This window comes from Saliterribacillus persicus, from assembly GCF_003337485.1.
GTDB lineage: Bacteria > Bacillota > Bacilli > Bacillales > Amphibacillaceae > Saliterribacillus > Saliterribacillus persicus.
In genome coordinates this window covers 57,672-115,342 of the sequence record NZ_QPJJ01000007.1, presented here as the reverse complement: position 1 = coordinate 115,342, position 57,671 = coordinate 57,672, and the positions used below count along the sequence as shown (strand labels likewise).

The following is a 57,671-nucleotide window of genomic DNA, read 5'->3' as shown; positions in this document are numbered from 1 at the left end:
ACACCTAACTCAGTAGGCTCCACATCACCTGCATAAATTTCTGCAGCATTTACGATTTTACCACTCATTAGATAATCTGCATAAAAGGATGCAGTATCAGGGTCAATCGCACGTTGCCAACCATAAACAAAATCATGAGCAGTTACAGGGTCACCGTTTTCCCATTCCGCATCTTCACGTAAATGGAAAGTATACGTTAAACCATCATCACTTACTTCTGTTTCATCTTTATTAGCAATACCAGAAACAATTTCTCCTCCTGGAGCTAAACGGTATAAACCTTCCATTACAGTATCTGTGTACTGAATAGAGAAATTATCCTCTGCTAATGGCGGGTCCATTGTTGGAATATCAGCAGTTGCAGAGATACGTAATACATTTTCTCCGTCTGAACCTTCTGCATCTCCCTCGTCAGCAGTTTCTTCAGTATTTTCTGAATCTTCAGTGTCTGTGTTATCGTCTGATGCGTTTTCATTATCGCTACCAGAACAAGCAACCAACACTGCACTTAACATAAGTGCTAAAACTAGTAATAGCCAATTTGCCTTTCTCATTCGCTATGACCTCCCCAAAATATTTTTATTTTTGCAGATTTAAAATCCACAAATTGAATTATACAAGTTTTCTAACTATTTTGCATTATAATTTTTAACAAAAACTTTATAAAGGTTTAAAAAACATGTTTTCCTTTGTCCAAAATAATTAAATAGACCTATGTTATTTTTTGCTAATATGTGCAAGAATTTGTCGACAATATATTTGAAAACAACAGGAAAATGATACAACCCTTGATATATTCACAATTATCAAAATTTTCTCAAATTTATATCAAAATGATTATATTTGCTTTTTGCCTATTTATTACATAATAATAGGTCATAGAAATGTGTATTTTTCATTATTAATATAGACAAAGGAGCTTCAAATATATGCATGTATATATAAAACAAGGAACATATTTTCTTATTAATGTGTTGCTTTGTACTATTTTATTCTTCATCTTCTCAGAAAGCATAACACTCGTAGGATTTATAGACACTATTTTTTATATTGGTCTCCTGTATTTTTGTATAGGCTTACTTTGGCTGGTGATTAGAGGTCAATTTTTTGATGTAATGGTTTTTAGTTTTCGAAGAGTAACTAGTAAAATGAGTAAAAGCAAAGCTTGGATGGAGCGTTTTGAAGAGAAAAAGTTACCCTCAGAACTAACTGAAAAGAAGACAATGCAATTTTTCCTTATTCAAGGACTTTTATTATTGCTTTTAATGCTCTTATTATTTATCATTTATTACAGTTAAGCTTGAATTAGAATTAAATATTCATTATAATACATTCAGTTATATAATTTTTTCAAAGACATTAACAGTAGTACTTCATTTTTTTAGATTAAAGAGAATCTATGGTTGGTGAAAATAGATACTGAAAAATGAGGGAATTGGGGTTGTGTCGCTTTTTGTGAAACGTAACTAGGCGTTAACTAGGTCTTGTCAAAGTGATCTTGGTAGATAAAAATCAAGATAACAAGGGTGGCACCGCGGTTCATTCGTCCCTTCTATTTTAGGGGTAGAATGATTTTTTTATGTCCAATTTTAAAGGAAACTATAGTCATATTCTAAAAGGTGGTATTAATTATGAAAACAATTTTTTCAGGAATTCAACCGAGTGGTACACTCACGCTTGGAAATTATTTAGGAGCTATGAAACATTTTGTAAAACTCCAAGAAGAAAATCAATGCTATTTCTGTGTCGTAGATGAACATGCTATCACTGTTCCGCAGGATCGGTTGAAGTTACGCAATAATATTCGTTCATTAGCTGCACTCTACATTGCATCAGGTATTGATCCACAAAAATCCGTTCTATTTATTCAATCAGAAGTGTCGGCACACACACAATTAGGATGGATGCTGCAAACAATCAGTTATATCGGTGAGCTAGAAAGAATGACTCAATTTAAAGATAAATCACATGGAAAAGATGCTGTTTCTTCTTCCTTATTGACGTATCCACCTTTAATGGCAGCTGACATTTTGCTGTATAATACAGACATCGTACCTGTTGGTGATGATCAAAAACAACATCTTGAAATAACTAGAGATTTAGCTATCCGATTTAATAATCGTTATAACGACATTTTCACTTTACCTGAAATAAGCATTCCAAAAGTTGGAGCAAGAATAATGTCCTTACAAGAACCAACTAAAAAAATGAGTAAATCTGATGAAAACCTGAAAGCATCTATTTTCATTCTGGATGACGATAAGAAGATTGAAAAGAAAATTAAAAGTGCTGTAACAGATTCAGAAGGTATCGTGAAATTTGATAAAGAAAATAAACCCGGTATTAGTAATTTGTTAACTATCCATGCCAGTTGCACTGATCAATCTATCGAAGAATTAGAAGAGAAATATAAGGATAAAGGCTACGGGGTTTTCAAAGAAGAAACTGCACTAGCCGTAATTGAAGCACTAAAACCTGTTAAAGAAAGATACCAAGTACTAATAGATTCTAAAGAATTGGATGATATTTTAGATGAGGGCGCTGAAAAAGCTAGCTTCGTTGCCAACAAAACATTACAGAAAGCTAAAAAAGCGATGGGACTTGGTCGCGTTAAAAAGAAATAAATTTTCTTGAATGCTAAATATAAACGATATGTAATGCATTTTTTTTGCTCCATCTTATTAAAACTCTATCGAGAGAAAAAACCAATTCTGAACAATAAAAAACATGGAGGTAACAATAATCTCCATGTTTTTTTTTTATATTTAGGGTCGTTGTAACTCCTCTTCTTTATTCCATAAGTGATCTAAAAACTCTTGACCTCTTATTAATTTGCGGCAAAAATCCTCATGTTTATCACTCCAGCCGTGGACAAGCTCCTGATAGAGAATATTCCATGCGGTTTCTCGAGTCATTTTTCGAATTTCTTTATATCTATGTGGTTGCCACTCTGTTAACCAATAACGAATTTCCTCAGTGTTAGCTATACATTCCAGTTGATCAATCGCCATCATCACAAGCTGTTTTAACTGTCTTTCCTTCCTCGTTAGTCCTATCATCTGGCTAGTAGGTAAGGATAAAATATGTGATTCTTTTAATACCTTCCCTTTCGGTGTAAAATTTTCGCGCATTCGACCTTGGATTGTTTCAAACACTAGTCTTTCCTGTCTAGGGATTAATCTGCTTTTTCGAATTGGAATGGAATATCCTAATGTATCAAATACTACTATTTCTACTCCATCAGTGATAACACAACAATATTCCATTACTTTTCTTTGCTGATTTTTTCTTAAATACGCTCGTTTATATATTTTGTGTAGCATTTCTACAGGTAAATCTTGCAGATCATTTTCAACTTGATGGAATAATTCTTTTGTTATAAACAAGAGCGGAACCTGATCAAGCAATTCTAATTGATCCGTTTTTCTCCACTCGTGGAAGTGACAAACATTATATCCGTTCTCTTCCCCTTCAAACCAATTTACCCAAACATCGTGTAAATATAACATGTACTACCCCCGCTTTTTTGAATGAGATATTAATCATAAGTATCACCAAAAAAGGTTAATTTATTCTTTTAATTGAATTATTTAACAAATATTCTCGTAAGTTTGTTCAAAGAAAAACCCATTGTAATTATTCCTAGCATAAAAAATATTAGTGCACCTTTAGCTTGGGGTAATTGCATATAATCTTGAAAGGATAATCCAGCAGGAATTACATTTAAATATATAATCATTGAGACCCCACCCGAGACAGCGAATCCGAATCCGATTAAAAAAAATAAGAGTATAAACACGATTGCCCTCCAGCTTGTCCTTTTTACTTATATATTCAAAAAAATTATTATTATGCTTGATAGGAGTTACTCTTAATATTTCCTCCTTATATTTAGTTTTATTGAACACAAAAAAAGCCCTATCAAATTGATAGGACGATTTTAATTTATTGATATTTTTTAAAAATAAGAGTTGCGTTATGACCACCGAAGCCTAATGAATTACTAAGTGCCAAATTAACATCTTTCTCGACTGCTTTGTTTGGTACATAATTAAGATCACATTCAGGATCAGGTGTTTCATAATTAATCGTCGGTGGTACAATACTTTCTTCAATCGCTTTTATCGAAGCAATTGCTTCGATCGCGCCTGCTGCACCAAGAAGGTGACCTGTCATTGATTTTGTAGATGAAATGAGTACATTATGGGCGTGTTCACCAAACACTGTTTTAATGGACTGTGTTTCAAATTTATCATTTAATTCTGTACTTGTACCATGTGCGTTAATATAATCAATTTCATCTGCATTTATTTCTGCATCTTCTATAGCTTGCGCCATGGAACGTGCTGCACCATTTCCTTCCGGTGCAGGAGATGTTATGTGATAAGCATCGCCAGAAGCTCCATATCCGACAATCTCAGCATATATTTTCGCACCGCGTTTTTGTGCTGATTCTAGAGACTCTATTATCAAAATTCCTGCACCTTCACCCATGATAAATCCGTTACGATCCTTATCAAATGGACGACTTGCAGATTTTGGGTCCTCATTGAAAGAGAGTGCTTTAGCAGTAGAAAAACCAGCAAAAGCCATGGAAGTTAAAGGTGCTTCTGCTCCACCAGTAATCATAACATCTGCATCCCCACGCTCTATTACTTTATAAGCGTCCCCAATGGAATTAGTTCCAGATGCACAAGCAGTAACAGTACATGAGTTTATTCCTTTTGCACCTAATTGAATGGAAACTTGACCAGCTGCCATATCAGGAATAAGCATTGGTACGAAAAAAGGACTAACTCGTCGATATCCTTTATCTAAAAAGCGATGAAATTGTTCTTCATAAGTAGCCATACCACCTATTCCAGAACCAATCCAAACACCAACTCGTGGTGCAATCTCATCCGTAATCTCCAATTTAGCATCTTCTACAGCAAGTTTAGCTGCACCTACTGCATATTGTGTAAATAAATCCATTCTTTTTGACTCTTTTTTATCCATATAAAGGGTAGGGTCCCAGTCTTTAATTTCAGCAGCTACTTTTGCCGGAAAGTCATCCTTATTTACCTTTGTGACCGTATCAATTCCGGAACGACCAGTTTTCAATCCATTCCAAAATTCATCTATTGTATTCCCTAGTGGCGTGATTGCACCTAAACCTGTTATAACTACTCGTTTTTTCTCCATCAATAGCTTCCTCCTTTGTCTAACTTGTTTATTCTAAACGTTATTTCCCCCAACGTAATGCGACGGCACCCCATGTTAATCCGCCACCAAAGCCTACTAATACAACCAAATCGTTTTCTTTAATCTTACCATTTTTTGCATCTTCCGATAATGCAATAGCAATTGATGCTGCGGACGTATTGCCATATTTTTTAACAGATGTAGCCATTTTATGCTCTTCTATTCCAAGTCTTTGACGAGCGGCTTCCATAATTCGAATATTCGCTTGATGAGGAATGAGATAGTCAACGTCTTCTTTTTTAAATCCTGCTTTTTCTACGACATTCACTGATGATTCCGGCATTTGTCGTACAGCAAATTTAAAAACTTCTCTTCCATTCATACCAATATAATCTCCGTTTTGCTCCAAATACTTTCCACCACTACCGTCTGCGCCTAGTTCAAAGGATAATATTCCTTTATCATCTGCAACTGGCCCCATAACTGCTGCTCCAGCTCCATCACCAAATAACACACAAGTATTTCGGTCTTCCCAATCAGTAATTTTAGATAATTTCTCAGCACCAACTATTAATACGTATTTGTATGCACCTGTATCAATAAACTGTTTAGCTGTTATCATGCCATACATGAAGCCAGAACACGCTGCACTTACATCCATCGCTGCTGCTTTGTGGGCACCCAACCGTTCTTGTAGCATACATGAGACCGTAGGAAATGGTTTATCTGGTGTGACTGTCGCCACTAAAATTAAATCAATATCTTTTGCATCGATGTTGGCATCTTTTAGTGCTTCCACCGCTGCTTTATAACTTAAATCAGATGTATCGATATCATCTGGTGCTATTCTTCGTTCTTCAATTCCGGTTCTTGTTCTAATCCATTCATCATTTGTATCAACTATTTTCTCTAAATCTTTATTGGTAACAATATTTTCAGGCACATAATGACCAGTGCCAATTACACCTGCTTGCATATACTCCATCCTCTCACGGGATTTACAATCAAATATTAAGACTTGGTACTAATTTTAGTCTATAAGCAATATTTTTTCAAGTATAACTTATTCTAGGCAAAAGTATTAACCTAGTTTCTTCTATAATAATGCATAAAAGAATTTATAAAAAAAGCCAAAAGTATTTAACTTTTGACTCCTTTGAATTATTCCAATTGATTGGGTAATAGTCCAGTTTCTATGTAAGTTTCTATCGCTTCGTCTAATTCTTTTTTAAATGAATCTGATAAATCCTCGCTATACTCACCAATAGTAATCACATCTTCCGCAAATCCATAGTTAATAATAGCACCAGGTAATTCATTATTATTAAATTGTTTTGCTGCAAGTAGATATAATTTATCCACATGCTGCACGGTACTAGTTAAGACACTTCTACCTCCAATTTCACTCTGATCTGATACGAAACCAATGGAGTAATCACCATCTTTTTTAACTTCTTCTATAATTGGCACACTAAATGAATCTCCTGCTGGATAATACACATCTACGTCCTCTGCTTGCATTTGATTATACATTTCCATTGCTCTTTCGGTGTCATCCCAACTATTTGTGAGCTTCATGTTCACATTTACATCAGGATTTTGATACACGGCTCCCTCATAGAAACCTTCAATTTCTGGTTGCCATTCAAACGCTGCTATTAAACCAATATGATTCGTTTCTGTCATTTCACCAGCTACCATTCCCCCAAAGAAACCCATTGCAAGCGAGTTAAAATTAATACTCGTTAAATTATCATCGAAATAACCACCATTCACATATAAGAAATGAATGTCCGGATATGCTTCACGAATTTGATGAAACATTTTTCCATATATGTTGCTATGTCCAATTATTAAATTTATGTCTTTGTTAGCAAATTCTTCTACGGCTCGGTTAACCTGTTGTTGAGTGTTGATTCCCTCCTGAAAATAGACATCTACATCTAGTGAATCGCTAATATCAAGTAAACCTTGATATCCTTTACTACCCCAACTTTGATCATGAATAGAATGTTCAACTAACATTCCCACTCTATCTACTTCATTACCATTAAAATAGCTGCTACAGGCAGATAAAATTCCGCTAATAAATAATACAAGTATAATTGCGGTAAGAATTACTGTTTGCTTTTTCAAAGTAAGCACTCCTATTTAATTAATAGAGGAATTTGAGTTGATATTTACTTATCTTCATTTTAACGAACAAAACGTCTAGCGTAAATACAGAATTATGTACAAATTAATTACAAAGGTAAAGTTTATATAAAAATTATTTAGTGAAACTTTATGACTTAAATCTATAATTAAAGCATATAGCTTGTTCTAACTTAGAGCAACCCTAAATACCTATATTCTAAACAGTGTTCATTGAAACATTGATATTTAATTTATGATATTCTTATTATTAAGAAAGTTTATTTATTTTCTTTTGAAAATTTGGTACACTATTAGAGGAAGTAAACGAATGTAACAAAATTAAATTTTAGATAAACAAGGTATTTGGGAGATTGGGGTGAAAGAGAATGAAATATGTAATGACAATTACTTGGGCAGTACTCATTAGTTTTTTAGTAGCTTACGTGCTTTCAAGCATGGCTGGTGAAACTTTCAGTATCGCTTCTACGTTTATTATAGCAGCCATATTTAGTATTATTGTAATTCTTATAGGTGACGTACTTCTGCGCGAGAAAAAAAGTGCATAAATCATCATTGGCCCTTGCCCTCAAGGTTGGCAGGGGTTTTGTTTTGTCTAGACTTATCACTTATTTAACACTTTCAAGAAGAAAGGGAGAAAGCAATGGAAGGTTTTTCTGATTTACTGCTGTTATTAAAGTATTTATTTTTAGGACTTTTACAAGGCTTTACAGAACCAATACCAATTTCCTCTAGTGGACACTTAGTTCTTGCCCAGAACATTTTTGGCATCGGTGTAGAAAATTTGTCTTTCGAAGTACTCGTAAATTTCGGGTCTCTCATCGCTGTTTTGATTATATACAGAGAAGATTTAATTCGTCTTGTGAAAAATGGGTTAAGTTACATAACAAATAAACAAGAAGAATCTAAAGATGATTTTTACTTTATTTTATATCTAATCATTGCTACTGTTCCTGCTGCTGTAATTGGATTATTGTTTGAAGATACAATCGCACGTAATTTTGATCTTCCTCAGATGATAGGGATTACCTTAATTATTACTGGAGTAGCGTTATGGATTATTCGAAATCTAAGAGGGAGTAAAAATGATCGTGCTTTAACTTTTAAAGATGCCATTATTATTGGGCTTGCTCAATCTGTCGCATTAATCCCTGGTATAAGCAGATCCGGAGCTACTATTGTTGCAGCTATGCTACTAGGTATGAAACAGGAAACAGCGCTTCGATTTTCATTTTTGCTATTTATACCAGTAAGCTTAGGAACACTTATACTTTCAGTAGATGATTTATTGAGCACGCAGGATATTCAAACATTGTGGATTCCTTATTTAATCGCCTTTTTAGCATCTTTAATAGCGACCTATTACTCGTTGCGCTGGTTCATGAATATTATGGCTAGAGGAAATTTAAAATATTTTGCATTTTATTGTTTCATCGTAGGAACAATCGCCATTTTCCTCTTATAAGTAGTAGATTAATAAATCTCGAAATGGAGGGAAAAAATTGTTACATGAAAAGAACAAGGATGTTCTCAAAAATATACCTCTTTTTAAAGAACTAACAGAAGCTGAAATAGAGCAAATCCAGGATATTGCGAAGGAGCAAAACTACAAGCCTGATGAACATGTCTTTCTTCAAAGTGAGCCTTTAACACATGTGTTTTTTGTTCTCCATGGTGAAGTGAAAATATACAAAACAGATATAGAAGGTAAAGAACAGATTGTTAATATTCTGCGACAAGGTGATATGTTTCCACACCAAGGATTTTTTCGTAATGATTTATATCCAGCACATGCAGAAATTACAGAAGCTACAAAATTGTTAGCTATTCCAAAAGAACGATTTGAAAATTTTTTAACTGCACATCCAACAATCATGATTAAAATTTTTAAAGTTCTTGGAGATATCATAGTGGACTTGCAAAATCGTTTAGAAGAGCAAATTTTGCACAATACACAGGAACAAATTATGATGCTTCTTCTTCGTCTAGTAGATAAATATGGAATGACTTCTGAGAGTAATTCACTTATTCTTCTTTCTAAAAAATTTTCAAATCGAGAGTTAGCTAATATGATTGGCTCTAGTCGAGAAACAGTTAGCAGGACACTTAGTTCATTAAGGAGAAAGAAATTGGTATCAGTGGATGAAAAACATAATTGGCTTATAGATAAAGAAGGATTAGAAGAGTTCCTTTTTGATAGCTAAAAAAGAGAGAAAAACAAATGAAAAGAGGAGCAAACAATTTGATGTTTGCTCCTCTTATTATTTATCAATCTGGAATACCAAGTGCAATTTTAGCGTAACGAGACATACGATCTTTCGTCCAAGGTGGACTCCAAACAATATTAACATTTGTGTCTTTTACTTCAGGTAGATCCTCCATTACACGTTTCACATCTGCTTCAATGTGTCCTGCAAGTGGACAACCCATAGCCGTTAACGTCATCGTTACCGTTGCAATACCTTCATCATCTAAATCGACACCATATACTAAGCCTAAGTTTACAATATCTATACCCAATTCAGGGTCAATTACGTTCTCAAGGGCACCCATTAAATTTTCTTCTAGTGCTTCTTCCATTTTACCTCTACCTCCTTTTACTTAATTCCTATTATACACATAAAACACGAAAATTTTAAGTGATAAAAATCACTATAATTGAAGCTCGAACCAATTCACTGTTTCAGTAATCGCAAATCGCGAAACCTTATGTTCACGATCAATTTCCTTAAGAAAACGAATATTTTCTGGATTTTTATAATGTGTAATGGCTTCTTCATAAAAAGAATAAGAATGTTCAAAAGGAACCACTCTATCATCAACCCCATGCCAGAAAAACAGTGGACGGCCATATAATTTTTCTACTTGCTGAGATAAATCTAACTCTTCTAACTCACTCATTAATTGTTCTAATTGTTCTTTCGGAATGGAAACATCCGGAATATTCTCATCCATAAACCCAACAAGCTCTTCTGCATATTGCTTAAGCTTAGGTGATCCCATTAAGATTGCAGCTGATTTTATCCATGAGAACTGTGTTAAGGCAGCAGCAGTAGTAATACCACCCATACTAGTCCCCGCTAATCCAAAACGATCTTGATCAACTAAGTTTTTCGCCACAAGCTCTTGATAGATAATTTCAATATCATCCAAATTTTGTTTCACAATATCAAAAAAGCGCATTTGTCTCGCCACTTCTGAAATTTCCTCTTCCCTTTCGCCATGAAGCATACAGTCTGGCAGGATCACTCTGTAGCCTTTTTCAGCTAATAAGTATGCTAAGGGCAAATTATGTTCTTTGGCGCTTGTAAACCCATGGATGTAAGTTAAAGTTGGAAGAGCATCAGATTTTTTTTCGTTATCCACAATATGTAATAGTGGTATATCCAGCCAATATTCCTTAAATACTCCGATCATAGTTCAAAATCCTTTCTACTTGTTTATCTACCTCTATCATATACCCTCCATTTCGATCATGCAAAAAATAGGAAAAACTATACAATAACTTTACAACCACTGTTATCCTCGCTAAACTATACTTACATATAGAGGTGATATCATGAAAAAAAATAGACATTTAATTGCGCTTGATTTAGATGGGACACTACTTACAGATAAAAAAGAGATTAGTCCAAAAACGAAAAAGGTTGTCTTACAAGCAATTAAGGAAGGTCATGTAGTGGTAATAGCTACAGGCAGACCGCACAGAGCTAGTATTGCATATTATCATGAGCTAGCATTAACTACTCCAATGGTGAATTTTAATGGGGCATTAATCCATCATCCGACTGATGATAAATGGGATAAGCTCCACAGTCCGATGTCAAATCGCACAGCAAAAGAAATTATTCAAACCTGTTATGACTTTGATGTTCATAATATTTTTGCTGAAATTCAGGATAATATGTATTTAGATCGTTATGATCAGAAAATCATGGACATTTTTCTTGAACCAGAACATCGAGATTTGATTACAGTTGGAAGTCTAAAAAATGAATTAACAGAAGATCCAACTTCGTTATTAATCCATCCTAAGGATCACCACATTGAAGCGCTTCGTGATCATTTAGATGATAAACATGCTACTGTAATTGAACATCGAAAATGGGCTGCTCCGTGGAATGTTATAGAAGTTGTTCGTAAAGGCATGAATAAAGCGGTTGGACTTAAAAAGGTAGCACATTATTTTCATATTGATCAATCAAACATAATAGCATTTGGCGATGAAGATAATGACCTTGAAATGATTGAGTACGCTGGTACAGGTGTGGCGATGGGGAATGCCATTCAGGACTTAAAGAATATTGCGAATCATATAGCAAAAACAAATGAGCAAGATGGAATTGCTGAATTTTTAACGGATTATTTAAAGTTACCTGCTACTTCCTCAAATTAATGTAATCAATGATAATTTAGATGTATAAAAAATGAGTATAGACACATATTAAGCATGAACATTTTATTATGTTCATGTTTTTTCTTTGATTAAAACGTTCGGATAGAAGAAGATGCAGTATTCTTCGTTTAAAATTCTTTAGATTGATCAATCTAGAAAGGGGTAATTGAAATTGCAAAATCAATTATTTCAACAAGCAAAGCAAATGGTTGGTAAATTAACAAACCAGAACAGCTTCAATGAACAAGACAAGGAAGTAGCGCGTCAAGCAATTCAAGCTGCTTATACAAATGCAACAGCTGAGGAACAACAGGAATTACAACAACTTGAGCAACAATTAGCTCAGGAAAACGAATTGAAATAAGTCTCTAATCAAAAAAGGTAAAGCAATCAAGTAGTTGCTTTACCTTTTTCCTTTCAGAGCATAGATAATAAGAATTAAACCATAAATAACATGACCTATCATCCAGGTCACGATAGCAAAGCCATCAAACAATGCTGGTGTTTCTTTATTTGCTAAAAATGTTAACGGAAAGTAACTTAGCGCAGCTCCTCCACATAATAACCCAGCAACTATATATACTTGGCGATTTGTTCTTGATTTTTTTGTCAGAAAAAGCAGAAAAACAAGTGATATTGCCCAGGAAATAATTAGGTGTAAGAACCACTCTCCCACTATAGTGAGATTAATATCAGATAGCAGTGGGATAAAATCAACATTCAATAATAGCGTGTATACCTTTAAATGAAACAATTCTTCTATAGACCATAAAAAGAAGCCTAAAACAAATCCAGATATCGTACCCAGCCATACTCCCTTTATAAAAATATGCATGCTCTCCCCCTTTAAAATATTATTTAACATTGTGAATTAAAATCTTTTGAAAACAACTAATTTCTGCTATGATTGACTTAAGTACGTTTTGAAGGAGGAACAATCATGACAATTCATGTCGATGAAACACCGAACCCTAATGCAATGAAATTTACAAGTGACAAAATGATCTTTGAAGGTAATAATAGTATTTCCGTTATGCCAGGTCAGACAAGTGAGCATGAAGTTTTAAATGAATTAATGCAACTTGATCCAGTTGATAATGTATTTGGATTTCAAAATTTTATCACCGTAAACAAGAAAATGGATGCTGAGTGGGATACACTCATTCCGCAAGTTGAGCAAATTTTAACCAACCAAGGATATTAGAAAGTTAGATGTTTCCATGAAACAAAGAAGGTAGCTTATAAAAGCTACCTTCTTTCTAATATAATAGGCTTTTCTTCTCCTCTTTGTCCATCGTTAAGCGTATAGAGAACCAACATGACGGTTGAATTGGAGCTTAATAATTCAGGTTCAATCTTGATCTCAAATCTAAAATGGTTTTCAGATGGATTTGTTCTTTCTATTTCAGTTTCTGTTATCAATTGATTGTGCCCATCTTCGACTGTGTATGCAGCCTTTTCAACGTCTGAAGTAAATTGACCAGTAACCATATACTGCCCATCTTTCCCGTCAACCTCGACGTTTTGAAAATCACCTTCCGCTACTTCTTCTGTATTTTCATTCTGTAACTCCAATTCAAAAGACTGCGTAAAAGGGGTATCTTCTACCACTTGTTTATTTAATTCAGCCGGTATGATGGTCAGCTCCACTTGATACGAGCCACTGGGTAAATTCTTGCTCTCCTCCCACTCTTCCTGCCATGTAAGTTTTTCTCCTTTAGCTAATGACTTTTCCACTAAAGCTTCTGTAAACATTTTACCCTCTGCATAGTGATAAACGGTTTCATTTTCTTCATTTGTAACAATTATATCGAATTGTTTTCCTGAAGAAAAAAGTAAGTTTATTTCTTCATTATTTTCATTTGCTAGAGAAAAGTTGAATGTGACAACACCATTATTAACATTTGTATTTGATTCCATGATCATATTCTCTAATAATGCGTCTATATTTTCATTAGTAGAATCTGTTTCGGGTTCTTCTTCCGGCAACTCTTCTGGTGGCCCCTCATTCGGTAAAGATTGATTTGTATTTTTTGTGTCGTCGCCATTTGTTCCACATGCAATTAGCAACATCAATAACATTATAAATAAACTGCTTTTGAATATTTGCATAATATAGCCCCCTTTTTACTCTATTAGACGCTCCCCGCTAAGAAAGGTTTCAATCATTTCTTCGAAAGAACCCAAATATACCTGCTGTCTCCACGATATTTGTAAAGGCGTTTGGATCTACTTCTTTAATAATTCTTTCTAAATCATATAATTCATAACGTGTGATCACTAAATAAAGCATGTGTTTATCTTCTTTCGTATATGCCCCTTTAACTGGCAATATTGTTATCCCTCGGACCATTGTATCATGTATAGACTGCTGCAAGGCATCTGCTTCCGTTGTAACGATCATAGCAGTAACTTTTTCGTGTCTAGTATGGATTCCGTCAATTACTCGAGTAGTAACGTATAAAGCTAAAAGCGTATAAAGCGCATTTTCAGGTTCGTTGATTAAACCAGCAAAAACAATTATTAATCCGTTTATCGCCATTAAATAACCACCAATAGGACGATCCTTTAATCTAGATAAGTACATGGCGATAATATCAGATCCTCCCGTTGAAGCACCCCATTTTAAAGTAATACCAATACCAACACCAGCTATAACTCCACCAAAAACAGCATTCAGCATAATGTCTGTAGAGAGGCGCAGTACTGGTAATACTTCTAAAAAGAAAGAAATAGCTGCAACAGATAAAAAGCTATATATAGTAAAACCTTTACCTACTTTTAACCAACCCAATATTGCAACCGGAATATTCAGTATAAATAATATAATACCAGTACTAATGTTTTCTAATCCTAAGTAATCGGTGAATACACTCGATAATATTTGTGAAATCCCTGTAAAGCCACTTGCGTATACATTTGCGCCAATTAAGAAAAAGTTAAGTGCAACTGCGCTTAATATAGCTCCTATAATTACAATTGCGACTCGTTTTGCCTCCATTATAAACAAGCTGACTCCTCCTTTTTTCGTCCGTTATAATAACACACCTTTTTTCATTTACCCACACATTCTAACTGTTAATCATTATAAAAGAAAATCTTTTTGACTAATTAGATGGATGCGATTACACTTATATTAATCAATTTGCAACATGCGCATACTATAGATAAAATTAATTATGGAGGTGACTAGTTATGACTGTTAAAATTATTGCTGACTCAGCAAGTGATTTAACAAAAGAAATTTATGAGAAATACGATATTGACATGGCGCCGCTTACCGTCCAGCTAGATGATAAAAACTATGAAGATGGTGTTACCATTGATTCAAAAACTGTCTATGATGCATTGCGTGAAGGTAAAGCACCTAAAACAGCTCAAGTAAGTCCTAAAATTTTCAAGGAATTATTTGAAAAATATGCGAAAGAGAATAGAGAAGTATTATACTTAGCATTTTCATCAGAGCTCTCAGGTACATATCAAGCTGCCAAGCTGATGGAACAAGAAGTGAAGGAAGAATATCCTAACTTCCAGTTAACTGTTCTTGATACAAAATGCGCTTCACTTGGTTATGGATTAGTTGTTATTAGAGCAGCAGAATTAGCTAAAAGTGATGCGACATTAGATGAAGTCATTGAAATAAGCAAATACCATATTGAACATATGGAACATATTTTCACCGTTGATGATTTAGAATACTTGTATCGTGGTGGTCGTGTAAGTAAGACAGCGGCATTTGTCGGCACTTTATTAAAAGTAAAACCTCTTCTTCATGTAGAAGATGGAAAGTTAATCCCTTTAGAAAAAATTAGGGGTTCAAAAAAGGTAGTAAAACGAATGGTTGATGTAATGGAAGAGCGTGGTATCGATTTTAAAAATCAACCAATCGGGATTAGCCATGCTGATGCAGAAGATAAGGCAGAATTACTTGCTGATCTCATTCGAGAGCGCTTCGGTGCAGAGGAAATTCGCATTCATATGATTGGATCTTCCATTGGCGCACACGTCGGACCAGGAACCCTCGCTCTATTCTTTTTGAATCGTCCTTATAAATAGTTATACACTTCATATTCAATGCAGACAATAAACTCGGGTTTCTTCCCGAGTTTTTTATATGTTTTTAAACGGCTCTATCCCTTGTATCAGCATTAGTATATCAAGTAATGAAAACTAATTCAGACTAAGCATATATAAGAAGAAATACTCCGCTTCAAGTGATTCAGTCAATTCTTATTCTTCGCTAGAATTTTCTACCTTATACTCTTCACAAATTCTCTATTGCTATTTTTCAAAAAAGTTGTAAAGTAATAGGTATTGAAAAAATGAGCGGACTCTAGAAATGAGGAAGACAGATGGAACAAAAAAACACAAAAAAATTAACTTTATTCACTTTAACATGGCCTATTTTCATTGAAATCTTACTACATATGTTAATGGGTAATGCCGATACTTTAATGCTCAGTCAATATTCCGATCACTCAGTGGCTGCTGTTGGTGTGTCCAATCAAATCTTATCTGTTGTTATTGTGATGTTTGGTTTTGTAGCAGCAGGTGCATCTATATTGGTGGCACAAAATTTAGGTGCCGAAAAATCTAAAAATGCAGGACAAATTGCCGTTACATCCATTAGCTTGAATTTATGGTTTTCACTGTCCATTAGTTTGTTTTTATTCTTTTTCAGTACTTCTATTTTAAATATTATGGATTTGCCTGAAGAATTAATGGGGGAAGCGACCCTTTATTTAAATATTGTAGGTGGATTCATGTTTGTCCAAGCTTTAATTATGACAGTCGCTGCTATATTACGTAGTTATGGATTCACGAAAGATACGATGTACGTCACGATTGGGATGAATATCATAAACGTCATCGGTAACTATTTCGTTATTTTCGGACCCTTTGGTTTTCCAGTTTTAGGCGTCGAGGGTGTAGCATACTCGACGATGATTAGTAGATTTTTAGGGTTTATTGTGTTGCTAGTTATTCTAGTAAAGAGAAGCAATCATCAACTGCCTTTTTTATCTTTTTTCCGCTATCAAAAAGAACACGTCGCCCAGCTATTAAAAATCGGTATCCCTTCAGCAGGAGAACAATTATCTTATAATACGAGTCAGATGGTAATTACCTACTACGTGGCCCAAATGGGAACAATCGCGATAACAACAAAAGTATATGTCCAAAATATTATGATGTTTATTCTTTTATTTTCGATCGCTATTGGACAGGGTTCGCAAATATTGATAGGGCATATGATAGGTGCAGGCGAAATTAAAAATGCTTATCACCGTGGTTTAAAAAGTCTAAAGATAGCTCTTGTTATTAGTACGATATCTGCAATTATCATCTATTTTTCAGCTGAGTTTCTCCTTGGCATTTTCACAGATGATACAACAATTGTAGAAAAAGGTATGCTGCTTTTACTCATCACCATTATTTTAGAACCTGGAAGAGCATTTAATTTGGTCCTTATCAACTCACTTCGAGCAACAGGAGATGTAAAATTCCCCGTAGTGATTGGTATCCTATCCATGTGGGGTGTTAGTGTAACCTTTGCTTGGTTCTTTGGTCTTTTCCTTGGTTTGGGGTTAATCGGGGTTTGGATTGCATTTATTGCAGATGAATGGTTGCGTGGTCTATTTATGTTGCAAAGATGGAAATCAAAAGTATGGGCTCGAAAGGCCTTTGTTCATTCTAAAGCCAAAACCTAAAAATTACATTCTCCACACGTTCATTTTGGGCGCTTCAATTAACTATGTCCAAAAATAAAAGTACTGTTCCAATTAGGAAGCAGTACTTTTATTTTTTCTACTTAAATAGATCACTGACCCTACAAACGTACCAAGAACCACTATAATAAAGCCAATAAAAAACCAATTAAAGCCTTCATCATTTTCTACAACAAAGATATCGGCAGTTTCTCTATCTAATGCAATTCGAAAGGTGCCATCATCCTGTTGTCTCACTATATTATCTTGTAGTAATCCTCTTAATTGCACATCTTCATGTAATCCTGATAAAGGAATCATATTTGATGTAGTATCGTTGTTTATAGCGATATATATTGTTTCTTCTTCAGAAGCTCGCTTATATAATGTCATCGCATTTTCATGAGCAACTACTTCAACATCACCTATAGACATTACCTCAAACTCCTCATTTATTGCAGCAAGCTGTTCAAAATGACTAGTCATCTCTTCGTCAGCATTACCTAGCTGAGCCATTCTATGATCGGGTTCACTTTCACCGTTATCCATTGGCACTTCAGAGCCTTGATAAATCATCGGAACACCCGGTATAGTAGCTAAATAAGTCCATGCTAACTTCCATCTTGTTAAAGGATTATGGCCTTTTTTTATCGCTTCATGAGCAAATCTGGTAGTCATATGGCTATCTAAAAAAAGAATATCTTTATCATTAGTCAATAGCTCTTCAGAAGTAAATAATGGTTCTAGAACCTGACCAGGTTCAGAAAAAATTGTATTCGCAGCTTCATGGATAGTATCATTTATGTGATAAGATTCTTTTTGTTCACCTTCTAGCGCTACTTCACCATCAAAGATTAACATTGCTTCCTGATCTTGAACACTTACTTCATTTTCTAAAAGAGTAAGAAAGTCTTCAGGAGTATTTTCATTAATGTAGACCCGGTATCCATCAATACCAAATTCATTCATCCAATATTTAAAAGTTTCTATATAGTATTGTGCCACTACCGCTTCGTTAAAGTCAGGAGTAGGCAGATCTTCTCCCCATTGGTTACTTGTGGTGCCATTCAAATAATTTGCATCAGCATTTACCCAGTCATGAGTCGGACTAACATGCGTTAAAACAATATCTAAAATCACGTTCATATCTCTTTTTTCTGCTTCATCCATTAATTTTTTTAATTCCGTATCGGTACCGAAACTAGCATTAATCTTTTGATAATCAACGGTTAAAAATCCGTGATAACTTTGTGTTTGCATAATAGGACTAAGATTAATCGTATCAAAACCTAGTTCCTTAATTTTATCTAACTGGGTGATAACACCAGCTAAGTCACCACCATGAAAAGCATTCTCATCATCAATATCTGTTTCTTGATCGTTCTCTCCACTTCCATTTACATAGCGATCAACCATTATATAATAGATAGAATCTTCTTTCGGAGCAGCATGAACTGCAGGAATATATGTAAAAAACATTAGAAAGAGCATCACAAGTATAGTTAAGCGTATTTTATTCATATCTTTTCCTCCAAATTAATTATTATAAAAGTACAAAATTTTACTATTGATTAGCATTCTACATGCAAATATTGAGTTGTTAGATTTCAAAGATATTTTAGACTAAATAAATATCCCTTAAGCGGATTACACCTTCCACTTAAGGGACATGAACCATCCTATATTATATCTAGATGTGTGAAAATGTACAATTGATTCACTAGTTTTACTTTAGATTTTCAGTTTTATATCATAGGTCTTCAGCCAATGATCGATTTGTGCTAAGTGTGCAAGTAATTGTGGCCCAGCCATTAGCTGCCCGAACCAAGGTGTTTTTAATTCATTTACATCCTGTTCGACCATTTTTTTCACTTCTGTTCTATCCAACACTTCAAATAACCTCGAATCCTTATCTTTAATAATTTCATTCATCCAATCCACTACCGCTTTTGTATAGGCTGGATGATGTGTTTTGGGATAGGGGCTTTTTTTACGGAACAAAATTTCATCAGGTACATAGCCTGTTAAAGCCTCCCTAAAAATACCTTTTTCCCTGCCACCTAGCTGTTTCATTTCAAAAGGAATATTCCAAACGTACTCTACTAAACGATGATCACTAAAAGGTACCCTTGCTTCAAAGCCTGCCCCCATACTCATCCGATCTTTTCTATCTAATAGTGTTGGCATAAACCAATGCATATTTAAATAAAACATTTCTCTTCTAGCTTTTTCTATGTCCGTTTCTCCTTCTAATACTGGAGTTTCTTTGATGGTCTCGTGGTAACGTTTTTTCATATATCCTTCCAAATCAAGGGTATTTTTAATATTTTCTCTTAATAGATTGTGTCGTAATTCACTTGATCTTATCCAAGGAAAAGCATTTCTGTTTAGATCATCCGTTTGTTTAAACCAAGGATATCCTCCAAAAATTTCGTCAGCGCATTCTCCTGAAAGAGCTACAGTTACATGTTTTTTTGATTCTTGACAAAGCCATAATAAAGAAGCATCAACATCAGCCATTCCAGGTAGATCTCGATAATAAACAGCTGTCTTTAATAAATCTACTAGCGTATTTTGATCGATAACAAATCGATGATGATCTGTGTTTAATGAGCTTACCATTTTTTCAATAAAAGGTTGATCATGATTCGGTTGAAAATCACTTGTTTTAAAATACTTGTCATTTTCTTCATAATCAATAGAAAAAGTATGCAAATTGGGTTTCCCCTCTTTTTGCAGATAACGTGTTGCGACAGCTGTAATAGCACTAGAATCTATTCCTCCAGATAAGAATGTTCCTAATGGTACATCTGAAACAAGCTGTCTTTCTACTGCATCTAAAAATAAACTTTTAATCATACTAACTGTTTGTGAGGTGTTATCAACATGAGGTTCACTTTTCACATTCCAATAACGCTTGGTTTTCAACCCATTTTCATCAAAGATCCCCACATGTGCCGCTCGAAGCTCATGTATCCCTTGAAAGACACCATTTCCCGGGGTTCGTGATGGACCAAGTGCAAATATCTCAGATAATCCTTCTTGATCGAGGGTGGGTGTTATTTGGGAATGAGCGAGTAGCGCTTTTATCTCAGATCCAAATAACAAGCCTTCTTCCATTTCAGTATAAAAAAGCGGCTTAACTCCTAAACGATCTCTCGCAAGAAATAATTGCTTTTTTTTCTCAGACCAAATAGCAAATGCAAAAATCCCATTAAACCTTTCCACACAAGCTTCTTTCCACTCAATGTAACTTTTTAACAATACTTCTGTGTCTGAATGACCCTTAAATCTCCAGCCAAGCTGAGAAAGCGCATTTCTTAGTTCATCGGTATTGTATAATTCACCGTTGTATACAAGTGTGTAAGTCTCCCCATTATGCACTTCTTGCATCGGCTGTTTCCCGCCATCGGGATCGATGACAATTAACCGCTGGTGTCCGAAAGCAGCATGTGGGGACAGCCAAGTATTTTCTTCATCTGGTCCACGGTGTTTCAGGGAAGTTGTCATTCTCAAGATATTTTTTTCTTCATTTCGTAAATCTTTTTTATAATCGATCCAACCAGTTATGCCACACATTTTTGTTCCACCCTCTTTTGCATAGAATCTTCTTTTAGTCTATGCGCAAGAATATAAACATGTGTGTTTTCATTATTTTATATGTATGCGTCAAATGCTACACACGTATGCAACACAGCCTCCAGATGAGATGATCTTAATAGTTTAATTCTCGAAGGAGGCTTTTTGTGTCAGATAAAAAGCAGTTAGAATGGCAGACAAGAATGGATCATTGCAGAGAAAGCGGCCTTAGTACAGTTGCTTGATGTCGAAAAGAAAATATTAATATTCATCAAATATATTACTGAAAACGGAAGTTTGATCAACAAACAGATACTCCTTCTCCTAGAAATAAGCCCCTTTTTTCTTTTGATCTTTAAATAAATTTTTATTATTTATAAATTTAAACAATACATTCAACTCCCTTGAGATGGTATATTTTTTTAATATTAAACATTTAATTCCCTGCATTTATACATAAAATCAAACCACAACTTAGCTATTGGTTTAGGAAATGCCTTTTCGCTCTCTTTTAGCGCGGCTTCGACAAGCATGTCATAGTTACTAGAATCATTAAGCAATGCATCTAGTGCTAAGGCGAATTTTTCCAACGATTCTTTTGTCCAAACCAACATTTTTGGATCTTTTTCCGACTTGGTCCATTTCATTTCATTTAGTAACATTTGGCTACCTGCTACTTCCGGTATCGCACCTACTTTTGCTGCAATAATAGGTACGCCACTTGCCATCGCTTCTTTTACATGGGTAGCACCCGTTTCCCATTTACTACCGCACACAAGTACACTCCACGATCGCATCATCTTAGCTAATTCATCATGTGGAACTTGACTATAAATGGTTAAGTTAGGAAGCTCTTTTTCTAACCATAAATGTTGAAAGGCAGGTTTATTACCATGAACCATGACAAATTGAATATCTGGGAACCGACCAGCTAAATAGGGGATGACTTCCATTCCCTTTGTGGAAGGGTCTGGACTGTCTCTTCCAATCCATCCAACTGTTAACTGATTTGACTTTTCTCCTACGTGATATAGTTCATTGTCAATTATATTCGGAATAATGGATATATACTTTTCCGGGTAGTCACCCCATTTATTCAATAACAGCTTTTTGTGATATTCAGAATATACGACGGTTGGAATTGGTTTGGCAGGAGGTTCATTAGGGTAAATATTAGGGCCTATACTATAGTTTTGCTCTACATCTTTCATTTGATGGGAGTTCATAAAATAGTGATTCCACCAACCTGGTTCATATTTGGAAATAATTTTTATTTTATCCTCTTTATATAAGGGGTGTTGTCCTTTATTTGGTGCAAAACCAATTTCTAAATCATCTGGACATAACTGTGATAACCATTTGGCACGAATACTATTCTCTAAAACAGGACCTTTTGCATCGGCCATCCTAAAATAATCTAAATTAAATCTAAATTTAAAAATCGAATTCACCTCTATTTAATTTAACTTCTAAGGTTTCTCAGATACATTAAACTCTTTAATCAAAAATTCTGCTATACCAGGGAGTTTATGATAGTTTGTCGGTGTATAATAGATTTGTTTCCCTAGCATTACACCTGCAATCATCACATGGGCACGATCTGTACTAATTACTTCAAAGTGAGCTATGATACGAAGCCATTCTTCAAGATTATTGCAATGTAATCCCCTTCTGGATATATCAAGGTTATTGTCTGGTTTTACTTTTTGTGCTGATTCACCATCTGTACGATAAGCGTAAAGCTCTCGTTTTCCATTCGCTTTAAAAGGAGTAAAGTCAAAGAAAAATGCACAAAAGCATGGAATGACAACACTAACCAATCCTCGCACTCTCTCAAAAGTCATTCTAAATCTCCTTTCAGTTCGAATATATATCCAATCTATTCACAAGATTTAATATTTGTGTGGACAAATAGCTTGATGAAAATAAGGATTTTATTAAGTAACTTCGTGAAAATAACAATAATTAATGTTATCGAATTCAGATATAAAAGTGAGAAAGCGAATTCCAAACTTCTTACAGAAAGAGAAATTGAACATTTGAGGAAAAGGTTGCCAAACATCAATAGAAAAGACGATATTTCAATTTGTGTTTTCAATAGGATGTTGAATTGGAGAGATTATTTTAATATCATATACGAAATCCTCCTGTTGGCTTGTAAATTACGAAGGTTCAAGAGTTGTTCCTCGCTTCTTATAAGCTCAGCTTTTCTTTACGATAAAGCTCACAAAGGGGATAAACGTCTATTGGATTTGCCACAATATACACAATTGTGATTCTACAAAAATTAAAATAAGGGAAATATGAAAGTGTCCTGTTGACTCTAAAAATACCAAAGGTTCCGAACCGTCCAAGCCATTTTTTCAATTTCTTGAAGAAGCTCTATTAAATTACCTCAGGCATTAGAAACCTTTGGCATTGAACGTTCATTAAGCGAAAAAGGTACGCTTTATGACAATACCACTATTATTCATAACCCGTGCCACATGTGTTTGTTGGGCAATATCTACACTAACAACGACATGTCTATTGGAAGTTCTTTCAACTAGTTGATTTAGTTTGTCTCGCATGTTAAACGGCATATTTTAACATGCGAACCTGTGACATTACAGGAAGCTTTAAGGGTTACCGAAAATTTCTTGTTGCTAGGAGGGAGTTTAAATATGAATCCAGTCGTGGGTATGGATGTCGCCAAAAGGGAAAATCAAGTACAGACATTTCTAGATAAGGGAAAACCTTATCATAAGAACTTTAGTATTCAACACAATCTTAATGGTCCCTGATCCCAAAAGTGAAGTAGAAGATAAGGGTGAAGAAGATAAAGAGATTTTATCTGTATTAAAAGAGCTTGAAATTATAAAGGCTGAGATGGATAAAGGAAAAAAGCAGAAAGACGTTGCTAGAGCAATTAGCACATGTCAAGAAACAGTAGCAAGCACTTATTTTGAAAAGGATTATGATTGGAAACAAAATATAAAATGTTAATCATTAATTAAACGTTAATTTTCACTTCAGATTTCTAATTAATTTTCTTTCACAAAATTATATATTTTCATATAAAAAAACGCATCCAATAATGGATGCGTCCCCTTCATTTATCCGAAATAGAATCCGTAAGGCAATCGGAATAACCCTAATATAAGCGCAATTACGAATGCAACTACTAATTGAATCCAGAAACTTTTTGTTGCTTTACCTTTTGAAGTTTTCACTAGAATCATTTCCATACTTACGATTACCCATAGGCCAGCTAAACTTTTTACAATAACTTCGCCCATCGGCAGTCCTGAAGCTCTAAAGTATTCTGCTAATAAATCGCCACCAGAATATAGGATGAATAAATAATCCAAACGTAGAATCATGTGAACAATTTTACCAGGCTTTTTCCCTTGTTTGTAAAAACTATAAGATACAAACAACAGAATTAACGCTAAAACCCAACCTGTAATATGTAGATGTGTCAATTTCTTTCCCCCAATCTTTGTTTTTCAACTGATTAGTTGGCGTTTTCCCCAAACCCAAACTATCTAATCTTATAGTAGCATTAAATTGTGAATTTTTCATGAATAATACCTATTCAACTTCAACAATCTTTTTCTGCCCCCACGGAGCAACGGCAACTGTTACATCAAGTTCACCTGAAGCTTCAAATTTTCCCCCTGTATTATCTTCAATATAGTAGCGATTAAAGCCTAGATTAATCCGATGCTTATCTTCTCCACTAAAATCATCATGGTAATCATATGTCGCTTTTAAAAGGCTTTGATGAGCTTCTGTAGTAAGCTTCTGATCAGATGCTTTTACTACTTCATGGTAACCATTATCCTTTTTTTCTAGCACAACATATACAACTTCCCCGTAATCTATTCTTTCTTCACTTCCAACCCATAATTCTCCATCAATTTCTTCAGCTTCATAGTCCAATATTAAATAATCACCATAAAAAACGTCTTGGGGATCAATTGGAACTGTTTCTAATTTTATTGTTTCTCCAAATATATCAATCATATAATACGATACCGATAAACCAATTAAGAATAAGGCTTGGGCTGCAATGAATAAAAATACTAAAGATCGCTTCATTTCTCTACCCCCTCCGAATTATCGGCTTTTAATCGTCTTCTTTTTTTCTCCAAAAAGTAACTTAATGTGAATAAAATAATCCCACCGATGAAGAAAAATAATGATTTATCAAGAAAGGCCCAAGCAAGATGAATGTAAGCAATAAAGGTGCTAATTAAAAAAGCAAGGGTACCATAGCTAATTGTCTCATTGTCTTCAATTCGATATCCATGAAATAAAAGCCCTAGTGAAAATACAAATAAAGCAATCATTGAAAGAACATCAGCCCATTCTCCTGCGAACAGAATTGGAATGAACAAGACTAATTGAGTATAGGTGTAAATTTGTTTTTTAAAATATTTTATTAGAATTGCTATGCTAAAAATAAACAACCACACAAAGAAAAATAGCCAATTTTTTTCTACAAAATTAATTATTTCACTTATAAAAAATGTTTCAATGCAAGTTACGATAAATATGGATAAGAGTGCCAACCATTTAAATGGTTCTTCAATAGCTCTTTTTCCAACAACCTCAGAAATAATATACACGATTAAAAACAAAACAATTAACCAATAGTAATCATAACTGTTCACAAATACCAGCATTAGAGATTGCACAATTAAACTAAGTGCAAATAAATAGCTATATAATTTATTTGCATAATGATACGTATAATGGCTAAAGCCTATAAGTAATAATGCAAAAAGCCATAAATTAAAAGTGTGATAAGTCATGAACTGATAAAATTGGCCAATCGTTAATATGGTAATTGCCACAACATACAATGGGACACGTTTATAAATCATAAATAATAGGAATGCTGCTATCGACCATATAATAAATGGAAAGGCTTGATAATAAGAATAATGATACATTTGTCCAGTTAGAAAAATTCCTGCACCAAAAATTAATAATCCGATTATTAACAAACCAATCCCCAGCATTTCTGACCTTTTTCTATAAACCCATTCTCCTGCTAGATAATAGCCCACCATAAATACTAATATAATTGCCATGTTTACCATGTCCGGTAAACTTTGTAGATTAGAAGCAATAAAGGTTAAAAATCCTAATCCTATAAATAAACTAGCAAACATTATTAGTAAATAGGAACGATTTTGAGCTGGGTATTTAGCCAAAATCTTTTCTGCCTGTTGAGCCGAGATGATCTCTTCCTCTACCCAGTCGTTAACCTCATTTTGCAGCTGATTCCGATTCATTAAGACACGCTCCGTTCTCTCTTGTTCGAGCCAATTCCCTTACCATAAATTAATCTGCGCCATAACCATTCTAAAGGTCCTCGTTTAAAGTAAGTAAGCCACAGCTTACTTAATACGATTTGAAGTGGAAAGACGATGAGTGCAATAGCTATGGTTTCTGCAGGGCTTAATTTGCCGTAAAAACCAAAACCAATGCCATAAAATATAAAAACACCTAATAACGATTGCAAAATATAATTTGACAAAGCCATTCTTCCTACATATTGCAATGGATAGAGAAGTTTTTTCATCTTTGGATAGCTTAGTGTAATCGTAACTAAATAAAAGATTGCGGACGCAGCCCCGCCTATAAAGTCCTGTAAAACCATGAGCCACATTGGATTCCCTATCAGATAAGCTCCAGCTTTGATTAATAAAAATAATACCAAGCTCAAAATCCATGCTTTCTTAAGAAAACGTTGATGCTCATGAATGTCATGTAACCATTTCTTCCTTGCAATGAGCATACCAAATAAAAACAATGGCAATAAGTTCATTAAGATTAAGATTAAACTAAAAGGGTTGGTGACAAAGAACCAATCTGATATGTTTTGACTTAAAACGTCAGAAAAGCTGCCTTTTCCATAATTAAACATAGCAGCATCTATTGCCGTTTGGTTAATCACATCCAAATAATCCCTAGCAAAGTACAATAATAAGGTATAAAGAAGAGTTGGAGCTAGTAACAAGGATAAACCCCATGCAATCAAGGTTTTATTTTTTCTCTTAATGAAAAGTAACAACAAAAATCCAACAAGGCTATATGTAAATAAAATATCACCATGCCAAATGAATAGAGCATGAATTAAACCGAAGCCGAGTAAAACAAATAGTCTTCGCAGCAAATACTTTTGTGCGTTTAGATTTTTCTTTGATAAGTTTTCTATAATAATTTGCATTCCAAATCCAAACAGGATTGAAAATAAAGAATAAAAGCTTGCTTGAAAGAAGATATCAATAAATATTTGAATTCCTCCACTACTACCTGCTCCCCAATAATTTTGCCCATTTCCATATAGGAAATACGGAGCATGAAAGGCAGGAAGGTTCACCATAAATATTCCAAAAATAGCAAATCCTCTTGCGACATCAATCCAAGTTAATCTTTTATCTATTGGCAATGCTTGATTTTCCATTAGTATTCTCCCCCACTTCTAATTCCACTGTTCTATTTCTCAATTATACTTCTTCTTTAGTACAAATTCGTTAGTACAAAGTTATATTCCTGCACTTTTTGTAGAATTTATGAAAAAATGATAATTTTATTCATAATAGAATGCTTATGTTTATTGATTATTTATATGATACAAAAAAGCTTGCGTATCCTAGATTAGAAACGCAAGCCTTATTTGTTATAACTGAATCAGTAAACTTTTATCAAAAAAGTAAAGATATTTTGCTGTAATTGGTTGCTTCCAAATTGATTCAAGTGCTTTTGCATAAAGATTTAATTGTGTTTCATACCGCTTTTTTAACGTATTTATTTTTTCAGCAGTGACTTCACCAGTGATTGTATCTGTCTTGTAATCCAAAAGGATCCAACCTTTTTCATCAGGAATGAGACAATCTATTACCCCTTGAATAAATACACGCTCATCTTTATCTATTGCATCGTCATTGTAAATCTCTTTTGCACTAAGTGTCATCGTAAAAGGCACTTCACGATGCACCTCTTCTACTTCTAATAACCTTTGCCCTATTTCTGTCTGAAACAATGCAAGAATCGCTTCTTGATCAACTGTCTCTGCTTCAGCTTCTGTTAGCATTTCCTTTTCAACCAATCTTGCAATAAATTCCTTTAAATCATTCTTGGCCCATTGCCTATCAAAAGGAAGATGTTGCATAACGGTATGCATCGCTGTCCCTATTTCTACAGCTGTTAGTTTTTTCTCCTCTTGCATGAAACGGGGCCTTCTTGTAATTGGCACTCGATTTGGTTCGATTAGCTTTGCGTCACTATTACTATCTCTAATTTCATTTTGTCTTTTAATCTCTGTGACAGATTGTTTCGCTCGATAGTTTACAGATGCTTGATAAGCATAAGTTTCATTTAGCTTTTCTACCACTTTTTCTTTCTCTGGGTCTGGCTCTATGTTAAGTGGGCTCCAATTTTGAATAGCATTTGTTAATTTTTCATTTTTCTCTAGCTTTTCATCCACCATATTCATAAAAATATTACTAGCAATTCTCGTGACTTTCCATTTAGAGTTGTCTAAGTAAACAGCTTCTGCGTTACTTGGTGGCTTCTCACTTGATAAAACACTAGCACTTTTATGCCGAATTAAGCTGGCCCCCACCCAATCTAAGTACGTTTTAGCGTCGAGACGAAAATGAGATGGCAATGTCCATTCTGTGTGATTTTTAATCATTTCCCATTTTTCTATTTTTTTATCTAAATCACTGACAGTACCTACCATCACTAGTTTTTCTTTAGCACGTGTTAAGGCAACATATAATACACGCATTTCTTCTGCCCACATTTCTCTTTGCATCGCTGTCTTAAGTGCATGATATGCAAGAGTTGGATACATGATTCTTTTTTCTGGGTCGATATATTTACTGCTAAATCCCAATTCCTTGTGCAGTAGATATTTTTCCCGTAAATCCTGTTGGTTAAATTGCTTACCCATCGCTCCTACTATTACAGCAGGAAACTCTAGTCCCTTACTCTTATGAATCGTCATAATCCTTACAACATCTTCTTGTTCCCCAAGTGCTTTTGCTGCACCCAAGTCATCTCCTTTTTCCTCCATGCGCTCAATAAAACGCAAGAATCGGAATAATCCCCGGAATGAAGTGGATTCATAGCTTCTAGCACGATCATAGAGTGCGCGTAAATTAGCTTGACGCTGCCGCCCTCCCGGAATACCACCAACAAAATCATAATAACCAGTTCCACGGAAGATATTCCAAATCAATTCTGATAATGCACCTTGTCTTGCTTGTTTTCGCCATTCTTTTAATTGTTGTAAAAATGTTGCTAATCTCGATTGAAGTGGGCTGTCTTCCGCTTCCTTTACATAGGTTACTAACGCTTCGTAATAGGAAGCCCGCTTTTTGGCAAGTCTGATCTGTGCTAAGTCATCTTCGTTAATATCAAGAATAGGCGAACGTAAAACAGAAGCAAGCGGAATGTCCTGTCTTGGATTATCGATTACTTTTAGTAAACTAACCATTACACGAATTTCTATTGCCTGTAAGTAGCCTGCAGCCAGTTCTGCATAGACAGGAATCCCTTGTTTTTTGAATTCATCCATGATGGTCGGTGCCCATGTCATGGATCGCATCAAAATAACAACATCACGGTAGTTTATATTGCGCTGGTTACCCGTTTGTTTATCCACTACTTGAAGCGGTTCTTGTTCCCCATCACCGATCCATTCTTTTATTTTCTTCGCATACGCACGCGCTTCAATTTGTGCTTTATCAATATCCTCGGTATTTTCATCCTCAGTTTGTGTAGTATCTTCTTCTTTTTCTGCTTGATCGATAATCATCAGTTCTGCTTCTGGATTTGCAAGTGGGACGTCGTCATATTCCCTATTTCCATATATAAGTTCTGCATCTTCGTTATAACTTACTTCGCCAACCTCTTCATCTAAGAGCTGTCTAAAAATAAAGTTTGCTCCAGATAAAACTTCTTCTCTACTTCTAAAGTTGCGAGCTAAATCAATACGATACCCTGGATCATCTGGTTTTTTAAAACGGTTATACTTTTCAATAAACAAAGAAGGCTCTGCATGTCTAAAACGGTAGATGCTTTGCTTTACATCGCCTACCATAAAAATATTACCGTTATTTTTTTGATTGGATACAAGAGTAATAATAGATTCTTGCACGAGATTAGTATCTTGATATTCATCAACTAATATTTCATTGTATTTTTGTTGTAAATTTAAGGCTAGGTTAGATGGCTTCATAGCTTCCACACTTGCCTCTTCATGCCGTAATAAATCGAGTGCAAAATGCTCAAGATCTGAGAAATCTACTAGTCCTTTTTCTTTTTTTGCTTGGCGATACCCTTCCTTAAAAGCTTTTACCATACCAATTAAGTGTTTTACTGTGGGATAGAGCTTGTGCATATCCCCTAAATGCGCAGCTAGAGCTCTTGTAAACCATTCTGACGAAAGCTTGTTCCACTTCTTCTTCACTTGGTCTCTCAGTGCTTTTACTTGGTCTTGCTTCGCTTTATCACAGTCCATTTTCTTTCTGGAAAGAGTTTTGAATTTTTCAGCTGAAAATACTTGACGCGCATGTTCCCATGAAAGTGCAAGGCTACCTTTAGCATCTTGAATCATTCGTAAATCTTCATCAAGTGCTTCAGCATAGGTATAAGGACCATCACTTTCCTTTGTAATTTCTAGAGCTTGTAGGGTTTGTGCTTCCATGGCATCCAATTGACGTTTTACTTCTTCTTTTAAAAGAACTAACCATGGTAATTGATCCTCGTCTACGTCTTCTTTCACATCATACATGTCTGCCATATTATCTAGCCATGCTTCGGGCCATGGATGCTTCATGGCAAACTCATATAACTGAAGGACTAAGGCTTCTACTTCGAGGTCACTTCGGTCATTCGAAAATCGATCGACTACATCAAAAAAAGCAGCTTGTTCCGCTTCTTCACTTCCGTACCAGGCTTCAAATAAATCCTCCAACACTTCCTGTCTAATCATGTCTCCTTCTACATCATCTGCAATTCTAAAATTTGGGTCGATATCAATGTTGTAAGCATTTTTGCGTACTAACTCCATACAGAAAGCATGTAGCGTTGAAATTTGAGCGTGCTGTAAGAGGGAAAGCTGCTTTTTTAAATGCAGTGAAGTTGGATCTTTTTCTAAAGCTTGGGCTAAAGCCTCCCCTACTCGATTTCTCATTTCTTGTGCCGCTGCATTGGTAAAGGTAACAACAAGTAAAGAATCAATATCAATCTGATTTTCTTTATTCAGTAATTTTTGAATAATCCGTTCCACTAAAACTGCTGTTTTCCCTGAGCCAGCTGCTGCTGCTACTAATATATTTTTTCCTGCCGTATAAATAGCATCTTGTTGCTCGTCTGTCCATTGTGGCATTAACCCTCACCTCGCTTAATTGCCTCTATTACTTCTGTGTCTTTCATTTTTGTTAATTTTCGGTAATTATTTTCTGCCAAGGTTGGATCAAATTGACATACCGATTTAAAGGAGCAAAACGTACATGCTGATTGTTGATTATTTTGAAATGGATTAAGATGGACGTTTCCTTGTGTAATATCAATCCCAGCATTTTGCATTAATTGGTGAATATACCCTCTTAATTGGTTAAATGTTTCTTCATCAGCGATATCTGAGCCTTTTCTGAATTCACCATTCTTCTTTAATCCTGCAGGTATGATTTTACTCATTCCTGTATCTAATTGGTCATCCATCAATGTCATAACATTCGCATCTTCCATTAATAAACCTTTCATTTTAAATTGCTTAAATAAAGCTTCTTCTAATTGATCTTCTTCAAGCATACTACTCTCGGATAACATTGGGTTATGCACATGGAAATAAAGCACTCCTGCCGGCTTTGCTTCTTTTCCTAGCCAAGTGTATGCATTTGATAAAATTACGTCTAAATAGGTTAGCATCTGGAGTGCGAGACCATAATAAACTTCTACTAAATTCAATCCTTTTGCACTTGATTTATAATCAATAATTCTTAGCCATAGTTGATCTTGTTCCATTGCCTTATCTACTCGGTCAATTCTACCTCTTAATTGCAGTGCATAGTCGTTTTGTAAATCGATCTCGATTGGATCTAATTGATTAGGATAGCCAAATCCCACTTCCAGTCCTACTGGTGAAAATGCACTTTTTCTTGCCTGTTCACTTAGAATAAAAGTAGCTCTCGCGATAACCGCTTCTAATTTCTTTTGAATATATTGATAACGATTGGAGCTATGCAAAATCTGATGCTGTAAAATAGGCGCTAAATTCGTCATCGCTTTTTTAGCATATTGCTTCGAATCTGGTAGCTCTATATCCTGAAAAGTTTTACCATCCTTTTGCACCCATTCTGTGATTTTCTTTAAAGCTTCATGAAAAAGCTGACCAATGTCAGGGGCATCGAGTTTATAGGTCGGCCGTTCTTCTAAACCTAGGCTATATTTAGCAAAATGTTGATAGGAACACCGATAGTACATTTCTAAACGAGAGACACTTGCTTTCATTTCTTTTGGATAAATATCCTTAACCGTCGTCTGATTTAAATTACTTACCTTATTTCGATAGAATAAGCCATTTAAAATTCGATAATTTACCCCTTTTTCAGGTTCATACTTCATATACCAATTCAGCACGTGATACCAAACAGAATCAATTGGGTAACCCCTAAATGCTTTTGAAAGTTGCGCCGTTAAAGCCCCTCTTGTTTTTACCGGGGTGGTAACAAAACGCGTGGCATCCTTCATCTCTTCTGGGTCTTGCAAGAATAGATGATCCGAACAATGGGAGAACAATTCCTCCATGCGTTTAATTAATGGAGAAGGCATTTTCTGTTTTCCTTCTTCATTGCTTATAGGATAGCTGATCCAAAGATGTTCGCTTGGCAGGGTAAACGCAAGATAAACATAGAACCAATCATCTAAAAGCTTTCGTTTACTGCCTTCCGCTAATTGGATGCCTGTATCTCTAAGCAAATCTCTTTCTTCTTCCGAAATAATGCTGTCACCACTTTGTTTCATTGGCCAAACGCCTTCATTCACACCTAAAAGAAAGGCTGCCTTCACACCAGTCATTCTTGAACGGTCAATCGAACCCACCACCACATGATCTAAGCTTGGTGGGACATGAGAAAATTGCAAGGAATCAAAACCTGCTTCGAGCACCTCACGAAAGGTTGTTAATTTCATTGGTTCTTTACCCGTTATTTCAGTTAATTCTTCTAGTAATTGCAGGATGCTATCCCATACTTGCTCTTGTTCTCTCGCCTTTTCCGGTTCCCCTTTTTCATCTTGTTCTGTGCGAATTTCTTCTAGTTTCGCTGGAACCTGGATTTTTTCCAACCACTCAAATAACACTATAGCTTTTTCTTTTGCTGTCTCTTTTGTTCTAAGGTGGTGATCAATCTCTTCTAGAGCAGAGACAACTTGATCACGATAATGGTTAATTCTTTCTTGGGTTTCTTTTTCAATATCCGTTTGGACGGTTTGATCAAAACCCTTGAATCGTTGAAATATCCAAGGTTTGTCACTCATCCAGTGAGATCTTCCACGAATCCCGTATTCAAGTACGTAGTTTTCTAACTCATCTATTGCCTCTTGATTAAGAGGGAATTGGGCGTTAGATGCCGGTATAAATTCCGTTTTCAGTAAGCGAAATAAGGTGTCATAGCGCCAATTACCTTCTACCACATCCAATAAGGAACGGATTAATTCAATTAAGGGATGATTTAACATCGTTCTTTTTTCATCGATAAAAACTGGAATATTATAATCTTGAAAAACAGTACGAATTAAATCGTGATAAACTGCTGATTCACGAATTAACAGAGCAATATCACGGTAGCGAAGCTTTTTCTCCCTTACAAGCTTTAGAATCTCTTGCGCGACACCTTCTACCTCTGCTCGAGGGTGAACGGCCTCTGCTATTTGTATTGGCACTTTCTCTTCATAGGTAGGAGCCGGTCGTATATCAAAATACTTTTCTAGATGAGAGAAATGCGGTGCTTCATGAAATATCCCTTTTTCTTCATTTAAGTCATCAACAGTTACTTTCACACCATTTTCTTCTGCTAATTGAAAAAGTGTTTGATAGGTTTCTTTCGTTTGGCAAAATAAATCTAATTCTGAAATTTGTTCTTCTTCCGGCTTATTCAATGTTAGCGTAATCGAAACTTTCGTCGCTTTTTTTATCAGCTGTTCGACAACTGCAAGCTCTTGAGGTGTGAAACGATGAAACCCGTCTAAGTAAACCTCGGTATTATCTAAAAAATCGGATTCTTCCAATTGCTCAGTTAAAATTTTCAACTGGTCTTCACTATCTATGTATGTACCAACCAATTCCGTTACTAGACGGTCGTAAATATAATATAAATCATATAATTTCTCTTTTAAGGCAATCTCGTGCTGTTCTAAATGCCTAAAGCTCTCTAATTCCTCTATTTTCATTGCTAATAATTCAGGTGTTACTTGGTAACGTTTAAACTCTGTTATCATTTGCTCCAATTGCTCAATAAAGCCTCTTTTTTCTATCGCTTTTTCGAAAACTTTCCATTCTTCCTTATGTTCTTCGACAATTTTTCGTAGCATCATTTGAATACCAGTGGAGCTAATAAACTTCCTTGTAGCACCGCCCACCTCTTGCATAACACGAAAAGAAAGGCGCGAAAAGCTGTAGACTTGCGCACGAATACTGCCGTTTACCTCATCGTTATTTAATAAAGCATATTCTTGTTGAAAGGTCATTTGATCAGGAACAATATATAAAATGGGAGGGCCCTTTGGATTCTCTCTTAACTTATCTTTTATTTGATCTACACATTGCTTACTTTTATCTTGGCCTGCGTTCCCAATAATTAATTCAAGCATCTAACACACCTTCTTCCTTGATTTCTTCCTACCCAACATTTCTTTATTATTTTAACACGATACAACTTTTTTTGATAGTTAAAAACAGAACGAATGTTCCTTTTCATTCCATTTAAAAAAGGAGCTTCATACTCCTTTTTGTTTTTCTCGCTGCTTCTTAATTAGCAAATTGAAAATTCAACTCAGACATCGGCCAATATCTGATATCCACTTTTCCGACAATTTCATTGGCATCAATAAAACCAAAGGATCTACTATCCATACTTTTATGACGATTATCTCCTAGTACAAACAATTTCCCTTTAGGTACACTGCTTTCACCAGTTAATTCTTCTAGAGTAAAATCTTTAGTTAATGGTAATCGCGCAGAGTCTCTAAAGGCTTCTAAATATTTTTCCTCCACGGCTTTATCGTTAATATATAAACGATCATCCTTATACTCGATTTCATCTCCTGCTTTACCAATAACACGCTTTACATAATCTTCTTTTGAATTTGCATGAAACACAATAACATCAAATCGATCAACGTCTTGAAAATCATAAATCATTTTATTCACCATTAATAGATTACCATCATATAAAGTGGGTTCCATTGATTTTCCGTCGACGATATAGCTTGCAAATAAGTAAAAGCGAAAGAAGAACGCAATTAAAAAAGCAATAGCTACCACACGCAAAAAAATCCAGATTTTTCTCTTTTTCATCATCTACCCCTCCAACGGGTCCATATATTACTATTTTACCCCCTTATGAAGGAACTTAACCTTGATCTTCACTCCATTTGGCTGTTTTATCTACTTTCTTTTGGAGTCTTTTCTCTATATATTTACCTATCAACCAGAACAAGGTGATTCCAACCCCTACTAAAATTGTTTTTAGTGGGTTTTGTGCAAAAGATGTAATACTGTCTCCGATATAAGAAATAGTAAAAATCATGACTGCCTTTCCTAATAAAACAGCTAGAACAAATTGATAAATATTAATTTTTGAGAGTGCTGCTACTAAATTAATGATTGCTGAGGGTGAAAATGGAAAACAGAGTAATAAAAATAATGGCCCAAAACCATGACGGTCCAACCAATGGGTAACCTTGGTTACCTGTTTATTTCTCCTAATCCATTTAAAGAAACGCGTATTACCAAGCCGCCTTACGACAATAAAGACCATAATAGCCCCAGCACTTGCACCTGCCCATGAAAGCAAAAAGCCTTCAAGAAGACCGTAGGCCGCTACATTCGTGACAACGAATACAACTAAAGGTAAAAAGGGGAGAAAAGCTTCGAGAAAAGGTAATAATATTCCTGGAATTGGTCCTAAACTTTCATAGCTTTTCAGCAAAAAGGCAACAAGCTGATCATATTCATTGGCTTCAATTAATTCTCGAATTTCTTCTATATCTATTTCCTCAATATTATTAATATGATTAAGTTTCATTTATGATGCTCTCCTGACTTCGAACAGCTTTTCCATTTCTTTCTATTACCTTTTATTTTATAAGATTTCCCCCTTTTTGCCTACTTAAACACTTAACATTTATAAATTTTTTATAAGAAGAAGAATTTACCGCTTGCACTTTTTAAATTCGCCACATATAATAGAACAAACGTTCCCTTTTAGGAGGATACATCATGAGATATTTAACTGAAACTGAATGGAAGCTCGCTTCTCGTTTTTTATTTCTCTCCATGGCTCTCCAGGTCATTAAACAAGACCTGTCACGGTTAGAAAAAGAGCACCCTTTCAAAATTAATGAGCCTTATGTAGCTTTGCTGCATCAAATGGAAAAAAACGCTACAAAAGAACGGCAATATTTACGAAAAGACATGTACCAAATGAAATTACAGGTCATCCCTTTAGAACGTAAAGACTCTTTTTCCTCCTACCTTTTTATTTGTAAAGGAAAAGAAGAAAAGCGAAATTATTTCAATCCTGCCATTCGAAAAAAAGTAGAAACCATTTTAGAGGAATTAATCCATCATGCTTTTACTGAATCAGCACCGACAAATAAAATTTCTCCTTAAGCGACTTGCGCATTCGCTTATTTTAAGAGCGAATGTGGGGAGTCTTTCTTCCATCTTGGCAAAAAAAAAGAACCAATTCCTTATTGGAAATTGCTCCTTCTTATTCAGCTAAACCTTTATGCTGTATTATCTTTTTAGTTTTTTAAATTCTTTATTGGATTGAAAAAACAAAATCAACATGCCCAAAATTAAGTATACTGCTTGCATGTCAAAATTATTTTCTACTACTAAGTTTTTTATGAAAACAAAACAACCATATATAACCCAAAACACAGTAAAGCACATAGCAAAAAGCCAAAATCGCAAATACTTTATTCCTTTTTCCAACGTTCTAATTCTCCTTTGAAATATCAATTAATCTTTTGAACAGGACGATATTTCATCAAGAGTACAACATGCATCTTGTACATTGCAACAGAATTACTTTACCTAGAAAAAATCACTGCTTCCTTTTGCTCCTTTTTTCAAACACCATCTCAGCTACCATATCTGAAGGTTCTTTTCTTGGTTCTTGCGTTCGGTTATCTAATAGGTAGCGATATTGTGCCGTTCGGTGTAACTGGTTGACCAACGAAGGATAAGAAACCTCAAGCTCTAAAAAACGTCCATTTTTAAATAAAATTCGGGTGGATCGATGCTCCAAACGTTCCAAACGATCGATATGGGAATGTGCTATCCAAATACAATCTGGATGCAAGGGTGATGCCACAGGAAAAAAATACATACCGCAGGCACCATTAATCACTACAGGCGGCTTATGAGTGATACCCGTAATCATCTTGGTCCCATCTAACCTTCCTTGCAGGCTACTTCCAAAGAATCTGCAAGTAGTATCTAAAATCTGTCTCGCACTAAATTCTGATTCATAATCATTTTCCTCATTCCATTCCATTATCTTTGCAACATACTTCCCATCTTCCTTTTTTCCAATCACTGCTAATGTGTCAGGTGTAACCTCATCCACGCGTAAACTTTCGTATAACATATGTAAGCCTCCTCTAAAATTTTAAGCATTGTGCTTTCTTTCACATTATCAGCGGATAAAGGAATCGTATAGCAAAACCGGAAAAATTAGCTATTTTACCCTTATATTTTAGTAATATCTCAAAAGTTTGGTATAATTATCAGCAGAAGCTCAATTGAGAGCGCTTTTTTTAACCTGTTTTAGTAAAATTTTTCAAAAATAAAAATATCAAATTCACAGGAGGAGGGGTAAGATGTGGGAAAAGTATAAAAAGAAAAAAGAAATCAAAAAAAAAGAATACCCCATCAAAGACATTTCTTTTGATGAGGTACAAAAAGCGATTCAATTATTTAGTCGAGAACTCCCAAAGCATATCCCATTAAGTGTTATTGTAAATGATGATTTAACATTAGATTATCATCTACTTGCACCCATTCTAAAAGGAATTCCAAAGGAAACCTACTACATGTCTAAAGAAACCTATGACCTTTTTGAAGAAAAAGACTATGAACTGGCCAAAAATCTTGACGAAGTTCAAAGAGCAGTCGACAAATACATGGACATAACCGATGAATTACCCATCATTTCAGGAGATCCTTATCGAAAAATTAGCTTTCATAAGCTGCAGCAATTAAACCTATTAAAAGACCGTCCGAATCGAGACTTCTATATAACAGATCAAGAATTTCTAGTTACAAGCGAAAAACCGAGATAAAAGCGCCATGCTCCTAATCTTTTTCGTTATTATTTAGCAGCTATAATTAATTTTTCCAACACCTTTATAGCATCATCCTCTAAGGTAGTTACTTCGTCAAATAAATGCGCTAATTCATCACACGTGCTACGAACTTTTTCATTCATACTCGTTACTTCTTCCAATGACTGGTGGATTTTATCTTGCACAAACCAATCACTGATCAGACCATCAAAAAAGTAATCTGCAAAGGTTAATCCGCCAGAAATGGAGATGTCGGTATCAAAGGCATGACCAATATCATCTAGTTCAAAAGAAAACTTTCTCAACAGATGTTGTGCTTCCTGCACATCCGCTTTTGCATCATCCATATGACTATGTTTGATCGAAGTCGTAAGTAAGCCTCCACCAAACATGTCAACTGTTCCCCAATTTTTTGCTTTATCTAAAGCATTTTCAGCTCGGGAAAGCGCAGCACTTACTTTTGAACCTGCTGTTAAAGCTTCTTCAATTTCCTTTTTTTCAGACTCTAATTGTCCAATTTGATCAATCGTTGCAAGGATATCTGTTTTTTGGGGATGATTCTCAGCTAATAATAGATCAAATTTTTCTTGCTTTAATTTTTCATAGTTGGATGCTGCATTTCTAACTTGAGAGATACGTATTTCTAACATATCCGATTCCTTTTCAAGTCCTGTAATCGCATTACTAGTCTGTTCAAAAACTAATTGAACACGGGCAACATCTTGTTTTTCTTCTAACAATTTTTCATCTTTTTTTCCGATTACTGTTTGAAAAAAGTTTGCTAAGCTCATACTTTCCAATTTTTCCACATCATCTTTTTCAACTTTTAATTTCGTTTGTGTATCCGCAAGCTTTTTCCTCAAGTCAGCTAGTTCATGCTGCATTAAGTTTTTTTCTCTTTCTAAACGCTGGTGTGTTTTAACATTTTCTTGTGCTATAAGCAGTTCTTCTGTTAATTTATCCATTTCATTCACCTCTACTTAAGGTTACGAACGAGGCGCGGCATTTGTTTCACGATTCTGCATTTCCTGTTCTATTCGATTGATTCTTTCTTTTATAGGTGGATGAGAATAGCGGAAAAATTTCACTAAAAATAACGGATCAATATCAGTTTTTGATTGTTCTGCTAGCGTTTGATAACTTTCTTTTGCTGGTTCTAAATTATCTGTATGTACAATCGCATACTGATCTGCTTCCCTTTCGATTTGCCGTGAAATAAATTGTTGCATCGGTGTTGCAGCAATAAGTAGAATAGAAACAATCAGTAGAAGTTTCACAACCGATTCAAAGTTTGGTAGCTGCTTTTTTCCAGCGTAAGATATCTTTATATAACGTGTCGTAAGCCATGCTAAAAAGAGCATGACCAATAAGCTTAATATTAAATACAGGCTAATACCAAGATAGACGTGGTTATCTATGTAATGTGCTATTTCATGAGCGAGAATAAATAATATTTCATCTTCATTCATTCCCTCTAAAGTCGTGTCCCATAACACAATTCGAGCATGTCCAAAAATACCTGTCACATAAGCATTAAAAGTGGTTAGCTTTTCACTCTTATTTACCATTAGCAGGGTGGCATCCTCTAAACCAGCTTCATTTGTTAAGCTTAGAATTTCTTCTTTTAAGCTACCTTCAGGAAGAGGCTGAAACTCATCGAATAATGGATCAAGCCATACTGGTTGAATATACATAATGAAGAGTACCACTGGTACACTGACGACCCACAGGATAATTCCCCAGGCACGTTTATATTTCGCCATAAAAATACGTGCGATATAAATAATTACAGTAAGTGCTAAAGCAAACAAAAGCGTTTCTATAAACATTTCTGTAACCCAATTTAAAGGTGATTGATTTCTAACCCCTTCTTGCGTCATGAAAAAAAATGCCATTATACGAAAAGGCAAATGGATAAGTAAATCTAAAAAAGCAAGACAAAAGGCAAAAACCAATGTTTTTATCCACTCATACTGAGAATAACGGTCGATCCATTTCATAAACAACTTTTGCTTCCAAACAAAAAATAAAAGCAAAACTGTTAAAGGTAGCTGCATAAAAAATAAAGCATGCATATAGGCTGCATATCTTGTATCCCCATAAGTTTCTAAGGGATACAGCCAACCGAAATATATAATTAATGCTACACAATAGAACAGGTAGGGGATAAAAACCTTCTTTATCATTTCGCTTCCTCCAAATACAATGAGTTCGACAAAAACAAGAACCTAGAAGAAAACCCCCAATCAGAAGAAAGGGGATTTCATCATTAATAAATTAAACCAAGTAAATCATCTTTTGTAATTTTACCTAAGTAATGTGATACATCAATATCAGACAAGGCTTCATCTAAAGCTTTGCGCTCATATTGTACACCCGTTAATTTCTGTTCTAAATCTCCGACGTCACCTACACCAAAGAAGTCACCATAAATTTTGCATTGATCAATAACACCTTTATTCACATCTAAACGAACATCCACTAAACCACCATCAAATTTATGCGAGTGCTGGACATTGAATTTAGGCGATCTTCCATAATTCCATTCCCACTGTCTATAACGTTCTTCTGAAAGGTTTTTAATATTGTCCCAGTCTTCCTCAGTGAGCTCATAACTTGGCACATCTTCTACCTTTTCCACATCAAAGATATGAAGTAAAATGTGCTTTTTAAAATCAGCCATCGATAATTTCTCATCCATAAAATCAGATATATTTGTTACTCTGCTTCGAATCGATTTAATACCTTTGGATTTAATTTTTTCTGTTTTCACATTTAATGCACTAACTACATGCTCTATCTCAGAATCATACATTAACGTTCCATGACTAAACATGCGACCACGTGTTGTAAATTGTGCGTTACCAGATATTTTTTTATCGTTAGCAACTAAATCATTACGACCTTTCAATTCAGCAGGTACACCTAATTCCTTTAGCGCTTCTACTACAGGCTCTGTAAACTTCGCAAAATTGTGAAAGCTATCTCCATCATCTTTTGTAATAAAACTAAAATTCAAATTACCCTGATCATGATACACTGCTCCACCACCAGATAAGCGACGAACCACATGAATACCTCTGTCCTCTACATAATTCGTATTAATTTCTTCTACTGTATTTTGATTTTTCCCAATAATGATTGATGGTTCGTTAATATAAAATAGTAAATAAGTGTCTTCTTCACCAAAGTTTTTAAGTATATATTCTTCTATTGCCAAATTAATATGAGGGTCTGTAACGCCTTTATTATCAATAAATTTCATCGTAGAGCTCCTTTCGATATCTTTTCCTTATCTTGTTTTCTCCATACCTAGTATAAAAGAATAGATATGGAAAAACAATTTTCTTGAAAGTTTGAGAAAAAGTTCACAAAATATACAAAATTGTACTAATACAAAAGGTTGATTTTCTGTTATTGTTATACTACAATACAAATACAACATAGTTTTGGAGGGATTAACGTGATCAATGTCATCGAATTCTTCAGAAATCTACCCAAGAAAAAGTGTGCAAAATGCGGAGGTAACATTACAGAACAAGCAGATTGTTATAATAACGTATGCGATAACTGTAATCATCCCGCACTTTAAATAGAAGACAGTCTTTAACGTCCTGTTATCTTTTAGTCTTTCATCCTACTCATCCTGCTGAAGTAGATGATAAGCATCCCATCCCAATCAATAAAGATACAAATTTGTTAAAGACACTAACAGCTGTTTCAGCTGTTTTTTTTTGTATTTTTGAATATAGTGAAGCCAGAAAGCTTACGATTCTTCATTTCATTCAATAAAAAATAAGCTAGCAGATGCCCTAATAGGCATCTGCTAGCTTATTTTTTTCATCAATCCGGAACAACTCTTTACTATTCAATAGTTTGAATTATCTTAATATCTGATTCAGCTTTTGTATAAAAATACTCCCATTCTATTCCATTAGGATCTGTTACCCAAAATTTATCTTGTACAGCATAGCAACAAGTGGTGTCCATTTCTTCACGGGCAAAAAATCCTTCCTTTTCTAATCTTTCTTTATGCGCCATCACCGCTTCACGACTTTCTACTTGAATACCTAAATGGTTAATTTGATTACCTTCTGTTTGTTCACTTTGCGTTAAGGTTAGGTTTAAATTAGGATTTTGAATCAAAAATTTCACATAATCTTCTTTCACTTTTACTGGCTCTGCCCCTAACATCTTCACATAAAAATTTGTACTTTCCTTTAGATCCTTCACATTCAAACCAATATGAACATTCGTCATTTTCATTTCCTCCTCATTATTTAAAATAAATCAAATTATTTCTTTCATTCGCGGGTAAGGATGGGCTGACTAGGTCTCCAATTTTAATGTCGATACCAAATATTCCATGGTAGTCCGTTCCACCAGTAAGAATGAGATTATACTTGCTTGATAATTCCTTAATTCGACGGTGATCTTCCTCGTTATGGTCTGGATGGATTAGCTCTATTCCTCCTAACCCTACTTCTATAAGCTCCGGGATTAATTCATAAGAATCAAGCTGACCTGGATGAGCCACGACCGCTAAGCCTCCATCAGCTACAATGGCTTGAACGGCATCGAACACATCGACATACTCTATATCTTTTGCTGCAATACCATTTCCTTTAAATAACATTTTATATAAGTTGATATACTCTCTTGACGTAAAACTAGCTTCTGTTAATTGTTTCATAATATGCTGTTTGTAGATTGTATTAGATGGTTGAGCTATTTTCGAAACGATGTCTTTGTCTAGGTCATACCCTAACGATCGAATTTGGTTTATTTGCCAAACTGAGTTATTTTGTCTTCTTTTTAATAATGGATTACAAAGAGCTTTAATGTTAGTTGCATCTGGATTATATTGATACCCTAAGACATGTACCTTTCGATTTCTTCTAAAATCATAAGCTGAAATTTCAATTCCAGGAATAGCTTGAATGCCATATCTCAAACTAAGTGATTTTAATTCTAACCATCCGTCAACCGTATCATGATCGACGACACTTATATGTGTCAGCTTGGCATTTGATGCATATTGAAAGATTTTTTCAGCAGAATCAGATCCATCGGAATAATGACTGTGAACATGCAGATCAGCCTTCATGCACAACACCTTCTAACGGTAAAGCTATCTTCCCATCTTTCATATCAAAAACTTTGTCACATAGCCCTTCCATGAACTCAATATCATGAAAGATACCAACTAAGGTAGTACCTTGACTTTTTAGTTTTTCAATCATTTCTCGCACCTTAATCTTGGATTGATGATCCAAGCTTGCTGTTGGTTCATCTAACAATAATAGTCTTGGTTTTTTTACAGTAGCCATTGCAATATTTAAACGAAGCTTCTCCCCACCAGAAAAGGTTTTAGGATAACTATCCCACAATTCGGGATCCATTTCGAAATGCTTCAAGGCTGCTTCTGCTTCACTCTTAGCTGATTCTTTTGATTCTCCCATTTCCAATAAGGCATTCTGAACAAGCTGACGACAGGTGGTTCGTGGCATTACATTTAAAAACTGGGAGACATAACCGATTTCATTCTTTCGTAAATAAAGCATTTGGCGTTCTGTTGCTTGTGTTAAATCTATTTTTCCTAACTGTGCAGAATGGTAGTGAATTTCACCACTATATGGTAAATAGGTTCGGTAAATACTTTTTAAGATGGTAGATTTTCCACTTCCACTTTTTCCAACAATCCCTACAAATTCTCCCGCTTCAACTGTTAAATCCATGGGAGATACTGCTGGAATTGTTTTATTTAAGTGATGAATGGTAAAAGATTTACCAAATCCTTTGATCTCGAGCATTGTCACATCGCTACCTCCTTTAGTTGATACGATAGTTCGTAGTTGTTATTAATTCTCCATTTACCATCGTTGCGGTTAACATTGGATATCCATCACCCATACGCTCAATTACTAATAGATCTGCCTTCTTGCCTACCTTTATCGAGCCTAATTCATTATCTAAACATACCGCTTTGGCAGGATTTAAGGTCACCATCATAAATATTTTGTGTAAATCTATCCCTTTTTGATCATGAAGCTCAAATATGGCATGAAGCAATGCAGCTGGATAGTAATCGCTACACAGTATATCTGCACATCCATACTCCACCGCAGCAGCAGCTGATAGATTTCCAGAGTGCGAGCCCCCTAATAGTACATTCGGTGCTCCTACAATCGTATAAAAGCCATACTCCTTGGCTTTTCTTGCTATTTCTAGTGTGATAGGGAACTCACTGATCGTCGTACCGAAGGATTTTACTAATTCTAATTTTTTCGTATTGTCATCATCATGTGAAGCAATAGCAATCCCTTTCGTGCGAGCAAGCTCTGCTACTTCTGTTATTTTTTCAATAGTAAGTAATTCGGTACTTTTACGTTCTGCTAATAATACGTTTACTTCTTCATCTGAAATATTACGATGACCTTTAATATTTTCTCGATAAATTTCCAAATTACGATATTGACCTTGCCCTGGTGTATGATCCATAAAAGATAATAAATGAACCTTATCAGCTTTAATATTTTCTATAAGCTGATCAATGCCTTCAATATTATCCATCTCAAAACGAGCATGAAGCCGGTGACGTATCATATGTAATTGGTGGTGGGTATCATGAATGGTATCAATCATTTTTTGCATGTTATCAGGATAACGCACATGCTTACGAGTAATTTTTTCCTTACGATAAAAGGAAAGAGAATGAAACATTGTGGTGACACCCTGGTTGATTAATATTTTTTCTGCTTCTCTAAGGCTGAGGTTAAAATCCATTACACTGGAGGGCCGTGGCGATGCGACAGTTTCAATATAATCAGAGTGAATATCGATGAATCCTGGAGAAATATAACCACCTCTAGCATCAATCCGTTTCGCATCGGGGTAATTATTTACTTCATTTTCCTGAATAATTGCTTGAATTTTTTCACCCTGTACAATAACAGCATGATCTTTTAATATTGATTTTTCCGTGACTACCTTCCCGTTGTGAATAATGTACAACGCATTCGACCTCCTATAATAATGAATAAACTAGCTGTTGTGTATATTCATGTTGCGGATCTTCTAATATTTGATCTGTTAGTCCATTTTCGATAATAGTTCCATTCAGCATAACGATAGAACGATCTGCAAGCATTCGAATAACGGCAAGGTCATGCGAGACTACTATCATGCTAATGTGTAATTCCCGTTGAATTTGTTTAATCAGATCTAATACACTCGCTTGCACCGACAAATCCAGTCCAGTCGTTACTTCGTCTAAAAATAAAATCGGAGGATTATTAGAGAGTGCTTTAGCAATTTGGACTCTTTGCTGCATTCCACCCGAAAAATTACGTGGTTCTTCTTTCATACGTCGTAAAGGAATATGAACATCCTCTAATAACGCTTTACTTCTTGCTTCTATATTGCCTACATTTCTACTTCCTGCAGCAATCATCTTTTCAGCAATATTCCCAATGGAGGAAAACTTCATTTTTAATCCATCGAGGGGATTTTGGTAAACCATTCCATAAATATAGTTGCGAATGTATCGCTTTTGTTGAGAAGATAACGTTAATACATTTTGACTAGCTAACATTGGCTCATTAATATATACCTCTCCAGCTGCTAATTCTATATCAAAATACAAGCCTTGAAGCATGGTTGACTTTCCACTTCCACTTTCACCAACCACCCCTAGTACCTCTCCTGGGTACAAATCAAAGGAAACATCATGTACCGCGTATATAGTCCCACAATAAGGGCAGAAATTTTTTTCAAGCTGTCTTATCTCAGGATCCAAACAATGCTGACACCCTTCTCCAAACTTTTTTTGCAAATTCTTCACTTGTAGAATTGGTTGTTCACGCATAGCTGCTTTCCACCTCTTTTTCTTGGGCACTATTCAATCGTTCCATACAATAACTTGTATCATTACATTGATACGTTCTATCCCCTGTTTCCTGATTAATAATTTCATCTAGGAAAACTTCTTCGGCACCACACAGCTTGCATTGTTTTCCTTTAAATGATTCTTTAGAGAATGGATAATCCTCAAATGCTAAGGATTCGACATTGGTATAGGGAGGAACTGCATAAATTTTCTTTTCTCTCCCTGCTCCTAACAGAATTAATGCATCGGAATAATACATTTTTGGATTATCAAAGCGTGGTATCGGACTTGGCGCCATCACATATCGGCCATTTACGTAAACGGGATGAGCCGCACCAGTTGTCATTTTTCCATACTTCATAATCTGCTCAAACAAGATTAGCCATGCTCCACTATAATCATCTTCCGCATGCATTCTTTTTGTCATATATTCTCTTGCATCTACTTTTCGAAGTGGTTCAGGATTTGGTACTTGTAACACTAAAATTTGATCTTCACGTAAAGGATGCTCAGGAATACGATGTCGGGATTGAATTATATTTGCCTCCGCAGTATGATCGGTTAAAGCTACGCCAGTAGTGTACTGTACTAATTTTTTAATACTAACAGCGTTTACTGATTCATCCGCACCTTGATCTATCACTTTTAATACATCCTTTTTACCGATCAAGGATAACGTCAGCTGCAAACCGCCTGTTCCCCACCCTCGTGCTATCGGCATTTCTCTTGAAGCAAAGGGTACTTGGTATCCAGGGATTGCCACAGCCTTCAATGTTGCCCGTCGAATTTCTTTTTTCGATCCTTCGTCAAAAAAAGCAAAATGTGGCTTAGTTTGCATTCGTTTTTCCTCCCTTCTTTACTTGGCGCATACTATCTAATTTAGATTGGAATGTCACATAATGCGGTAGCTTTAAATGAGAGATAAATCCTGTAGATTCAACGGAATCAATATGCAACAGAACAAATTCCTCGTCATGGGTAGGAAATTCACCATGAGGAGATTCTAAGCATTGATCTAAAATACTCATAGCAATTGCTTTTGTTTCGTTTTGACCAAAACTAATACCATATCCAATTTCGAATTCCAGCTCTTCTTTTCTATCATTCTTTTTGACAGGAACCGGCACAAAGGATTCTACTTCCGTTACTTTGATTTCTCCAATATAAAAGAGGTCTTCTTCATCCTGATTTTTTTCATATGGGTGGTTGACATGAATCGGTATATCCCCAACTCGCACCTCTCCGATTGTTGGATGGACCTGACCATATCCTCGTAATGATGCATACCCTAAAGCAGTAACAGCACCTGTTTGCCCCCTTGTTAATACCTGAAGCCTTTCGCTTCTGTCAGAGGGAAATTGTATGCTTTCCTTTGTTACATCCTTTGGAGTAGTATCGTCTAACGGATAGGTTTTGAATAACCCTTCCGCCCGTAAGTAATCTACAACCTTAGGAAAATATTGTATCTCAGTTGCATTTATTCCTTCTAAACCTTTTTTATATTCAGCTAACCATTGCTCATGATCTTCCATGCTTTCTTCCACTAAATTAAAATCTAGAAGTCGATGCGTATAATCATTGGTGGCTCCTAGGAACTGTCCACCTGGGATATCTTTAAAACTAGCAGAAACCCTTCTTTCAACGAACATCTTCTCTACTTCTACCGTCTCACTATAATAATTTCGCGGCAGCGTGGAACGATGGGCTCTCAATAAAAAAACAGCTTCCTCCATACTTCCACCTGCTTGTTTTATCGCAAGTGCAGCTAAGAACGGTGCATACAGACTAGCCTCAGACATTACTTGATCTACCAGGGTGCGCATCGTAGCTAAGATTGTGTTAATCTCCACAATTTCGTTTCCTTTTAAACGATCATATTTCAGTCGATCTATCGATGCCTCTATTGCTTTTGTGCCTCCTTTTACTGCCACATACCCCATATTAGCCCACCTCCGTTAGCTTCACTGAAGTAGTTCTTGGCACGCAAGAAATCTGGTTTAAAGCGTCTACAAAGATCAAATCGATCCCTAATGGATATTCTTTCACTTTACTATTTCTTGTTTGCCAAAATTCGTTCCACAATCCAGTTTGCAGTTGTTTGGACTCTTTGATTCCTGGTCCATGTATAGTTACACCACCATTATTCGATAAAGCTGCCGTTTCCACTATCCAAGTAGCTGACTGCTGTGGATTAATTAAATCACCCATTTTACAGATAGACAGCGCTTTGTTGATTTCCTCTTTTATATCACCTTGTAAAACAATAATGAAATCTGCTTTTTCAATCGACGTTACTCGTGCCATTGTATAAGATGAAATCAATTCAGCTAGCTTATCACCTTTGTCGGTATCAGCTATGATATAAAAGGTAACCTCCGCATCTAGCACTGTTAATGCACAAAGAAAAATTGCTTCATTGTACGATAGCTGATCTTCAAATAAACCTGTCTTTTGCTCTAACGATGTAATAGTTCCTGGTCGTGCCATACAGTCCAACATATTTCGGTAAACTTGCTGTAAATCGTGTACTTGATCAATAGCCATCATTTCACCTCAAAAAACTAATTGTATTTCTAAAGATTAAACTTCCATTGTTTCGAAATTAACTTTTGATTTTAACAGTCCCGCTTGTTCCTTTGCTCTTAGTTCAGTAATTTGTTTTTCTCTCTGCAAGAGATAAACATCCCAGTTTTTTGTTTCTGGTAAACTAGCACGGTATGCTGCATCAATAATCGCCAAAGATTTAGCCATTTTTTTCTCCATTCCGATCACTAGCCCAATTCCAATTGTTTGATTAATTTCAATCTTTGCTTCTGTAATTAATACTTCGCCTACATAAAATAAAGATTTCTTTGCGGTTTCTCTCATTTTAACCATTGTCAGGCCGTACTGCGGTTTAATAATTTCAAGATAGTTATATTTTGTTGTAATGGTTTCAGCTAATTTATTCGCTAATGATCCACCATCTTGAATTAATATTTCAGTTCGTTGTTTTCTCTTCATTTTTGATTTAACCTCCTCACAAACAGAGCATATCTTGTTACCAAGTTGCTGTCTTTCATAAAAATGTAAAGAATATGTAAACTCCATTTACATATAAATTGAGACTTCAATCAGTAGGGATTTTAGACTCCTACTGACTGTTAGCGAAACTTATCAAAAGGGTAGCGCCCTTTTATCCACCGCTTATCTTCTCCTGCTTGAGCTCGAATCTTAAACAGAGGGATTACGAATGATTACACCATGATAAGAACTACTAACTCATCTTTCCGAAATTTTGTATTTAAATTTATCACTTCGATACAAAACTTTCGTACATTCCAATACGTTATCTGTTTCCTCATCTAGACAAATACTCTCAATTACAATTAAGGGCTCCATACTTTTACAAGAAAGTAATTGTTGTTCTGCTAAAGTAGGGAAAGTAACACTGAGCAAGCTATCTTTATTCGTAAACACCTTATAATCAAACTTTCGATAATAGGAAAACATAGATTCAATAGTTGACCCATCTTCAGCAATATTCGGAAATAGTTTTTCGTTTATATAAGAGGTATGAATCGCAATCGGCTCATCTTGGATGTATCTTAATCTACCAATTTTAAAAACATTATCTTCCTCATTTGCCTGCAAATGCTCATATATTTGGCTATCATACTCAATTTTTCGACAACCAATGTTACGAGTGATTAATGGGTGACCCGATTGTTTCATTTTTTCCGTAAAACTAGTCTTACCGGTTAAATTCAATTGAACCTGAAAGGACTCGCCTTTTAAATATCGTCCTACTCCACGTTGGGAATAGATAAATCCCCGTTCTTCTAGCTTGGAGAATGTGCGACGAATGGTTGTTCTAGGCACTCGATATTTATCAGCAAGTTCATTCTCTGAAGGTAACTTTTCCCCATAATTAAACTTCTTTGCAATGATTTGTTGCATAAGCTCATCAAGGATTATTAGCTCTTTATCAATTGAAATAACCATTACCTCCCTTCTACTGGCTATCCTTTTCATTTCCATACTTTGCTAAAAAGATGTCGAGATCACGTAAATCATGAAATCTTTCCTCTAATAACCTTCGTGGCCAGTCCCACCATGCAATCTTTTGTAATTGCTCGGCTATGTGTCGCGGAAATCTCTTCTTTTTTCGATTAGCAGGAACACCAACCGCAATAGTGTACGGTTCAATATCTTTGGTCACAACAGCTCCTGCACCAATTACCGCTCCATTACCAATCGTTACTCCAGGCATAATGACTGCATTATGCCCAATCCAAACATCATGTCCAATAGTGACTGGATGACTGCGACGCCAATCAAAAAATTCATGGTCATCTTCCTTAGTAAATCCGTATTGCACACTACGATAAGTGAGATGATGTTGGGTAACACGCCAAGAGGGATGGTTGCCTGGATTAATTCGAACATGTGAAGCAATAGAACAAAATTTACCTATTTGTGCATAAATAATCTGTACATCTCCAGCTGTATAACTATAATCTCCTATTTCGGATTCTACGATTTTTGAATTCTCACCAATGTCTGTCCACTCTCCGATTTTGCTATCTACTACCTTTGTATTATGGTGAATCGTTGGTTCGCGTGTTAGTTTTCTTTGAGCTGTTGTATTTAAAATCATGTTCTACACTCCTAATCCAATAGTTCTTACACCTTTAATTTCAGACGGTTACTAAGCATTTCTACCGAAAAAATCATCACAAAAATGACCATTGTAATAAAAAGGGCAGTATTAAAATCATAACTTCTCATTGCACGCATTAATTCCCAACCAATCCCACCTGCTCCAACTAATCCAAGAATGGTAGATTCTCCAATATCGATTTCCAAACGTAAAATCGTCCATGCCATAAGCGCAGTCAGTACAGTCGGAATCACACCTTGGGCAATAATTTGAACTGAACCGGCTCCAGATGCTTTTAATGCCTCAATTTTTCCACCATCCATTTCTTCCACGGATTGTGCAAATACTTTTATTAGCATACCTAGACTGTGAACTGCAATAGCTAGTACACCAGGTAACGGCCCAAGTCCTACTGCTACGATAAATATTAAAGCCCAGATAATTGTTGGAATAACTCGCATTAATGTTGCAAAGCTCTTTACAATTCTAGCTACCCATTTATTTGGAGCTAAATTTTCTGCTGCTAAAAATGCAAGAACTAATGAGATGACTACAGCGATAACCGTTCCTAAAATCGCCACTTGTAACGACTCTATTGCAGCTGGCAACACATATGCCCACTCACTGATATTAGGGGGGAACATATCACCTAACATAATGAAAAATGCTACTGTACCTTCAAGCAAGTTTGAATAATCAATATTAAGCTCATATAAGCTAAACAAGAAAAACAAACAGCCGAAAATAAGCACACCTTTGATAAAGAAATCTTTTTTCGGTTTAACTATCATTTCATTATTATCTTCATTTCTATTTAAGGAGTAGATGTTATCACTAGACTTTTCTAGCTCACTCATATAATCCTCTCCCTTATCTTACTTGTAAGAAACTCTGTCGATAGAATCAATACAAGTACCAGAATAATTGCCATACTAACTTCCTTATATTGAAATAACTTTATTCCTTTTTGAATAGCAAAACCAATGCCACCGCCACCTACCATGCCGATAATAGTGGAAGCTCGAATATTCAATTCTAAATTATATAACGACCATGCAACAAAGCCTGGAATAAATTGTGGAAACACTCCTTGAGCAAGTACTTGTAAGTAACTTGAACCAGTAGCATTGAGTGCTTCTATTTTTCCCGTATCAATCTCCTCAAGCGTATCGGCAAATACTCTTGTTAAGAAACCGACAGAACCTAGAATGAGTGACAATGTCCCAACTGTCACGCCAATCCCATAAGAAGCTACTAATATTAAGGCCCAAATTAAGCCAGGAATGTTTCGTATAATAGAAGTGAATGCTCGAACTACTACTTGAATGATGGGATGTGGTGTAGTTGTGCCCGCTGCTAAAAACGACAAAACCAAAGCAATCATAGCCCCTACCACCATACCTACAAAGCCCATATATAAAGTTTCTAAAATAGCCCCTAGCAAACTACCGGAAGTAGAGACATCTGGTGGTAATAAGTCAATAAACACAAAGTTACTTATTAAACCTAAGCCAGAAAAAACCTCATACACGGAAAAGTCGGTTCCTAGTGCAGACCAGATGGTTAAACCAACTACTAGGAGAGTAATCAATATCGTTTGTACTCGTTTTCGTTGTCTAATATCTCTTATTTCTTCCAATTCCATCACCCGCTTCCCTTTATTGTGCATGTACTAATGGCGGCCTTCTATCATGGTAAATTTCATCAATGACCTTATCTGTTAATTGAGATGGTTGTCCATCAAAAATAACCTCACCATTTTGGATACCAATAATTCTTGTCGCATATTTAATCGCCACTTCCACTTGATGCAAATTGACAATAGCTGTAATCTTGTCTTCCGTACATATATTATAGATGTGATCCATGATATTTTTAGAGGATGCGGGGTCAAGACTTGCTATTGGTTCATCAGCCAAAATCAAACGTGGTCTTTGTGATAAAGCTCTCGAAATGCCAACACGTTGCATTTGTCCTCCACTTAATTCATCCGCACGCTTATATTTTTGTTTGCTAAGTCCGACTCGTGCGAGGATTTCCTCTGCTTCTGTAATATCTTTTTTGCTAAAGATGCCTAAAGAGCCTTTTATAGTATTGGTATAACCAAGCCGACCGTGTAAAACATTATTGAGTACAGTTAAGCGATCAATTAAATTAAAATTCTGAAACACCATTCCTATCTCACGCCGAATTTGCTTTACTTGTTTTGAGTTAGCTTTATTAATTTTTTTATCCTTAAAAATAACATTTCCATTCGTTGGTTCTACAAGGCGATTCATACAACGTAGTAATGTACTTTTCCCTGCACCACTAGGTCCAATAACTACAACAAATTCACCCGGATAGACATTAAAATTAATATTACTTAACGCTACTGTTCCATCTGGATAGACTTTATCCAGATTTTCAATTTTTAGAATGGGCTCCATTTTTTTTCTCCTCTCAACTTTCAGAATTTTTAAAATTTAATTACTTAAAAGATCCTCAGGACTCATATCTAAATTTTTAGCTGTGTTTCGAATGATGTCATAATCACTTTCATCTACAGGAATATATCGTGATTCACTATCGCCTGCTTTTTCAAAATATGTTTCATTATCATAGTTGTAAACAAATTCCTTAATTGCCTCTACCAAGCTTTCTGGCAAATCTCCTCGATAGGTTATTGGACTTGATGGAATCGGATCCGACTCTTTAATAATGCGGAAATCAGATTCAGAAACCATGCCACCTTCTATTGCACGTTCCACACATGTTGAACAAACCCCTGCTGCGTCTGCATCACCAGCAGCAATGGCAAGGATCGAATTATCATGACTTCCAGAGAAAGAAACACTAGAGAAATAGCTTTCAATTTCATCATTCGTAATTCCTAGTTCATCGATAAACATCCCTCTTGGGAATAAGTGTCCAGAAGTTGAGGCAGGATCTGCAAATAGAATCGTCTTATCTTTTAAATCTTCTACCGTTTCAGCATCTGATTCATCAGGTACTACAATCCAACTATTATAAGTCGCATCTTCTTCACTTTTTGCACGAACAGCAATCGGAACAGCATTACTTCTCTCTTGTGCAATAATATAAGAAAACGGTCCAAAGCTTGCCATATCTAGCTTTTTCGAACGCATTGCTTCAATGACTGCGTTATAATCTTCCCCTTGGAACAACTCTACTTCAATGCCTAATTCTTCTGACATATCCTCTGCAAAAAGATCATGCGCTCTTGATATTTCCGTATCTTCTTCACCCGGAAGCACACCATAGCTAATTTTATCCGGCCAGCCATCTCCGTTATCTCCTTCAGACGCATTTGCATCATCCCCACAAGCTGCTAGTAAAGAAATAAACCCAACCACCATCATTAATGCTAAAAACTTATTTGTTTTCTCAAAAATAACTCTCATTTTCATTCTCCTCCTTGATAGATTTATTTATTGGACAACTAAACGATAACTTGGCACCATGAAGGAAATATTAATAAGGTGTGAAGTTTTGTAAAGATGCTCTTTTTTTTGAAAAATAAATATAAAAATAGAGACGAAATTTACTTCAAAATGACGTAACTACTCAACAAAGCCTTATTTTCACCTGCCAATGAGACAAATAACATCCTAATGCAAAAAAAAGAAGATGATTTCTGTACAGTACAGAAATCATCTTCTATAGAACCGTCCCGTGTTCCAACTATCTAGTACACGGCTTTCGTAGTTACGGTGGTTAAACATACACGAACTTATAATATTTCTTCATAAAGTCAAGCTGCAAAGTACTAACGTAACCGTTATCTTACTTTACTGTTATAGTATCAAACATATTTTATAAATAGCGAGCAATTTAGTCTACTTATTCTTTTTCTAATATATGAGCAAGTACTTCTTTGGTAGCTGCTTCTGCTTGATCGATACAATCAGGAAGTCCTAACCCACGATAAGATGCTCCAGCTAAATAAATACCTGGTAACTCTTCTGCCATCGATTCCGCAATACGATCCATCATTGCTTTATGCCCAACACTATATTGCGGCATTGCTTTTTTCCACCTTGTTACCACAGAAAATAATGGTTTAGCATCAATCTTCATGATCTTATTTAAATCCTTTAAAACAATTTCTTCTAATTCTTGATCAGAAAGGTCTACAATTTCTTGGTCATGTGGTCGCCCTACATAACATCTGAGTAATGCTTTTCCAGGTGGGGCTGCAGTTTCTGGCCACTTTTTATGTGTCCAAGTACACGCTGTTATTCTATAATCACTATTTCTTGAAATAACAAAGCCTGTACCATCAAGATCCTTTTTAATAGCAGATTGGTCAAATGCTAAAGCCACGTTCGCTACTGAGGTTGCTTTCATTTTTTGTAATTCTTGCACAAAATCATATTGACTCAACATTTTAGCGGTCTGATAATAAGGTGTGGCCATAATAATAGCATCGGCTCGTGATACTTCGCCATTGCTTAATAAAACATGATAACCCGCTTCTTTTTTCTCAATATGATCTACCTGTATTCCTTTTAATATAGAGGTCTCCGTCAGCTTTTCTTCTAAGGCTTCTACAACTGTTTCAAGTCCACCTTTAATACTGTAAAACATACTCGGCTTTTTCTTTTGGGACTTTTTCTTTGGTACTGTCCTCTTTAAGCCTCTGATTAAACTTCCGTGCTTCTGTTCCACTTCGTAAAAGTTTGGAAAAGTAGACATTAAACTTAAATCATCCATGTCGCCTGCATAAATACCAGATAACAAAGGCTCAATTAAATTCTCTAACATTTCATCCCCGAGACGCCGTCTAAAAAAATGACCGAGTGATTGATCTTCCTTCACTTCACTCTTGGGTAAAACAAAATCAAAACCGGCTCTAATTTTACCGAGTGGGCTAAACAATCCTGAAAAAAGAAAAGGCCGAACCTGTAAAGGAATTCCCATAAAGGAGCCATGCGGTATTTTATGTAATTTATCACCGACTAACACATAGGACTGACCCGTTCCATTTGTAACCAGCTTGTCACCAATTCCAATGTCGCGAACTAATCGTTCCATTGATTTTTTTCGTATTAAAAAAGAATCAGGACCGCGTTCTATGGTGAAACCATCTTTTCTAAGTGTTCTAATTTTTCCACCTAAATGTTCACTTGCTTCGATTAATTCAATTTCAACCGGTAGATCTTGGTTTATCAGTTCCTTTTGCAAGGAATAGGCAGCGGTTAATCCTGTTATACCGCCGCCAATGATTACTATTTTTTTCATGATAGATCAGAACTTTTATATTTATCCCACACAACAGTGGATAAAGTTTCAATAAATTTCGGCGCCACATTTGGCATTGCAGGACGGTAGTAATTTGCTCCTAGTTCCTCACAAACTACCTTACACTCATAGTCATTGTCAAAAAGAACTTCTAAGTGATCTGCCACAAAACCAACAGGTGCATAAACAAACGAACGATAGCCTTTTTGCTCATAAAGATCACGTGTTAAATCCTGAACATCTGGACCTAACCATGGGTCAGGGGTATTCCCTTCACTTTGCCAACCGATCTCGAAGTTCTTAATGCCAGTAGCTTCTGAGATTAAATCAGCTGTTTCTTTTAATTGATTAGGATATGGATCACCATTTTTTAGGATTTTTTCCGGCAAGCTGTGCGCAGAGACTACTAATACTGCTTTTTCTTTTTCCTCTGCTGACATTTTATCAAATTCAGTCAGAATTGCTGTTTTCCAATAATCAATAAACCCAGCTGCATTATACCAGCTCTCTACAGATTGAATTTCAATACCGTACTTTTCTGCTTCCTCTTGTGCTCGACCGTTATAGGATTTCACACTAAAAGTAGAGTAGTGCGGCGCTAATACGATTGAAATTGCTTCTTTTATGCCGTCATCTGACATCTTTTTAACCGCATCCTCAACGAAAGGCTCAATATGTTTTAAACCTAAATACTGAACAAACTCAACCTCATCCTGCGTATTATTTAGCTGTTTTACAATAGCCTTTGCTTGTTCATCTGTAATTTTAGCAAGTGGAGAGATCCCTCCAATTGCTTTATAACGTTCTGTTAAATCTTCAAGCATTTCTGGGGTTGGCTTTCTACCACGACGGATATGCGTATAATAACGTTCAATATCCTCTTCCTTGTAAGGTGTTCCATAAGCCATTACTAATAACCCGACTTTTTTCTTTGTCATTTTTATTGCCACCTTTTTATTATGATTGTTTGGAATAGCTATGAATAAAACTTGTCAGGCGTTTTAAACGCTCCGGACTAATTTCTGGTGTCACCCCATGACCAAGGTTAAAAATATGTGCAGGGTGTTTTTTTCCTTCATCAATGATTTCTTTTGTTTTGGCTTCAACAATATCCCAATCTGCCATTAAGAAAGCAGGATCTAAATTCCCTTGGAGCGGCTTTGTAATTCCGAGTTCTCTTGCTTCTTTAATCTGGAGTCTCCAATCTAGTCCAATGACATCGACAGGAAGATCATTCCATTCGTGAATTAAGTGACTAGCTCCTACACCAAATAGCACAATGGGTACATTATTTTT

At 35.5% G+C, this 57,671-nt stretch carries 61 protein-coding genes and 1 other annotated feature (2 of these 62 cut by a window edge); of the genes, 14 read left to right on the top strand and 47 right to left on the bottom strand.

Annotation, left to right across the window (positions count from 1 at the left end):
- Positions 1 to 554: the start of a peptide ABC transporter substrate-binding protein gene (locus DFR57_RS09690; RefSeq protein ID WP_114352954.1), read on the bottom strand. 1,168 nt of this gene lie to the left of the window's left edge; only the first 554 of its 1,722 coding nucleotides appear in the window; it begins with the start codon at positions 552 to 554; its stop codon lies off the left edge, out of view.
- 375 nt (positions 555 to 929) lie between these two features.
- On the opposite strand from DFR57_RS09690, the gene DFR57_RS09685 reads away from it, so the two are divergent.
- Both DFR57_RS09685 and trpS read left to right on the top strand, forming a co-directional pair.
- The gene (locus DFR57_RS09685) at positions 930 to 1,298 is read left to right on the top strand and encodes a DUF3899 domain-containing protein (protein WP_114352953.1); all 369 of its coding nucleotides are present in this window, start codon (positions 930 to 932) and stop codon (positions 1,296 to 1,298) included.
- Between the two features lie 51 nt (positions 1,299 to 1,349).
- Positions 1,350 to 1,554: a binding site (T-box leader), on the top strand.
- Positions 1,555 to 1,631: 77 nt separating this feature from the next.
- Complete coding sequence (gene trpS, locus DFR57_RS09680) at positions 1,632 to 2,624, top strand: tryptophan--tRNA ligase (protein ID WP_114352952.1); 993 nt, start codon at positions 1,632 to 1,634, stop codon at positions 2,622 to 2,624.
- A 141-nt stretch (positions 2,625 to 2,765) separates the two neighbouring features.
- Here trpS and DFR57_RS09675 read toward each other — a convergent pair whose 3' ends face one another.
- From DFR57_RS09675 to DFR57_RS09655, 5 genes are all read right to left on the bottom strand, one after another.
- Complete coding sequence (locus DFR57_RS09675; RefSeq protein WP_114352951.1) at positions 2,766 to 3,509, bottom strand: DUF3603 family protein; 744 nt, start codon at positions 3,507 to 3,509, stop codon at positions 2,766 to 2,768.
- A 77-nt stretch (positions 3,510 to 3,586) separates the two neighbouring features.
- Positions 3,587 to 3,799 (bottom strand): YuzI family membrane protein, encoded by a 213-nt coding sequence (locus DFR57_RS09670; protein WP_114352950.1) that lies wholly within the window; start codon positions 3,797 to 3,799, stop codon positions 3,587 to 3,589.
- Between the two features lie 146 nt (positions 3,800 to 3,945).
- Complete coding sequence (fabF, locus tag DFR57_RS09665) at positions 3,946 to 5,184, bottom strand: beta-ketoacyl-ACP synthase II (RefSeq protein ID WP_114352949.1); 1,239 nt, start codon at positions 5,182 to 5,184, stop codon at positions 3,946 to 3,948.
- A 40-nt stretch (positions 5,185 to 5,224) separates the two neighbouring features.
- Positions 5,225 to 6,160 carry a beta-ketoacyl-ACP synthase III gene (locus DFR57_RS09660; protein ID WP_114352948.1) on the bottom strand — a complete coding sequence of 312 codons (936 nt, stop codon included), beginning with the start codon at positions 6,158 to 6,160 and terminating at the stop codon, positions 5,225 to 5,227.
- 185 nt (positions 6,161 to 6,345) lie between these two features.
- Positions 6,346 to 7,320 (bottom strand): BMP family ABC transporter substrate-binding protein, encoded by a 975-nt coding sequence (locus DFR57_RS09655; protein WP_245937435.1) that lies wholly within the window; start codon positions 7,318 to 7,320, stop codon positions 6,346 to 6,348.
- A gap of 386 nt (positions 7,321 to 7,706) precedes the next feature.
- On the opposite strand from DFR57_RS09655, the gene DFR57_RS09650 reads away from it, so the two are divergent.
- The 3 genes from DFR57_RS09650 to DFR57_RS09640 all read left to right on the top strand — a co-directional run bounded on the left by DFR57_RS09650 (position 7,707) and on the right by DFR57_RS09640 (position 9,542).
- Entirely contained in the window at positions 7,707 to 7,886 is a 180-nt protein-coding gene (locus DFR57_RS09650; RefSeq protein WP_114352947.1) for a DUF2929 family protein, read from the top strand.
- A gap of 95 nt (positions 7,887 to 7,981) precedes the next feature.
- The gene (locus DFR57_RS09645) at positions 7,982 to 8,803 is read left to right on the top strand and encodes an undecaprenyl-diphosphate phosphatase (RefSeq protein WP_114352946.1); all 822 of its coding nucleotides are present in this window, start codon (positions 7,982 to 7,984) and stop codon (positions 8,801 to 8,803) included.
- Positions 8,804 to 8,840: 37 nt separating this feature from the next.
- The gene (locus DFR57_RS09640) at positions 8,841 to 9,542 is read left to right on the top strand and encodes a Crp/Fnr family transcriptional regulator (protein WP_114352945.1); all 702 of its coding nucleotides are present in this window, start codon (positions 8,841 to 8,843) and stop codon (positions 9,540 to 9,542) included.
- A gap of 64 nt (positions 9,543 to 9,606) precedes the next feature.
- Here DFR57_RS09640 and DFR57_RS09635 read toward each other — a convergent pair whose 3' ends face one another.
- Positions 9,607 to 9,918: a metal-sulfur cluster assembly factor gene (locus DFR57_RS09635; protein ID WP_114352944.1), complete on the bottom strand. Its 312-nt coding sequence runs from the start codon at positions 9,916 to 9,918 to the stop codon at positions 9,607 to 9,609.
- A gap of 72 nt (positions 9,919 to 9,990) precedes the next feature.
- A complete protein-coding gene (locus DFR57_RS09630; RefSeq protein ID WP_114352943.1) occupies positions 9,991 to 10,755 on the bottom strand; it encodes an alpha/beta fold hydrolase in 765 nt (254 codons plus the stop codon).
- 142 nt (positions 10,756 to 10,897) lie between these two features.
- On the opposite strand from DFR57_RS09630, the gene DFR57_RS09625 reads away from it, so the two are divergent.
- Both DFR57_RS09625 and DFR57_RS09620 read left to right on the top strand, forming a co-directional pair.
- Positions 10,898 to 11,734 carry a Cof-type HAD-IIB family hydrolase gene (locus DFR57_RS09625; RefSeq protein ID WP_211315360.1) on the top strand — a complete coding sequence of 279 codons (837 nt, stop codon included), beginning with the start codon at positions 10,898 to 10,900 and terminating at the stop codon, positions 11,732 to 11,734.
- A 172-nt stretch (positions 11,735 to 11,906) separates the two neighbouring features.
- Complete coding sequence (locus DFR57_RS09620; protein ID WP_114352941.1) at positions 11,907 to 12,098, top strand: DUF3813 family protein; 192 nt, start codon at positions 11,907 to 11,909, stop codon at positions 12,096 to 12,098.
- Positions 12,099 to 12,137: 39 nt separating this feature from the next.
- Here DFR57_RS09620 and DFR57_RS09615 read toward each other — a convergent pair whose 3' ends face one another.
- On the bottom strand, positions 12,138 to 12,569 hold the full coding sequence (locus tag DFR57_RS09615) for a hypothetical protein (protein ID WP_114352940.1): 432 nt from the start codon (positions 12,567 to 12,569) through the stop codon (positions 12,138 to 12,140).
- A 105-nt stretch (positions 12,570 to 12,674) separates the two neighbouring features.
- On the opposite strand from DFR57_RS09615, the gene DFR57_RS09610 reads away from it, so the two are divergent.
- Positions 12,675 to 12,938 carry a NifU N-terminal domain-containing protein gene (locus DFR57_RS09610; protein WP_114352939.1) on the top strand — a complete coding sequence of 88 codons (264 nt, stop codon included), beginning with the start codon at positions 12,675 to 12,677 and terminating at the stop codon, positions 12,936 to 12,938.
- Between the two features lie 44 nt (positions 12,939 to 12,982).
- Here the strand turns inward: DFR57_RS09610 and DFR57_RS09605 are convergent, their stop codons facing one another.
- Both DFR57_RS09605 and DFR57_RS09600 read right to left on the bottom strand, forming a co-directional pair.
- Positions 12,983 to 13,846, bottom strand: coding sequence for a BsuPI-related putative proteinase inhibitor (locus tag DFR57_RS09605; RefSeq protein WP_114352938.1), 864 nt, complete (start codon positions 13,844 to 13,846; stop codon positions 12,983 to 12,985).
- A gap of 49 nt (positions 13,847 to 13,895) precedes the next feature.
- Positions 13,896 to 14,744, bottom strand: coding sequence for a YitT family protein (locus tag DFR57_RS09600; RefSeq protein ID WP_114352937.1), 849 nt, complete (start codon positions 14,742 to 14,744; stop codon positions 13,896 to 13,898).
- Positions 14,745 to 14,929: 185 nt separating this feature from the next.
- Here DFR57_RS09600 and DFR57_RS09595 point away from each other — a divergent pair, with 185 nt between their 5' ends.
- Together DFR57_RS09595 and DFR57_RS09590 are read left to right on the top strand one after the other, a co-directional pair.
- The gene (locus tag DFR57_RS09595; protein WP_114352936.1) at positions 14,930 to 15,790 is read left to right on the top strand and encodes a DegV family protein; all 861 of its coding nucleotides are present in this window, start codon (positions 14,930 to 14,932) and stop codon (positions 15,788 to 15,790) included.
- 296 nt (positions 15,791 to 16,086) lie between these two features.
- Positions 16,087 to 17,442, top strand: coding sequence for an MATE family efflux transporter (locus tag DFR57_RS09590; protein ID WP_114352935.1), 1,356 nt, complete (start codon positions 16,087 to 16,089; stop codon positions 17,440 to 17,442).
- A gap of 72 nt (positions 17,443 to 17,514) precedes the next feature.
- Here DFR57_RS09590 and DFR57_RS09585 read toward each other — a convergent pair whose 3' ends face one another.
- From DFR57_RS09585 to DFR57_RS18260, 5 genes are all read right to left on the bottom strand, one after another.
- The gene (locus tag DFR57_RS09585) at positions 17,515 to 18,960 is read right to left on the bottom strand and encodes an alpha-amylase family glycosyl hydrolase (protein ID WP_114352934.1); all 1,446 of its coding nucleotides are present in this window, start codon (positions 18,958 to 18,960) and stop codon (positions 17,515 to 17,517) included.
- Positions 18,961 to 19,170: 210 nt separating this feature from the next.
- Positions 19,171 to 21,018, bottom strand: a complete 1,848-nt coding sequence (asnB, locus tag DFR57_RS09580) for an asparagine synthase (glutamine-hydrolyzing) (protein WP_114352933.1) — start codon at positions 21,016 to 21,018, stop codon at positions 19,171 to 19,173.
- Positions 21,019 to 21,446: 428 nt separating this feature from the next.
- Positions 21,447 to 22,424 carry a glycosyltransferase family 4 protein gene (locus DFR57_RS09575; protein ID WP_114352932.1) on the bottom strand — a complete coding sequence of 326 codons (978 nt, stop codon included), beginning with the start codon at positions 22,422 to 22,424 and terminating at the stop codon, positions 21,447 to 21,449.
- 63 nt (positions 22,425 to 22,487) lie between these two features.
- Positions 22,488 to 22,862: a polysaccharide pyruvyl transferase family protein gene (locus tag DFR57_RS09570; RefSeq protein WP_114352931.1), complete on the bottom strand. Its 375-nt coding sequence runs from the start codon at positions 22,860 to 22,862 to the stop codon at positions 22,488 to 22,490.
- Positions 22,863 to 23,447: 585 nt separating this feature from the next.
- Positions 23,448 to 23,600, bottom strand: a complete 153-nt coding sequence (locus DFR57_RS18260) for a hypothetical protein (protein WP_170132954.1) — start codon at positions 23,598 to 23,600, stop codon at positions 23,448 to 23,450.
- Positions 23,601 to 23,790: 190 nt separating this feature from the next.
- Here DFR57_RS18260 and DFR57_RS09565 point away from each other — a divergent pair, with 190 nt between their 5' ends.
- On the top strand, positions 23,791 to 24,003 hold the full coding sequence (locus DFR57_RS09565; RefSeq protein ID WP_114352930.1) for a hypothetical protein: 213 nt from the start codon (positions 23,791 to 23,793) through the stop codon (positions 24,001 to 24,003).
- 110 nt (positions 24,004 to 24,113) lie between these two features.
- On the opposite strand, the gene DFR57_RS09560 is transcribed toward DFR57_RS09565, so the two are convergent.
- From DFR57_RS09560 to DFR57_RS09525, 8 genes are all read right to left on the bottom strand, one after another.
- Positions 24,114 to 24,482 (bottom strand): YisL family protein, encoded by a 369-nt coding sequence (locus DFR57_RS09560; protein ID WP_114352929.1) that lies wholly within the window; start codon positions 24,480 to 24,482, stop codon positions 24,114 to 24,116.
- A 109-nt stretch (positions 24,483 to 24,591) separates the two neighbouring features.
- The gene (locus tag DFR57_RS09555) at positions 24,592 to 25,101 is read right to left on the bottom strand and encodes a GDYXXLXY domain-containing protein (protein ID WP_114352928.1); all 510 of its coding nucleotides are present in this window, start codon (positions 25,099 to 25,101) and stop codon (positions 24,592 to 24,594) included.
- Positions 25,098 to 26,303: a DUF2157 domain-containing protein gene (locus DFR57_RS09550; protein WP_114352927.1), complete on the bottom strand. Its 1,206-nt coding sequence runs from the start codon at positions 26,301 to 26,303 to the stop codon at positions 25,098 to 25,100. The genes DFR57_RS09555 and DFR57_RS09550 overlap by 4 nt, the downstream gene beginning before the upstream one ends.
- A complete protein-coding gene (locus tag DFR57_RS09545; RefSeq protein ID WP_114352926.1) occupies positions 26,303 to 27,478 on the bottom strand; it encodes a DUF418 domain-containing protein in 1,176 nt (391 codons plus the stop codon). Before DFR57_RS09545 ends, DFR57_RS09550 begins: the two co-directional genes overlap by 1 nt.
- A 216-nt stretch (positions 27,479 to 27,694) precedes the next feature.
- On the bottom strand, positions 27,695 to 31,414 hold the full coding sequence (gene addA / locus DFR57_RS09540) for a helicase-exonuclease AddAB subunit AddA (protein ID WP_114352925.1): 3,720 nt from the start codon (positions 31,412 to 31,414) through the stop codon (positions 27,695 to 27,697).
- Positions 31,414 to 34,896: a helicase-exonuclease AddAB subunit AddB gene (gene addB / locus DFR57_RS09535; protein ID WP_114352924.1), complete on the bottom strand. Its 3,483-nt coding sequence runs from the start codon at positions 34,894 to 34,896 to the stop codon at positions 31,414 to 31,416. The genes addA and addB overlap by 1 nt, the downstream gene beginning before the upstream one ends.
- A 157-nt stretch (positions 34,897 to 35,053) precedes the next feature.
- Positions 35,054 to 35,602, bottom strand: a complete 549-nt coding sequence (gene lepB, locus DFR57_RS09530; protein ID WP_114352923.1) for a signal peptidase I — start codon at positions 35,600 to 35,602, stop codon at positions 35,054 to 35,056.
- Positions 35,603 to 35,657: 55 nt separating this feature from the next.
- Positions 35,658 to 36,332, bottom strand: coding sequence for a TVP38/TMEM64 family protein (locus tag DFR57_RS09525; RefSeq protein WP_114352922.1), 675 nt, complete (start codon positions 36,330 to 36,332; stop codon positions 35,658 to 35,660).
- 194 nt (positions 36,333 to 36,526) lie between these two features.
- On the opposite strand from DFR57_RS09525, the gene DFR57_RS09520 reads away from it, so the two are divergent.
- Positions 36,527 to 36,919, top strand: coding sequence for a YhjD family protein (locus tag DFR57_RS09520; protein ID WP_114352921.1), 393 nt, complete (start codon positions 36,527 to 36,529; stop codon positions 36,917 to 36,919).
- 126 nt (positions 36,920 to 37,045) lie between these two features.
- On the opposite strand, the gene DFR57_RS09515 is transcribed toward DFR57_RS09520, so the two are convergent.
- Positions 37,046 to 37,246 carry a hypothetical protein gene (locus tag DFR57_RS09515; protein ID WP_114352920.1) on the bottom strand — a complete coding sequence of 67 codons (201 nt, stop codon included), beginning with the start codon at positions 37,244 to 37,246 and terminating at the stop codon, positions 37,046 to 37,048.
- 112 nt (positions 37,247 to 37,358) lie between these two features.
- Positions 37,359 to 37,904 carry a competence protein ComK gene (locus DFR57_RS09510; RefSeq protein WP_114352919.1) on the bottom strand — a complete coding sequence of 182 codons (546 nt, stop codon included), beginning with the start codon at positions 37,902 to 37,904 and terminating at the stop codon, positions 37,359 to 37,361.
- A 232-nt stretch (positions 37,905 to 38,136) separates the two neighbouring features.
- Between DFR57_RS09510 and DFR57_RS09505 the strand changes: the two genes are divergently transcribed.
- Positions 38,137 to 38,598 carry a DUF3939 domain-containing protein gene (locus DFR57_RS09505; protein WP_114352918.1) on the top strand — a complete coding sequence of 154 codons (462 nt, stop codon included), beginning with the start codon at positions 38,137 to 38,139 and terminating at the stop codon, positions 38,596 to 38,598.
- Between the two features lie 29 nt (positions 38,599 to 38,627).
- Here DFR57_RS09505 and DFR57_RS09500 read toward each other — a convergent pair whose 3' ends face one another.
- The 3 genes from DFR57_RS09500 to lplA all read right to left on the bottom strand — a co-directional run bounded on the left by DFR57_RS09500 (position 38,628) and on the right by lplA (position 41,866).
- On the bottom strand, positions 38,628 to 39,566 hold the full coding sequence (locus DFR57_RS09500; protein WP_114352917.1) for a hypothetical protein: 939 nt from the start codon (positions 39,564 to 39,566) through the stop codon (positions 38,628 to 38,630).
- 21 nt (positions 39,567 to 39,587) lie between these two features.
- Positions 39,588 to 40,787: a M48 family metalloprotease gene (locus tag DFR57_RS09495; protein ID WP_114352916.1), complete on the bottom strand. Its 1,200-nt coding sequence runs from the start codon at positions 40,785 to 40,787 to the stop codon at positions 39,588 to 39,590.
- Between the two features lie 83 nt (positions 40,788 to 40,870).
- A complete protein-coding gene (lplA, locus tag DFR57_RS09490) occupies positions 40,871 to 41,866 on the bottom strand; it encodes a lipoate--protein ligase (RefSeq protein WP_114352915.1) in 996 nt (331 codons plus the stop codon).
- Positions 41,867 to 42,064: 198 nt separating this feature from the next.
- On the opposite strand from lplA, the gene yhfH reads away from it, so the two are divergent.
- Positions 42,065 to 42,193, top strand: a complete 129-nt coding sequence (gene yhfH / locus DFR57_RS09485) for a protein YhfH (RefSeq protein ID WP_114352914.1) — start codon at positions 42,065 to 42,067, stop codon at positions 42,191 to 42,193.
- 272 nt (positions 42,194 to 42,465) lie between these two features.
- Here yhfH and DFR57_RS09480 read toward each other — a convergent pair whose 3' ends face one another.
- The 18 genes from DFR57_RS09480 to hemE form a co-directional block, all read right to left on the bottom strand.
- The gene (locus DFR57_RS09480; protein ID WP_114352913.1) at positions 42,466 to 42,861 is read right to left on the bottom strand and encodes an ArsI/CadI family heavy metal resistance metalloenzyme; all 396 of its coding nucleotides are present in this window, start codon (positions 42,859 to 42,861) and stop codon (positions 42,466 to 42,468) included.
- A gap of 16 nt (positions 42,862 to 42,877) precedes the next feature.
- Positions 42,878 to 43,708: a PHP domain-containing protein gene (locus DFR57_RS09475; RefSeq protein ID WP_114352912.1), complete on the bottom strand. Its 831-nt coding sequence runs from the start codon at positions 43,706 to 43,708 to the stop codon at positions 42,878 to 42,880.
- Positions 43,698 to 44,420 carry a phosphonate C-P lyase system protein PhnL gene (gene phnL / locus DFR57_RS09470; protein ID WP_114352911.1) on the bottom strand — a complete coding sequence of 241 codons (723 nt, stop codon included), beginning with the start codon at positions 44,418 to 44,420 and terminating at the stop codon, positions 43,698 to 43,700. Before phnL ends, DFR57_RS09475 begins: the two co-directional genes overlap by 11 nt.
- A 13-nt stretch (positions 44,421 to 44,433) precedes the next feature.
- The gene (gene phnM, locus DFR57_RS09465) at positions 44,434 to 45,615 is read right to left on the bottom strand and encodes a phosphonate metabolism protein PhnM (protein ID WP_114352910.1); all 1,182 of its coding nucleotides are present in this window, start codon (positions 45,613 to 45,615) and stop codon (positions 44,434 to 44,436) included.
- Positions 45,616 to 45,628: 13 nt separating this feature from the next.
- Positions 45,629 to 46,468 carry an ATP-binding cassette domain-containing protein gene (locus DFR57_RS09460; protein WP_114352909.1) on the bottom strand — a complete coding sequence of 280 codons (840 nt, stop codon included), beginning with the start codon at positions 46,466 to 46,468 and terminating at the stop codon, positions 45,629 to 45,631.
- Positions 46,461 to 47,327 (bottom strand): alpha-D-ribose 1-methylphosphonate 5-phosphate C-P-lyase PhnJ, encoded by an 867-nt coding sequence (locus DFR57_RS09455; protein WP_114352908.1) that lies wholly within the window; start codon positions 47,325 to 47,327, stop codon positions 46,461 to 46,463. Before DFR57_RS09455 ends, DFR57_RS09460 begins: the two co-directional genes overlap by 8 nt.
- Complete coding sequence (locus tag DFR57_RS09450; protein WP_114352907.1) at positions 47,317 to 48,429, bottom strand: carbon-phosphorus lyase complex subunit PhnI; 1,113 nt, start codon at positions 48,427 to 48,429, stop codon at positions 47,317 to 47,319. The genes DFR57_RS09455 and DFR57_RS09450 overlap by 11 nt, the downstream gene beginning before the upstream one ends.
- 1 nt (position 48,430) lies before the next feature.
- Positions 48,431 to 49,033: a phosphonate C-P lyase system protein PhnH gene (gene phnH / locus DFR57_RS09445; RefSeq protein ID WP_114352906.1), complete on the bottom strand. Its 603-nt coding sequence runs from the start codon at positions 49,031 to 49,033 to the stop codon at positions 48,431 to 48,433.
- A 36-nt stretch (positions 49,034 to 49,069) separates the two neighbouring features.
- Positions 49,070 to 49,492: a phosphonate C-P lyase system protein PhnG gene (phnG, locus tag DFR57_RS09440; protein ID WP_114352905.1), complete on the bottom strand. Its 423-nt coding sequence runs from the start codon at positions 49,490 to 49,492 to the stop codon at positions 49,070 to 49,072.
- A gap of 258 nt (positions 49,493 to 49,750) precedes the next feature.
- Complete coding sequence (locus DFR57_RS09435) at positions 49,751 to 50,473, bottom strand: GntR family transcriptional regulator (protein WP_114352904.1); 723 nt, start codon at positions 50,471 to 50,473, stop codon at positions 49,751 to 49,753.
- Positions 50,474 to 50,483: 10 nt separating this feature from the next.
- Positions 50,484 to 51,128, bottom strand: coding sequence for a DapH/DapD/GlmU-related protein (locus DFR57_RS09430; RefSeq protein ID WP_114352903.1), 645 nt, complete (start codon positions 51,126 to 51,128; stop codon positions 50,484 to 50,486).
- A gap of 26 nt (positions 51,129 to 51,154) precedes the next feature.
- On the bottom strand, positions 51,155 to 51,988 hold the full coding sequence (gene phnE, locus DFR57_RS09425; RefSeq protein WP_114352902.1) for a phosphonate ABC transporter, permease protein PhnE: 834 nt from the start codon (positions 51,986 to 51,988) through the stop codon (positions 51,155 to 51,157).
- Positions 51,985 to 52,776, bottom strand: a complete 792-nt coding sequence (gene phnE / locus DFR57_RS09420; RefSeq protein WP_114353053.1) for a phosphonate ABC transporter, permease protein PhnE — start codon at positions 52,774 to 52,776, stop codon at positions 51,985 to 51,987. The genes phnE (DFR57_RS09425) and phnE (DFR57_RS09420) overlap by 4 nt, the downstream gene beginning before the upstream one ends.
- 13 nt (positions 52,777 to 52,789) lie before the next feature.
- On the bottom strand, positions 52,790 to 53,560 hold the full coding sequence (gene phnC / locus DFR57_RS09415) for a phosphonate ABC transporter ATP-binding protein (RefSeq protein ID WP_114352901.1): 771 nt from the start codon (positions 53,558 to 53,560) through the stop codon (positions 52,790 to 52,792).
- A gap of 36 nt (positions 53,561 to 53,596) precedes the next feature.
- Positions 53,597 to 54,535: a phosphate/phosphite/phosphonate ABC transporter substrate-binding protein gene (locus DFR57_RS09410; protein ID WP_170132953.1), complete on the bottom strand. Its 939-nt coding sequence runs from the start codon at positions 54,533 to 54,535 to the stop codon at positions 53,597 to 53,599.
- Positions 54,536 to 54,974: 439 nt separating this feature from the next.
- Complete coding sequence (gene hemY / locus DFR57_RS09405) at positions 54,975 to 56,378, bottom strand: protoporphyrinogen oxidase (RefSeq protein WP_114352899.1); 1,404 nt, start codon at positions 56,376 to 56,378, stop codon at positions 54,975 to 54,977.
- Positions 56,372 to 57,313, bottom strand: a complete 942-nt coding sequence (gene hemH / locus DFR57_RS09400) for a ferrochelatase (protein WP_114352898.1) — start codon at positions 57,311 to 57,313, stop codon at positions 56,372 to 56,374. The genes hemY and hemH overlap by 7 nt, the downstream gene beginning before the upstream one ends.
- Positions 57,314 to 57,332: 19 nt before the next feature.
- On the bottom strand, positions 57,333 to 57,671 hold the 3' end of the coding sequence (gene hemE, locus DFR57_RS09395) for a uroporphyrinogen decarboxylase (protein ID WP_114352897.1). Its footprint extends 696 nt past the window's final position; 339 of the gene's 1,035 nt are visible here — the last part of the coding sequence; its start codon lies beyond the right edge, outside the window — the gene reads right to left on this strand; the stop codon is at positions 57,333 to 57,335.

Excerpts from the sequence above, each read along its gene's own strand:
- DFR57_RS09685 (WP_114352953.1), top strand. The coding sequence starts at position 930 with ATGCATGTATATATAAAACAAGGAACATATTTTCTTATTAATGTGTTG.
- trpS (WP_114352952.1), top strand. The coding sequence starts at position 1,632 with ATGAAAACAATTTTTTCAGGAATTCAACCGAGTGGTACACTCACGCTT.
- DFR57_RS09675 (WP_114352951.1), bottom strand. The coding sequence starts at position 3,509 with ATGTTATATTTACACGATGTTTGGGTAAATTGGTTTGAAGGGGAAGAG.
- fabF (WP_114352949.1), bottom strand. The coding sequence starts at position 5,184 with ATGGAGAAAAAACGAGTAGTTATAACAGGTTTAGGTGCAATCACGCCA.
- DFR57_RS09660 (WP_114352948.1), bottom strand. The coding sequence starts at position 6,160 with ATGCAAGCAGGTGTAATTGGCACTGGTCATTATGTGCCTGAAAATATT.
- DFR57_RS09650 (WP_114352947.1), top strand. The coding sequence starts at position 7,707 with ATGAAATATGTAATGACAATTACTTGGGCAGTACTCATTAGTTTTTTA.
- DFR57_RS09645 (WP_114352946.1), top strand. The coding sequence starts at position 7,982 with ATGGAAGGTTTTTCTGATTTACTGCTGTTATTAAAGTATTTATTTTTA.
- DFR57_RS09635 (WP_114352944.1), bottom strand. The coding sequence starts at position 9,918 with ATGGAAGAAGCACTAGAAGAAAATTTAATGGGTGCCCTTGAGAACGTA.
- DFR57_RS09630 (WP_114352943.1), bottom strand. The coding sequence starts at position 10,755 with ATGATCGGAGTATTTAAGGAATATTGGCTGGATATACCACTATTACAT.
- DFR57_RS09625 (WP_211315360.1), top strand. The coding sequence starts at position 10,898 with ATGAAAAAAAATAGACATTTAATTGCGCTTGATTTAGATGGGACACTA.
- DFR57_RS09615 (WP_114352940.1), bottom strand. The coding sequence starts at position 12,569 with ATGCATATTTTTATAAAGGGAGTATGGCTGGGTACGATATCTGGATTT.
- DFR57_RS09610 (WP_114352939.1), top strand. The coding sequence starts at position 12,675 with ATGACAATTCATGTCGATGAAACACCGAACCCTAATGCAATGAAATTT.
- DFR57_RS09605 (WP_114352938.1), bottom strand. The coding sequence starts at position 13,846 with ATGCAAATATTCAAAAGCAGTTTATTTATAATGTTATTGATGTTGCTA.
- DFR57_RS09595 (WP_114352936.1), top strand. The coding sequence starts at position 14,930 with ATGACTGTTAAAATTATTGCTGACTCAGCAAGTGATTTAACAAAAGAA.
- DFR57_RS09590 (WP_114352935.1), top strand. The coding sequence starts at position 16,087 with ATGGAACAAAAAAACACAAAAAAATTAACTTTATTCACTTTAACATGG.
- DFR57_RS09585 (WP_114352934.1), bottom strand. The coding sequence starts at position 18,960 with ATGAATAAAATACGCTTAACTATACTTGTGATGCTCTTTCTAATGTTT.
- asnB (WP_114352933.1), bottom strand. The coding sequence starts at position 21,018 with ATGTGTGGCATAACTGGTTGGATCGATTATAAAAAAGATTTACGAAAT.
- DFR57_RS09575 (WP_114352932.1), bottom strand. The coding sequence starts at position 22,424 with ATGGCCGATGCAAAAGGTCCTGTTTTAGAGAATAGTATTCGTGCCAAA.
- DFR57_RS09570 (WP_114352931.1), bottom strand. The coding sequence starts at position 22,862 with ATGACTTTTGAGAGAGTGCGAGGATTGGTTAGTGTTGTCATTCCATGC.
- DFR57_RS18260 (WP_170132954.1), bottom strand. The coding sequence starts at position 23,600 with ATGCCGTTTAACATGCGAGACAAACTAAATCAACTAGTTGAAAGAACT.
- DFR57_RS09565 (WP_114352930.1), top strand. The coding sequence starts at position 23,791 with ATGGTCCCTGATCCCAAAAGTGAAGTAGAAGATAAGGGTGAAGAAGAT.
- DFR57_RS09555 (WP_114352928.1), bottom strand. The coding sequence starts at position 25,101 with ATGAAGCGATCTTTAGTATTTTTATTCATTGCAGCCCAAGCCTTATTC.
- DFR57_RS09550 (WP_114352927.1), bottom strand. The coding sequence starts at position 26,303 with ATGAATCGGAATCAGCTGCAAAATGAGGTTAACGACTGGGTAGAGGAA.
- DFR57_RS09545 (WP_114352926.1), bottom strand. The coding sequence starts at position 27,478 with ATGGAAAATCAAGCATTGCCAATAGATAAAAGATTAACTTGGATTGAT.
- addA (WP_114352925.1), bottom strand. The coding sequence starts at position 31,414 with ATGCCACAATGGACAGACGAGCAACAAGATGCTATTTATACGGCAGGA.
- addB (WP_114352924.1), bottom strand. The coding sequence starts at position 34,896 with ATGCTTGAATTAATTATTGGGAACGCAGGCCAAGATAAAAGTAAGCAA.
- lepB (WP_114352923.1), bottom strand. The coding sequence starts at position 35,602 with ATGAAAAAGAGAAAAATCTGGATTTTTTTGCGTGTGGTAGCTATTGCT.
- DFR57_RS09525 (WP_114352922.1), bottom strand. The coding sequence starts at position 36,332 with ATGAAACTTAATCATATTAATAATATTGAGGAAATAGATATAGAAGAA.
- DFR57_RS09520 (WP_114352921.1), top strand. The coding sequence starts at position 36,527 with ATGAGATATTTAACTGAAACTGAATGGAAGCTCGCTTCTCGTTTTTTA.
- DFR57_RS09510 (WP_114352919.1), bottom strand. The coding sequence starts at position 37,904 with ATGTTATACGAAAGTTTACGCGTGGATGAGGTTACACCTGACACATTA.
- DFR57_RS09505 (WP_114352918.1), top strand. The coding sequence starts at position 38,137 with ATGTGGGAAAAGTATAAAAAGAAAAAAGAAATCAAAAAAAAAGAATAC.
- DFR57_RS09500 (WP_114352917.1), bottom strand. The coding sequence starts at position 39,566 with ATGGATAAATTAACAGAAGAACTGCTTATAGCACAAGAAAATGTTAAA.
- DFR57_RS09495 (WP_114352916.1), bottom strand. The coding sequence starts at position 40,787 with ATGATAAAGAAGGTTTTTATCCCCTACCTGTTCTATTGTGTAGCATTA.
- lplA (WP_114352915.1), bottom strand. The coding sequence starts at position 41,866 with ATGAAATTTATTGATAATAAAGGCGTTACAGACCCTCATATTAATTTG.
- DFR57_RS09480 (WP_114352913.1), bottom strand. The coding sequence starts at position 42,861 with ATGACGAATGTTCATATTGGTTTGAATGTGAAGGATCTAAAGGAAAGT.
- DFR57_RS09475 (WP_114352912.1), bottom strand. The coding sequence starts at position 43,708 with ATGAAGGCTGATCTGCATGTTCACAGTCATTATTCCGATGGATCTGAT.
- DFR57_RS09460 (WP_114352909.1), bottom strand. The coding sequence starts at position 46,468 with ATGCGTGAACAACCAATTCTACAAGTGAAGAATTTGCAAAAAAAGTTT.
- DFR57_RS09455 (WP_114352908.1), bottom strand. The coding sequence starts at position 47,327 with ATGCAAACTAAGCCACATTTTGCTTTTTTTGACGAAGGATCGAAAAAA.
- DFR57_RS09450 (WP_114352907.1), bottom strand. The coding sequence starts at position 48,429 with ATGGGGTATGTGGCAGTAAAAGGAGGCACAAAAGCAATAGAGGCATCG.
- phnH (WP_114352906.1), bottom strand. The coding sequence starts at position 49,033 with ATGGCTATTGATCAAGTACACGATTTACAGCAAGTTTACCGAAATATG.
- phnG (WP_114352905.1), bottom strand. The coding sequence starts at position 49,492 with ATGAAGAGAAAACAACGAACTGAAATATTAATTCAAGATGGTGGATCA.
- DFR57_RS09435 (WP_114352904.1), bottom strand. The coding sequence starts at position 50,473 with ATGGTTATTTCAATTGATAAAGAGCTAATAATCCTTGATGAGCTTATG.
- DFR57_RS09430 (WP_114352903.1), bottom strand. The coding sequence starts at position 51,128 with ATGATTTTAAATACAACAGCTCAAAGAAAACTAACACGCGAACCAACG.
- phnE (WP_114352902.1), bottom strand. The coding sequence starts at position 51,988 with ATGAGTGAGCTAGAAAAGTCTAGTGATAACATCTACTCCTTAAATAGA.
- phnE (WP_114353053.1), bottom strand. The coding sequence starts at position 52,776 with ATGGAATTGGAAGAAATAAGAGATATTAGACAACGAAAACGAGTACAA.
- phnC (WP_114352901.1), bottom strand. The coding sequence starts at position 53,560 with ATGGAGCCCATTCTAAAAATTGAAAATCTGGATAAAGTCTATCCAGAT.
- DFR57_RS09410 (WP_170132953.1), bottom strand. The coding sequence starts at position 54,535 with ATGAGAGTTATTTTTGAGAAAACAAATAAGTTTTTAGCATTAATGATG.
- hemH (WP_114352898.1), bottom strand. The coding sequence starts at position 57,313 with ATGACAAAGAAAAAAGTCGGGTTATTAGTAATGGCTTATGGAACACCT.